The sequence below is a fragment of the Salipiger sp. 1_MG-2023 genome, from assembly GCF_030547555.1.
GTDB lineage: Bacteria > Pseudomonadota > Alphaproteobacteria > Rhodobacterales > Rhodobacteraceae > Salipiger.
Genome location: NZ_JAUOQN010000020.1, coordinates 1 through 54,759 on the forward strand (window position 1 = coordinate 1; position 54,759 = coordinate 54,759).

57 protein-coding genes, 2 pseudogenes and 2 riboswitches (1 of these 61 only partly in view) are annotated in these 54,759 nt (G+C 64.5%); of the genes and pseudogenes, 40 read left to right on the forward strand and 19 right to left on the reverse strand.

All coding sequences use genetic code 11. The features are described from left to right. Nucleotides 1-375 precede the first annotated feature (375 nt). The 7 genes from Q4543_RS11350 to Q4543_RS11380 form a co-directional block, all read right to left on the reverse strand. Entirely contained in the window at nt 376-2,868 is a 2,493-nt protein-coding gene (locus Q4543_RS11350; protein WP_303438387.1) for a PAS domain-containing hybrid sensor histidine kinase/response regulator, read from the reverse strand. Continuing rightward, the gene (locus Q4543_RS11355; protein WP_303438510.1) at nt 2,865-3,362 is read right to left on the reverse strand and encodes a molybdopterin-dependent oxidoreductase; all 498 of its coding nucleotides are present in this window, start codon (nt 3,360-3,362) and stop codon (nt 2,865-2,867) included. Before Q4543_RS11355 ends, Q4543_RS11350 begins: the two co-directional genes overlap by 4 nt. Nucleotides 3,363-3,468: 106 nt before the next feature. After that, nucleotides 3,469-3,609, reverse strand: a complete 141-nt coding sequence (locus Q4543_RS11360) for a hypothetical protein (protein WP_303438388.1) — start codon at nt 3,607-3,609, stop codon at nt 3,469-3,471. Nucleotides 3,610-3,893: 284 nt separating this feature from the next. After that, the gene (locus Q4543_RS11365) at nt 3,894-5,567 is read right to left on the reverse strand and encodes an ATP-binding protein (RefSeq protein ID WP_303438390.1); all 1,674 of its coding nucleotides are present in this window, start codon (nt 5,565-5,567) and stop codon (nt 3,894-3,896) included. Between the two features lie 74 nt (nt 5,568-5,641). Further along, the gene (locus Q4543_RS11370; RefSeq protein ID WP_303438392.1) at nt 5,642-6,199 is read right to left on the reverse strand and encodes a heme NO-binding domain-containing protein; all 558 of its coding nucleotides are present in this window, start codon (nt 6,197-6,199) and stop codon (nt 5,642-5,644) included. A gap of 356 nt (nt 6,200-6,555) precedes the next feature. Next, complete coding sequence (locus Q4543_RS11375; protein WP_303438394.1) at nt 6,556-7,401, reverse strand: NAD(P)H-binding protein; 846 nt, start codon at nt 7,399-7,401, stop codon at nt 6,556-6,558. A 321-nt stretch (nt 7,402-7,722) separates the two neighbouring features. Next, nucleotides 7,723-8,010 (reverse strand): DUF2218 domain-containing protein, encoded by a 288-nt coding sequence (locus Q4543_RS11380; RefSeq protein WP_303438395.1) that lies wholly within the window; start codon nt 8,008-8,010, stop codon nt 7,723-7,725. An 852-nt stretch (nt 8,011-8,862) separates the two neighbouring features. Here Q4543_RS11380 and minC point away from each other — a divergent pair. Genes minC through minE form a run of 3 tightly spaced genes read left to right on the forward strand, consistent with a single transcriptional unit; the run spans nt 8,863 to nt 10,753 of the window. Next, the gene (gene minC / locus Q4543_RS11385; RefSeq protein ID WP_303438397.1) at nt 8,863-9,612 is read left to right on the forward strand and encodes a septum site-determining protein MinC; all 750 of its coding nucleotides are present in this window, start codon (nt 8,863-8,865) and stop codon (nt 9,610-9,612) included. Continuing rightward, on the forward strand, nt 9,609-10,451 hold the full coding sequence (gene minD / locus Q4543_RS11390) for a septum site-determining protein MinD (RefSeq protein WP_216004509.1): 843 nt from the start codon (nt 9,609-9,611) through the stop codon (nt 10,449-10,451). Before minC ends, minD begins: the two co-directional genes overlap by 4 nt. After that, entirely contained in the window at nt 10,448-10,753 is a 306-nt protein-coding gene (gene minE, locus Q4543_RS11395; RefSeq protein ID WP_216004510.1) for a cell division topological specificity factor MinE, read from the forward strand. The genes minD and minE overlap by 4 nt, the downstream gene beginning before the upstream one ends. A gap of 57 nt (nt 10,754-10,810) precedes the next feature. Here the strand turns inward: minE and Q4543_RS11400 are convergent. Further along, nucleotides 10,811-11,040: pseudogene (locus Q4543_RS11400) on the reverse strand (hypothetical protein); the annotation flags it as partial. Between Q4543_RS11400 and Q4543_RS11405 the strand changes: the two are divergent. Further along, nucleotides 11,034-11,171 (forward strand): annotated as a pseudogene (locus tag Q4543_RS11405) (IS256 family transposase); the annotation flags it as partial. The pseudogenes Q4543_RS11400 and Q4543_RS11405 overlap by 7 nt on opposite strands. A gap of 288 nt (nt 11,172-11,459) precedes the next feature. Here the strand turns inward: Q4543_RS11405 and cobO are convergent. Further along, nucleotides 11,460-12,071 carry a cob(I)yrinic acid a,c-diamide adenosyltransferase gene (gene cobO, locus Q4543_RS11410; RefSeq protein ID WP_216004511.1) on the reverse strand — a complete coding sequence of 204 codons (612 nt, stop codon included), beginning with the start codon at nt 12,069-12,071 and terminating at the stop codon, nt 11,460-11,462. A 37-nt stretch (nt 12,072-12,108) separates the two neighbouring features. Then, nucleotides 12,109-12,318: riboswitch (cobalamin riboswitch) on the forward strand. A gap of 93 nt (nt 12,319-12,411) precedes the next feature. On the opposite strand from cobO, the gene Q4543_RS11415 reads away from it, so the two are divergent. Genes Q4543_RS11415 through cobJ form a run of 7 tightly spaced genes read left to right on the forward strand, consistent with a single transcriptional unit; the run spans nt 12,412 to nt 20,425 of the window. Then, entirely contained in the window at nt 12,412-12,831 is a 420-nt protein-coding gene (locus Q4543_RS11415; protein WP_303438402.1) for a DUF1636 domain-containing protein, read from the forward strand. Further along, nucleotides 12,824-13,882, forward strand: a complete 1,059-nt coding sequence (gene cobW, locus Q4543_RS11420; protein ID WP_303438404.1) for a cobalamin biosynthesis protein CobW — start codon at nt 12,824-12,826, stop codon at nt 13,880-13,882. Before Q4543_RS11415 ends, cobW begins: the two co-directional genes overlap by 8 nt. Before the next feature lie 6 nt (nt 13,883-13,888). After that, nucleotides 13,889-17,194: a cobaltochelatase subunit CobN gene (cobN, locus tag Q4543_RS11425; RefSeq protein WP_303438406.1), complete on the forward strand. Its 3,306-nt coding sequence runs from the start codon at nt 13,889-13,891 to the stop codon at nt 17,192-17,194. Continuing rightward, nucleotides 17,191-18,315 (forward strand): cobalamin biosynthesis protein CobG, encoded by a 1,125-nt coding sequence (locus Q4543_RS11430; RefSeq protein ID WP_303438409.1) that lies wholly within the window; start codon nt 17,191-17,193, stop codon nt 18,313-18,315. The genes cobN and Q4543_RS11430 overlap by 4 nt, the downstream gene beginning before the upstream one ends. A 6-nt stretch (nt 18,316-18,321) precedes the next feature. Continuing rightward, nucleotides 18,322-18,951: a precorrin-8X methylmutase gene (locus Q4543_RS11435; protein ID WP_303438411.1), complete on the forward strand. Its 630-nt coding sequence runs from the start codon at nt 18,322-18,324 to the stop codon at nt 18,949-18,951. Then, nucleotides 18,948-19,676, forward strand: coding sequence for a precorrin-2 C(20)-methyltransferase (gene cobI, locus Q4543_RS11440; RefSeq protein ID WP_303438413.1), 729 nt, complete (start codon nt 18,948-18,950; stop codon nt 19,674-19,676). The genes Q4543_RS11435 and cobI overlap by 4 nt, the downstream gene beginning before the upstream one ends. Continuing rightward, nucleotides 19,673-20,425, forward strand: a complete 753-nt coding sequence (gene cobJ / locus Q4543_RS11445; RefSeq protein WP_303438415.1) for a precorrin-3B C(17)-methyltransferase — start codon at nt 19,673-19,675, stop codon at nt 20,423-20,425. The genes cobI and cobJ overlap by 4 nt, the downstream gene beginning before the upstream one ends. Here cobJ and Q4543_RS11450 read toward each other — a convergent pair. Next, a complete protein-coding gene (locus Q4543_RS11450; RefSeq protein ID WP_303438417.1) occupies nt 20,398-21,153 on the reverse strand; it encodes a cobalt-precorrin-6A reductase in 756 nt (251 codons plus the stop codon). The genes cobJ and Q4543_RS11450 overlap by 28 nt on opposite strands. Between Q4543_RS11450 and cbiE the strand changes: the two genes are divergently transcribed. From cbiE to Q4543_RS11505, 11 genes are all read left to right on the forward strand, one after another. Then, nucleotides 21,152-22,351, forward strand: a complete 1,200-nt coding sequence (cbiE, locus tag Q4543_RS11455) for a precorrin-6y C5,15-methyltransferase (decarboxylating) subunit CbiE (RefSeq protein WP_303438419.1) — start codon at nt 21,152-21,154, stop codon at nt 22,349-22,351. The two genes, Q4543_RS11450 and cbiE, sit on opposite strands and share 2 nt — an antisense overlap. Beyond that, entirely contained in the window at nt 22,348-22,710 is a 363-nt protein-coding gene (locus tag Q4543_RS11460) for a cobalamin biosynthesis protein (RefSeq protein ID WP_303438421.1), read from the forward strand. Before cbiE ends, Q4543_RS11460 begins: the two co-directional genes overlap by 4 nt. After that, nucleotides 22,707-23,501, forward strand: a complete 795-nt coding sequence (gene cobM / locus Q4543_RS11465; protein ID WP_303438422.1) for a precorrin-4 C(11)-methyltransferase — start codon at nt 22,707-22,709, stop codon at nt 23,499-23,501. The genes Q4543_RS11460 and cobM overlap by 4 nt, the downstream gene beginning before the upstream one ends. Next, nucleotides 23,494-24,828 carry a cobyrinate a,c-diamide synthase gene (locus tag Q4543_RS11470; RefSeq protein ID WP_303438423.1) on the forward strand — a complete coding sequence of 445 codons (1,335 nt, stop codon included), beginning with the start codon at nt 23,494-23,496 and terminating at the stop codon, nt 24,826-24,828. Before cobM ends, Q4543_RS11470 begins: the two co-directional genes overlap by 8 nt. Then, nucleotides 24,825-25,550, forward strand: a complete 726-nt coding sequence (gene cobA / locus Q4543_RS11475) for a uroporphyrinogen-III C-methyltransferase (protein WP_303438424.1) — start codon at nt 24,825-24,827, stop codon at nt 25,548-25,550. Before Q4543_RS11470 ends, cobA begins: the two co-directional genes overlap by 4 nt. After that, nucleotides 25,547-26,302 (forward strand): precorrin-6A synthase (deacetylating), encoded by a 756-nt coding sequence (cobF, locus tag Q4543_RS11480; RefSeq protein ID WP_303438426.1) that lies wholly within the window; start codon nt 25,547-25,549, stop codon nt 26,300-26,302. Before cobA ends, cobF begins: the two co-directional genes overlap by 4 nt. Nucleotides 26,303-26,348: 46 nt before the next feature. Continuing rightward, nucleotides 26,349-26,543: riboswitch (cobalamin riboswitch) on the forward strand. Between the two features lie 144 nt (nt 26,544-26,687). Beyond that, a complete protein-coding gene (locus Q4543_RS11485; protein ID WP_303438428.1) occupies nt 26,688-27,473 on the forward strand; it encodes a DUF4198 domain-containing protein in 786 nt (261 codons plus the stop codon). A 7-nt stretch (nt 27,474-27,480) separates the two neighbouring features. After that, nucleotides 27,481-28,092, forward strand: coding sequence for a cobalt transporter CbiM (cbiM, locus tag Q4543_RS11490; protein ID WP_216004527.1), 612 nt, complete (start codon nt 27,481-27,483; stop codon nt 28,090-28,092). Beyond that, a complete protein-coding gene (locus tag Q4543_RS11495; RefSeq protein WP_303438430.1) occupies nt 28,089-28,649 on the forward strand; it encodes a cobalt ABC transporter permease in 561 nt (186 codons plus the stop codon). The genes cbiM and Q4543_RS11495 overlap by 4 nt, the downstream gene beginning before the upstream one ends. A 3-nt stretch (nt 28,650-28,652) precedes the next feature. Further along, nucleotides 28,653-29,441, forward strand: coding sequence for a cobalt ECF transporter T component CbiQ (cbiQ, locus tag Q4543_RS11500; RefSeq protein ID WP_303438432.1), 789 nt, complete (start codon nt 28,653-28,655; stop codon nt 29,439-29,441). Continuing rightward, complete coding sequence (locus tag Q4543_RS11505; RefSeq protein WP_303438434.1) at nt 29,432-30,082, forward strand: energy-coupling factor ABC transporter ATP-binding protein; 651 nt, start codon at nt 29,432-29,434, stop codon at nt 30,080-30,082. The genes cbiQ and Q4543_RS11505 overlap by 10 nt, the downstream gene beginning before the upstream one ends. Nucleotides 30,083-30,210: 128 nt before the next feature. Here the strand turns inward: Q4543_RS11505 and rplT are convergent, their stop codons facing one another. The 4 genes from rplT to pyk all read right to left on the reverse strand — a co-directional run bounded on the left by rplT (nt 30,211) and on the right by pyk (nt 32,878). Beyond that, nucleotides 30,211-30,576, reverse strand: coding sequence for a 50S ribosomal protein L20 (gene rplT, locus Q4543_RS11510; protein ID WP_216004531.1), 366 nt, complete (start codon nt 30,574-30,576; stop codon nt 30,211-30,213). Nucleotides 30,577-30,594: 18 nt separating this feature from the next. Then, complete coding sequence (rpmI, locus tag Q4543_RS11515) at nt 30,595-30,795, reverse strand: 50S ribosomal protein L35 (protein WP_092426082.1); 201 nt, start codon at nt 30,793-30,795, stop codon at nt 30,595-30,597. Between the two features lie 119 nt (nt 30,796-30,914). Continuing rightward, complete coding sequence (locus tag Q4543_RS11520; protein ID WP_303438442.1) at nt 30,915-31,139, reverse strand: hypothetical protein; 225 nt, start codon at nt 31,137-31,139, stop codon at nt 30,915-30,917. Nucleotides 31,140-31,432: 293 nt separating this feature from the next. Then, the gene (gene pyk, locus Q4543_RS11525; protein ID WP_303438444.1) at nt 31,433-32,878 is read right to left on the reverse strand and encodes a pyruvate kinase; all 1,446 of its coding nucleotides are present in this window, start codon (nt 32,876-32,878) and stop codon (nt 31,433-31,435) included. A 147-nt stretch (nt 32,879-33,025) separates the two neighbouring features. Here pyk and Q4543_RS11530 point away from each other — a divergent pair, with 147 nt between their 5' ends. Next, nucleotides 33,026-33,772, forward strand: a complete 747-nt coding sequence (locus Q4543_RS11530; RefSeq protein ID WP_216004534.1) for an N-formylglutamate amidohydrolase — start codon at nt 33,026-33,028, stop codon at nt 33,770-33,772. 32 nt (nt 33,773-33,804) lie between these two features. Beyond that, nucleotides 33,805-34,116: a DUF1244 domain-containing protein gene (locus tag Q4543_RS11535; RefSeq protein ID WP_216004535.1), complete on the forward strand. Its 312-nt coding sequence runs from the start codon at nt 33,805-33,807 to the stop codon at nt 34,114-34,116. Nucleotides 34,117-34,136: 20 nt separating this feature from the next. Here Q4543_RS11535 and Q4543_RS11540 read toward each other — a convergent pair whose 3' ends face one another. Beyond that, nucleotides 34,137-34,655: a DUF3576 domain-containing protein gene (locus Q4543_RS11540; RefSeq protein ID WP_252737624.1), complete on the reverse strand. Its 519-nt coding sequence runs from the start codon at nt 34,653-34,655 to the stop codon at nt 34,137-34,139. A 267-nt stretch (nt 34,656-34,922) separates the two neighbouring features. Here Q4543_RS11540 and Q4543_RS11545 point away from each other — a divergent pair, with 267 nt between their 5' ends. The 6 genes from Q4543_RS11545 to Q4543_RS11570 all read left to right on the forward strand — a co-directional run bounded on the left by Q4543_RS11545 (nt 34,923) and on the right by Q4543_RS11570 (nt 40,617). Then, nucleotides 34,923-35,885: a porin gene (locus Q4543_RS11545; protein ID WP_303438448.1), complete on the forward strand. Its 963-nt coding sequence runs from the start codon at nt 34,923-34,925 to the stop codon at nt 35,883-35,885. 96 nt (nt 35,886-35,981) lie between these two features. Further along, the gene (locus Q4543_RS11550; RefSeq protein ID WP_303438450.1) at nt 35,982-37,439 is read left to right on the forward strand and encodes a sulfotransferase; all 1,458 of its coding nucleotides are present in this window, start codon (nt 35,982-35,984) and stop codon (nt 37,437-37,439) included. Continuing rightward, on the forward strand, nt 37,430-38,083 hold the full coding sequence (locus tag Q4543_RS11555; protein WP_303438452.1) for a YggS family pyridoxal phosphate-dependent enzyme: 654 nt from the start codon (nt 37,430-37,432) through the stop codon (nt 38,081-38,083). The genes Q4543_RS11550 and Q4543_RS11555 overlap by 10 nt, the downstream gene beginning before the upstream one ends. 91 nt (nt 38,084-38,174) lie before the next feature. Then, nucleotides 38,175-39,107 carry a bifunctional riboflavin kinase/FAD synthetase gene (locus Q4543_RS11560; protein ID WP_303438454.1) on the forward strand — a complete coding sequence of 311 codons (933 nt, stop codon included), beginning with the start codon at nt 38,175-38,177 and terminating at the stop codon, nt 39,105-39,107. Next, the gene (locus Q4543_RS11565) at nt 39,104-39,574 is read left to right on the forward strand and encodes a YcgN family cysteine cluster protein (protein WP_216004540.1); all 471 of its coding nucleotides are present in this window, start codon (nt 39,104-39,106) and stop codon (nt 39,572-39,574) included. The genes Q4543_RS11560 and Q4543_RS11565 overlap by 4 nt, the downstream gene beginning before the upstream one ends. After that, nucleotides 39,574-40,617: a low specificity L-threonine aldolase gene (locus tag Q4543_RS11570; protein ID WP_303438456.1), complete on the forward strand. Its 1,044-nt coding sequence runs from the start codon at nt 39,574-39,576 to the stop codon at nt 40,615-40,617. Before Q4543_RS11565 ends, Q4543_RS11570 begins: the two co-directional genes overlap by 1 nt. Nucleotides 40,618-40,674: 57 nt before the next feature. Here Q4543_RS11570 and hspQ read toward each other — a convergent pair whose 3' ends face one another. Continuing rightward, nucleotides 40,675-41,001, reverse strand: coding sequence for a heat shock protein HspQ (gene hspQ / locus Q4543_RS11575; RefSeq protein WP_216004542.1), 327 nt, complete (start codon nt 40,999-41,001; stop codon nt 40,675-40,677). Between the two features lie 270 nt (nt 41,002-41,271). On the opposite strand from hspQ, the gene Q4543_RS11580 reads away from it, so the two are divergent. Next, nucleotides 41,272-41,865 carry a lytic transglycosylase gene (locus Q4543_RS11580; RefSeq protein WP_303438459.1) on the forward strand — a complete coding sequence of 198 codons (594 nt, stop codon included), beginning with the start codon at nt 41,272-41,274 and terminating at the stop codon, nt 41,863-41,865. Between the two features lie 36 nt (nt 41,866-41,901). On the opposite strand, the gene Q4543_RS11585 is transcribed toward Q4543_RS11580, so the two are convergent. After that, nucleotides 41,902-42,486, reverse strand: coding sequence for an outer membrane lipoprotein carrier protein LolA (locus Q4543_RS11585; protein ID WP_303438461.1), 585 nt, complete (start codon nt 42,484-42,486; stop codon nt 41,902-41,904). Nucleotides 42,487-43,033: 547 nt separating this feature from the next. On the opposite strand from Q4543_RS11585, the gene Q4543_RS11590 reads away from it, so the two are divergent. From Q4543_RS11590 to Q4543_RS11610, 5 genes are all read left to right on the forward strand, one after another. After that, nucleotides 43,034-45,187 carry a YjbH domain-containing protein gene (locus Q4543_RS11590; RefSeq protein ID WP_303438462.1) on the forward strand — a complete coding sequence of 718 codons (2,154 nt, stop codon included), beginning with the start codon at nt 43,034-43,036 and terminating at the stop codon, nt 45,185-45,187. Nucleotides 45,188-45,198: 11 nt separating this feature from the next. Continuing rightward, nucleotides 45,199-45,831 carry a YjbF family lipoprotein gene (locus Q4543_RS11595; RefSeq protein ID WP_303438463.1) on the forward strand — a complete coding sequence of 211 codons (633 nt, stop codon included), beginning with the start codon at nt 45,199-45,201 and terminating at the stop codon, nt 45,829-45,831. A gap of 621 nt (nt 45,832-46,452) precedes the next feature. Beyond that, on the forward strand, nt 46,453-46,677 hold the full coding sequence (locus Q4543_RS11600; protein WP_303438464.1) for a hypothetical protein: 225 nt from the start codon (nt 46,453-46,455) through the stop codon (nt 46,675-46,677). Between the two features lie 158 nt (nt 46,678-46,835). Further along, a complete protein-coding gene (locus tag Q4543_RS11605; protein WP_303438466.1) occupies nt 46,836-48,206 on the forward strand; it encodes a polysaccharide biosynthesis/export family protein in 1,371 nt (456 codons plus the stop codon). A gap of 67 nt (nt 48,207-48,273) precedes the next feature. After that, entirely contained in the window at nt 48,274-49,047 is a 774-nt protein-coding gene (locus Q4543_RS11610; RefSeq protein ID WP_303438468.1) for a metallophosphoesterase, read from the forward strand. Nucleotides 49,048-49,193: 146 nt separating this feature from the next. Here the strand turns inward: Q4543_RS11610 and Q4543_RS11615 are convergent, their stop codons facing one another. Continuing rightward, entirely contained in the window at nt 49,194-50,081 is an 888-nt protein-coding gene (locus tag Q4543_RS11615) for a cation diffusion facilitator family transporter (RefSeq protein ID WP_216004550.1), read from the reverse strand. Between the two features lie 85 nt (nt 50,082-50,166). Then, entirely contained in the window at nt 50,167-50,589 is a 423-nt protein-coding gene (gene mscL, locus Q4543_RS11620; RefSeq protein WP_216004551.1) for a large conductance mechanosensitive channel protein MscL, read from the reverse strand. 482 nt (nt 50,590-51,071) lie between these two features. Between mscL and Q4543_RS11625 the strand changes: the two genes are divergently transcribed. The 4 genes in view from Q4543_RS11625 to mrdA are tightly spaced (at most 39 nt apart) and all read left to right on the forward strand, a layout consistent with a single transcriptional unit that may run on beyond the window. Beyond that, nucleotides 51,072-52,118 (forward strand): rod shape-determining protein, encoded by a 1,047-nt coding sequence (locus tag Q4543_RS11625; protein WP_216004552.1) that lies wholly within the window; start codon nt 51,072-51,074, stop codon nt 52,116-52,118. A gap of 39 nt (nt 52,119-52,157) precedes the next feature. After that, complete coding sequence (mreC, locus tag Q4543_RS11630) at nt 52,158-53,072, forward strand: rod shape-determining protein MreC (RefSeq protein WP_303438475.1); 915 nt, start codon at nt 52,158-52,160, stop codon at nt 53,070-53,072. Beyond that, entirely contained in the window at nt 53,065-53,604 is a 540-nt protein-coding gene (locus tag Q4543_RS11635) for a rod shape-determining protein MreD (RefSeq protein WP_216004554.1), read from the forward strand. The genes mreC and Q4543_RS11635 overlap by 8 nt, the downstream gene beginning before the upstream one ends. After that, a protein-coding gene (gene mrdA / locus Q4543_RS11640) for a penicillin-binding protein 2 (RefSeq protein ID WP_303438478.1) crosses the window boundary here: on the forward strand, nt 53,601-54,759 show its 5' portion. Its footprint extends 761 nt past the window's final position; only the first 1,159 of its 1,920 coding nucleotides appear in the window; the start codon lies at nt 53,601-53,603; its stop codon lies beyond the right edge, outside the window. The genes Q4543_RS11635 and mrdA overlap by 4 nt, the downstream gene beginning before the upstream one ends.

The window sequence follows — 54,759 nt, forward strand, 5'->3', positions numbered from 1 at the left end:
CTCGCGAACCGAGCTGCATCGAACGCCAGCTCAAGGGAAAACGTTCCTTACAGCAGGTGTTTTTCAGCGGCCTGTTAGATCGGAGCGGCGGGCGAGAACGACAGTCTTGATACCAAGCCCGTCGGGGGACGGGGCTTCACCCGCCACGACAGCTGCCCGAAGGTCCTTCTATCCGCAATCGCTCTCACCGCGGCCCTCGATGCCGGCAAAGGTGCCATCCCCGAGTGTCATCAGACCATCGGGTTCGATCAGCCGTCGGGGGAGACACAATACAAGCCGTGCAGATGAGAGCAACGCGCGGCACCCGCCACGTTGTTCACCCGCGACGCGGTGGCAGGCGTTGTCGGCGCTTTGCCGACACAACTCCGCGCGGGGTCAACCCAGAACGGGATCGGGGGCGACCTTCCAAACGGCACGCGCCTCGGCCATGGCAGCAACCGTCGCGGCCCGGTCGCCCGCGTTGGCATGGATTTCGAGCCGTGCAAGGACACCGCGCAGATCCATCTGCCCAAATGCCGCGGCGCTTCCGGCAATCTGATGCGCACGATTGGCGATCTCGGCCATGTCTTCCGGCCCCGTTGCGAGCCAGTCAAAGAATTCTCCGGTCTCGCTCGCATAGCGCGCGACCAGCTGCGCCTTTGGATCTGACGCGGGCGCGCCTTGGGCATGAGGCGTCGCGGCGGCAAACCGGTGCAGCGCCTGTCGCAGATCCGCTTCGGTCAGCGGTTTGGGCAGGAACCCGGACATGCCTGCCTCGGTGAAACGGACTCTGGCCTCTGGCAGCACATTGGCCGACAACGCGATGATCGGCACGTCGCGGCTCGCGCCCTGCCCGCTTCGGATCGCAACGGTAGCGCCAAGCCCGTCGAGGCGCGGCATCCGGATATCCATCAGAATAAGATCAAAGCGATGCGTGCTTGCAATGGCAACGGCGTCTTCGCCATCGCGCGCCTCGGTGACGCGATGGCCCAGCGACACCAGCAGCGCGCGGGCCAGTTCAAGGTTGATCTCGTTGTCTTCGACCAGCAGCACGTCCTGTCCGGGCAATTCCTGCGCAGCGCGTGGGGGCTGATCGGCGCTCTGCGGCGGATCGGCCGGCACCAGTGGCACCTTGACCCAGAACACGCTGCCCTCACCCGGTTCGCTTTCCACACCGATGCTTCCGCCCATCGCTTCGGCAAAGCGCCGCGCGATGCCAAGCCCGAGCCCGGTGCCCGCGCTGCCAAGGGTGGCGGCGTCATCGACCGTCTGGAAATCGCCGAAGATGCGCAACTGGTCATCGTCGGAAATACCGATGCCGCTGTCGATCACCCGGAATTCCAGCCAGTCGGTTTCGGACTCGCGCGTTTGTTCGATTTCGATCTGGATGTGACCGTCACGGGTGAATTTGATGGCGTTGCCCAGCAGATTCACCAGCACCTGCTGAAGGCGCGAACCATCCAGCCGGACCCATTCGATTGCCTCACCGACCCAATCCCATTGCATGAGATTGCCATTGGCTTCGGCCGCCGAGGATTGGCTATGAACGATATCCCGCACCAGATTTCCCAGATGCACCACCTCTTCGCGCACCATCGATGCGCCGGTTTCAAAGCGCGCCACATCCAGCACCGCATCCACGTGATGCATCAGCAACTTGCCCGAAATATCCATGTTGCGCACATAGCGCTCTTGCACCGGGGTCAGCGTGGTTTTGCCGATCAGTGCCAGATTGCCCAACAGTCCGTTCAGCGGTGTGCGGATTTCATGGGTCATCATGGCAAGGAAATCCGATTTCGCCTTTTCCCCCGCAAGCGCCTTGTCGCGAGCTTCCACCAGCTCATTTTCCCTGGCCACGCGGGTCGAGATGTCGCGCAGAAAGGCCACGAACACTTGGTCTTCTCCGGCCTGCGCCGTTTCCAGCGCCATCTCGACCGGGAAAACCTCGCCGTTGCGCCGCTTGGCCTCAAGCCGGACGCGCCCGGCCCCGGACACCCTGTGTTCGCCGCGCTCGCGCATCCGCGTCATTCCGGCATCATGCGCCGCTCGCAAATGATCGGGCACGAGGATCTCCGCAATTTCCTTGCCAAGGACATCGGCGACGGCATGATCGAAAATACGTTCGGCGGCACTGTTGAAGTTCAGGATGCGCCCATCCAGATCGCATACCACCACCGCGTCCAGCGACGTCTCCAGAATGACGTTGAGCCGCGCGTAGGCCTGCGCCAGTTCCTGCCCGCGCAGCTGCGACTGCGCCCCGATCCGCAGGGTGCGTTGCAACAGAAAGGCCAGCGCCAGCAAAAGCGCCACCGAGAACAGCGCAAGCTGCATCAGCGTCAGCGCAAAGGATTCCCGGCTTTGATCGGACCGCTCGGCGAAGAAATGCAGCCCCGCGGTCGTTGCCTGACGCAGCAAGAGACGCATCTCCCCCGCCTCGCGGGACAGATCGGCAAGCCCGGCGCGCAGGGCCGCGCGGTCGCCATCGATCAAGGGGATCAACTGGTCAAGCCGGGCACGGATCTCGGCCACTGGGCCGCCGAACCCATCGATACTGCGCAGGTCGCCGTATAGCGACGCCGTGCCAAGCGTCACCATTCGGCTGTAGAACACATCGAATCTCACGACGACCTGCGTCAGCCTGGCGGATGAGGGTTCGATACGCGCCAGATCGACGGCATTGCGGAAATCCAGATTTTCCACTTCGGCCTGCGACATGACCCAATGCACATTGTCCGAGCGCGCCGAATGCAGGTAGCGCAGCTCGCGCACGGTCTCGGCCACAAGATATGCGATGGCGGCACTGCACAGCCCCCCGAGAACGATCAGGAACACCCAGGTGCGTGTCCAGGCTTTCAGCTTCGCAGCGCGGGCCTGAATGAGCTGGATCATTCCGTGATGGTCATTCGGTCGAGCTGCCATATGGACCGAGAATAGATCACTTCGGTGCGGTAGTCACTGGAAGAGGAGAACGGGTAGATCACCCAGAGCGGCCCTTTGTCGCGCCGAGACATCGCTGCGCCGTCCATCTCGTAAGCGATAATCGGCCCGTCGGCGGTGGCGTCCGAGACGGGGATCGTCACGCTATAGTCGTTGATCGCGGTGGCGGTGATCTGCGAGCCCGTCGCGCCGACATGATCCAGCAGATCGCTCAGCCGCACGCCGGTATAGCGGTGCGCGCCGTCGGTCCAGATCGTCTCAGTTTCGATGTCGCTTTCACCCAGGGCGCGCAGCGCCTCAAGATCGAATTGCGCGGCGTCGGGGCCGGCGATATCGCCCGACACGGTCAGCAGGACCGGCCCCTGCGCCTGAACGGCGCTCGCGATGGCTAGGCAAAACGAAACCACGGCAAGCCGGGCCGCAATCTGGAACGGATTAACACGCATTGTCACGATACCCTCATGAGCTGATGTCCTATTGTCTCACGGGCGATGCCGTATGGATAGCCGCGCATTGGTCGAGCTACCTATCCAAAAGGATAGGATTGGCACATCAAGACGCGCCGCGCCCAGAGAACACTGCCGGAACGGTCAATACGATCAGCAAGAGGTCACGTCCGATGCGGCCTGTGCCCACATCGAACAGATCCATGTCGATCATTTCGGCAAAGCCGATGTCCGCCCGCCCCGACACCTGTCTTGCTCCGGGCCGCACCTGCAACCGTTCACGCGCGGCTTTCGGATAACGGCGACCTTGCGTGGCAGCGCCGCGCGGGGGCCGACAAATGACATCTGCCCGGCGAACAGGGCACCTATCAGCCGGACGACAGCTATCGGTTCAACGATGACTTCTACAACAACTACAGCAATAACCGCTGGCCGTGGAACAAGGGCGAAGCGCCCGGGCCGGGCATGACCAGCGGCAGCCTGTCGCTGACCTACAGGTTCAAGTTCCAGGCCCGCACCCCGCGACGACAGTCATTGATCCAGCAACGCGCCCAGCATCTGCAATTTCGCGCGGAATTTCTCGGCGGTCTGCCTGACCGTTCGATCATGCAGCTGCGTTTCCTCGGCTTCTATCTGGCGAACCCATTCCGACATGTCGGCAAAGCCGAACGCCATCGCCGCCCCTTTCAGGGAATGCGCCTGAATACCGACTTCGAAGCTATCGCCCGCCTGTTCGGCTGCCAGCAAGGCCTCGATCCGCGTGGTGGAATCCCGGACGAAATTGGCTGCAAAGTCAGGCAGCCCGTCCTCACCAAAGACATTCAGCAGCATTTCATACGCATCCGGCGACATCAGGTCGAAGAACGAGCGGTTCCCGGAGCCCTGCGACATCTCGGGGTCATTCAGTACGGGCGCTGGCGATGCATCGCGGCCCGTGCGACCGGCGGACGCCAATGCGATCTCGATTGCGAGCTTCAGATCCTCGAAGGGAATGGGCTTGCTCAGGATTCTGTCGATGCCAACCAGATGCGCCTCTTCCTCGATGGCATCCATGACATGCGCGGTCAGGGCAAGGATGGGCGGGATCTGCGAGGCTGGCCATTTGTCCCGAATCCGGCGGGTGGCTTCTAGCCCGTCCATTTCCGGCATCGCTACATCCATCAGCAGAAGATCGTATTTTCCCGGCGCGAATTTCTCGAGGGCGACGCGCCCGTTTTCGGCCAGATCAGCCTTGATATTCATGCGATCAAGATAAGCCAGAAGCAGTTTCTGGTTTATGATATTGTCTTCGGCGATCAACACGCGCTTGCCCGTGGCGTCCGCCGCCGCCAGACCGCTGTGATCGGCGTTCTCTGCCCCCCCTTGCGCATCGGGTCGGGACACAACCTGCACAGGCACCTCGAACCAGAATGTCGATCCCTCGCCTTCGGTGCTGTTCACCGAGATCCGGCCCCCGATCCCGTCGATGATCCGCTTGCTGATCGCAAGGCCCAGCCCGGTGCCCTGCGCCGCCGCTGTCAGCGGATTGGTGATCTGGGTGAAATCCTTGAACAGATGTTCGAACTGGGATTGCGCGATACCAACGCCGAAATCTTCGACTTCGACCCGCAACATGGCCCCGTCGGGATGAGGCGACGCCTGCGCGCGGATGATGACCGGACCATCGGTCGAAAACCGCAGCGCATTGTTGACGAAGTTCGAGACGACCTGTCGCATCCGCGTGGCATCGCCGCGAAACAGCTTGGGGACGCTCTCGTCGATCCGTGCGATAAGCTTGCGGTTGGCGCCATGCGCATGCGACGCGGCAAGGATGCGAATGCTTTCGATCAGCGCACGAATATCGACATTTTCTTCCTCGTACAGAAAGACGCCCGCCTCCATCTTGGAGAAATCGAGCACATCGTTGACGATGCGGTTCAAGCCTGCACCGGCGGTCTTGGCATTGGTCAGCAATTCCAGCTTTTCGGGATCGGCCTCGTCCATCGACAGCAAATCGATCATCCCAAGAAGCCCGCCCAGTGGCGTGCGGATTTCGTGGCTCATCGTGGCCAGAAACCGGCTGCGCGCCGCCGAGGCGGCCTCTGCTCGCTCCAGCGCAAGGCGCAGCTCCGCCGTGCGCTCCAGAACAGCCTGTTGCAGATCGGCGGAATAGGCCGACAGTTTCTGATTGGCCAGAAACAGATCGCGGCTCTTTTGCTCGAGCAAGGCCTCGGCCTCTTCCCGGGCCTTCAGAGCGCGCTCATATCGCGCGCGTGATACGCGGTCTTCACCAGACTCCGTCATCCGTTCTGACGCTCGCCCGTCAAGGTGATGTCAAAGATCGTCGATGTTGGCATGTCAGGATGCGCCACCCGCCTGATGCTGCCCTCTTCGCCGAAATGCGCCAGACAGGCCTCGATCAGGCCCTGACAAAAGGCGTCAAGCGGACGCGGCGAAGAATAGATCATTTCCAGACGGTTGTCTCCGTGTCGGCGGGTGTCGAACCGGGGCAGTTCCGCTTCGGGATACAGCTTCTTGACCTCGAAATGCACTTCCTGATCCACCGCTTCAAGCATCGCAAAGGCCGATGTCTTGTCCACGAAGAATTCGGGATAGTTTTCAAGAAAAACCCCCATCATCCAGTGTCCGAACGCACGCTGAAGCGCGTCTGGGCTCAGCCCGGAATGGTCGCTGAAGGCAAGCACGATCTTCACCAGTTCCGAGCAGGGATAGTTGCCCACCGTGGTAAAGGCCCCTCCGTTCTCAAGGTCGGCCTTTTCAAGAACCGTGTCCACGGTGTCTTCGCCAAAGGTCTGCTCGGCCATCTTGATCAGTTCTACGAATATTACGCCCTTCATGGTCGCGCCCCTTTTCCCGTCGGTATCGTGTCAACCGCGCAGGCAGCGCGGCTGGGAAAATCCTGTCATCCGGTCCCGCACGGGCGCGCAAGCGATGCCTGTCACAGCCCAATTCCAGACCAGTGCCGGGGCACAGCCTACCCGACTGCCGGTTTAAAACAACGAAACACCGGATATTTACCCACGCGTCCTTTGCCCCTCGCAAAAGGTCACCGCCAAAGGCACGAATATCGCGAACGCAACCCGGCCGCTCCGGATATCGAATTTCCAGATTTCGGCCAAGGCCGTGGCCCTGCTCTCGGACAGGCAGAGCGGGGCGCGGGCATCTGCGTCACTTCGAAATGTACCAGCGCTGTTCAGCGTCGCAGCGAGGCGAAATAATCGCCCCACGGCTGATGCGGGCGCCCCATGACGGCTTTGAAATCCCCCGGGCGATCATAGGCGTTGAGCCGAATGCCATCATAGATGCCGCCGATGATCGGGCCGAGGAAATCTCCCAGCTCTGCGCTGCGATCCGCCACGAAGTCTTCGGGCGACATGACGCGGTAGCCAAGATCCGTGCCAAAGGTCCGGTTCAGGTGGGCGGCCAGTTCGGTCTGAGAGATCGGCGCGCCGTTCAGGTCGAAGGTCTGCCCGTTGTGGGCGGGCTGCATCAGCATCGCGGCATAGGCATGGGCCAGTTCCGAACGGGTCACATAACCGCATTTGCCCGTGCCTGCGCTGTTGGCGATCTCGCCCTGCGCACGGTAACTGTCGATATATTCCACATCCGGTTCGATATAGATGCCGTTGCGCCCGATGACCCAGTCGAGCCCGCAGGCGCGTATGTCGGCCTCGGTCTGGCGATTGCTCTGCACCACAGCAGAGAACGCGGTGCCCTGCTCCGGCCCCTGAATGCTGGTATAGACGATCTTGCGCACAGCTGCGGCCTTGGCGGCCTCGATGACATTGCGGTGCTGGCCGATACGATCTTCGGGGGGCGCCATTCCCGAGACAAGCACCAGCGCTTCGACGCCGCTGAGCGAGGCGCGAAGCTGTTCGGGCTTGTCGTAGTCACCGGGGCGGATCTCGATCCCGAGATCGCGGACCTTGCCCGGCGTCCGGGCCAGCCCGATGACGGGGGTGGCATTGGGCAACGCCATGAGTTTGCGGGCGATTTCCGCCCCGAGCTGGCCAGAAACGGCGGTGACGGCAGTGATCATCAGGCTCTCCGTTCGTCTTTTGGGCAGCATGGCTGGTCGAGGGCGCCGGCCATGCTGCGGGTATCCGTGACTGGCTTGGCTAACGGCGAAACTGTATTCGCACCAGTGCCATAGCATCGCCTGACCGTCGTGGGCGCTGGCCCATCAAAGATGAAGGGGCCGTGTTCCTCACCAAGCTTGCTGGTACTTCCCTTCATTTTGCTGAAGAGCGCAACAGTATTCCTGGACGCGAGGGCATCGGTACATCCGTCAAATGGCTTCCGCGGTTCATCTGCTGGGGGTCGTCTTCATTGGCCATTCTCCGGCCTCGGTTTGCACCTATCAGGCCGCCGCGCAGGTCCCGTTCAGCTTGGCGTTTTCACGCAAGGCGAAGCGTTCAAAATAGCTGGTGATGACCTCGGCCACACGCTCAAGCGAAGCCTGATCGGCGGCAGTTGCAGTGAGCATGAGGCCGCCGTCCTGCACAGTCAGGGTGTAGGTGCCGAGGGGTAAGGCGATCTCTTTCGCGCCCTGTTCAAAGCTCACCGACACCTTGTGAGTGAAATGCTTGCACAGCGTGCCAAGATAGCGTTCGGCTTTGTCGGTCCTGACAAGGGCTGTGGCGTTCATGGTCTCGTTCCTCGCGTTGCAAGGATTGTCTATCGCCAGCTGATTGCCCCGTGTCTTCGTTGAATGTGGAAGTCATAATGCCGGTGAGCGGGACATTGATCGACCAGTTCAGGCCCATGGCCATCCTCGCGCGGGCTGGGCCAAAGCGAGCGGGCGCTGGTGGTTGGCGCGGAATATGCTGCCGCCCACCCGGCCGAGTTCGAGGAGTGGGACTGGCCGCGCTATCGCCATCGATCTGAAGACACCCGACTGACTGGCCCCAATGGTGAAGAGGTCAGTATCCTCGGCCAAGCGCGGTTAAATGTCGATAGCATTGATGCGCTCGACCATTTCGCGTGACAGACTCTCGGTGCCACGGTGTTGCGAAGGCATATCGCGGCCCGGGGTGAGGCCGAGGGGACGCTGGCTCGCCTGTTGCCGGAATGACAATTCGCGCCCTTGCGCATAGTCGCGGTCTGGCCCGGTACGTCCCGGCGGGGAAACCTCACACGGCTCATCGTGCGGTTTCGCGGGGAACAGTTTGCACGACAGCCGTCATCGGCAGGATCATCCTCATCGCCTGCCGTCCATGGGCAGCCGGAGCCGGCCCGCCTTGGGCAGGAGGCCTGCAACACCTCCCATTCCATTTAGCGGCTCAACCTGAGCAGATTGCGCCCGGTTGACACAAATCAGCCCTCACAAAGATGCGCAAGAATTCGCCAGCGGTACAACTTTGCATATTGACGGCGAAGGCCTGCTGCCAAACTCTGTAGAGAAGGATTTCGGTGGCGCGCGGCGGCAAGATCTGTAGAAGCGGCGAAACGAAAAGCGTGGTCAAACGCAACAACCACAGAGCAGGAGCGCAGTTTCCCTGTGCAGGATAATGACGCAAGGCATTGGCCCACAGGTGGTTCGGTGCGAACAGAGCCGTTTCAGGTTCGCGGTCGCTTTCTTACAGCCATCGCGATCAGAATCGACGTCGAGTCGCCAGACGAGAGCTTTTATGCCGCGCTGGATGAAAAGATCAAAACCGCTGCCAATCTGCTGATCGGGGCCCCTGTCTTGCTGGATCTCGCCGCGGTGCCGGGGCTGGTGAGCCGGGATCTTCTGCACAATGTGATCCGGGCGATCCGCTCCAAAGGGCTTTTGCTTTTCGGTGTGCAAAACGCCAACCCGCAGCAGAAGGCCCTCGCCGAAGAACTTGGCCTGATTCAGGTTCTGATCGGCCGGGACACGCCGCTGCAGCAGCCAGCGCGTGCTGCGCCGCCGAGGCGGCAGCGTCTTGTTGAGCCCCCTGAAAACAAGATCATACGCAGGCATGTACGGTCCGGTCAGATGGTCGTGGCCGAACGTGGCGATCTGACGATTGTCGGTTCGGTCTCTTCCGGTGCGGAAGTTGTGGCCTCTGGCAATATCCACATCTATGGCACCCTGCGCGGCCGCGCCATGGCGGGCGCCACCGGCGACGCAAGCGCCAGAATCTTCTGCAGCAAGCTCGAGGCCGAGCTTCTTGCGATCTCGGGACTCTTCAAAACAAGCGAGACGATCGACTCTGACCTGCGAGGTTGCAACGTTCAGGCTTTTCTCGAAGACGAAACACTCTGCATTGAGAGGTTTGTATGACACAACTGAAAGATAAAGATCCGCTTGGCAAAGTGATCGTCATCACGTCGGGCAAAGGTGGCGTGGGCAAGACAACCTCTGCCGCGGCGATCGCTGCCGCACTGGCAAAACGCGGCCACAAGACGGTCGTGATCGATTTCGACGTCGGCCTGCGCAATCTCGACATGATCATGGGCTGCGAACGTCGCGTCGTCTTTGACTTCATCAATGTCATTCAGGGCGAAGCGCGCCTCAAGCAGGCGCTGATAAAAGACAAACGGCTCGATACGCTTTCGATCCTGCCGACCTCGCAGACCCGCGACAAGGACGCCTTGACCCAGGATGGCGTCGAGAAGGTGCTCAATGAGCTGAAAGAGCAGTTCGATTACATCATCTGCGACAGCCCTGCCGGGATCGAACGCGGCGCGCAACTGGCGATGTATTTTGCCGATGAAGCCGTTGTGGTCACCAATCCCGAAGTGTCGTCCGTGCGCGACAGCGACCGGGTTCTGGGCCTTCTGGCAAGCAAGACCAAGCGGGCCGAAGACGAAGGCACAGAGGTCAAGGCGCAGGTGCTTCTGACCCGCCATGATCAGCGCCGGGTCGATGCGGGCGAGATGATGACGATCGACGACGTGCTCGAAATTCTTGCGGTGCCGCTGCTGGGCGTTGTGCCCGAAAGCCCGGCTGTGTTGCGCGCCTCGAACGTCGGCATGCCCATCGTGCTGGATGAGCCCTCTGAGGCGAGCAGAGCCTACGAGGCTGCGGTGGCGCGTCTGCTTGGCGAAGAAGTCGACATGAGCATGAGCAAAGAGAAGAAACCCGGCTTCTTCAGCCGCCTCTTCGGAGCGCCGGCATGAGTCTCTTTGGTTTTTCGCTCAGACCACGCCGCGCCAAAACCGCGCAAACGGCGAAGGACAGGTTGCAGATCCTGCTTGCCCACGAGCGCCACGATGGGTCGGATGGGCCGGATTACCTGCCTATGCTTCAGGCCGACATTCTCGCGGTTATCGGTAAGTACATGCAGATCAAGGAAGATGACGTCGACATCCAGATGGAACGGAACGACGAGATTTCCAGCCTTGAGATCAACATCGAAATCCCGTCGGCAAAGCAGGAAAAACCCGTGGCCTCCGGGCTCAGAGGCAGAAGAGCAAGATAGCAGGGTTTTTGTCGCACAAATCGGGTGAAGGGCGAACTGCCCCTTCCTCAGGCGGATTTATCCTACGGGCACGGTGACCGCTATGCCAAGCGCACAATAAGGTTTGAGCGCTGCGATACGGATTCGGATGTCCGCGATCTGGCGGTCGAAGTCCCGTGCCATGAAAGATTGGCCCATCCGTTTCAGGCAGAGCCTCCGCTGACCGATCAGGACGAAGGACGCGCGAAGCAATGTCACGACAGGTTTAGTCTCTACCGTCTTCGGCGGGGATATCCACTCCAGCATTGCCGAGGCAGTCCTGCGACTGATGATGCCAGCCGCTGTCGACGGCTTGATGGATGCTGGACGACACGAGCGGGCTGCCCCCCGCGCGACGTGGCGCAATTCCCAGCGCGACACGGCGCTGGTGCCCCGCCTTCGCTGAACCTGCGACCTGTGCCTGAGGCCGCCCGTGGCCGAGACCGTCTGGACAGGTTTCCTGCGGTGGGTGTGCGTACCTCGCCCTGCTTCAAGCGACGATGTGACGGGCATCTTGAGCGTGGGAAGGTCTTTCCATCGGTCATACCGACCTGGCTGCGGCACTCGCCGGGCAGCCCCTTTTCCTGCCCTCGAAACGCCGCGATTACCGGCGGCGCGGCCCAGACACCGGCATGGAGGCGCCGAGGCCGGAGCCGGCGCCCTGAAGCCTCGATGCCTGCGCCATGGCTTACATCTCCACGCCGTTCTGCGCCTTGATACCATCGCGGAACGGATGCTTGACCAGCGTCATTTCGGTGACAAGATCCGCCGCCTCGATCAGTTCGGGTTTCGCGTTGCGCCCGGTCAGGCAGACATGGGTCATCTCCGGTTTCTGATGCAGCAGGAAATCGACGACCTCGTCGATATCCAGATAATCATACCGCAGGGCGATGTTGATTTCATCAAGCAGCACAAAGCGGATCTTGGGGTCGAGGATCTGCTCCTTGGCGAGTTTCCAGCCGTTTTGCGCCGCGGCGATGTCGCGTTCGCGGTCCTGGGTTTCCCAGGTGAAGCCTTCGCCCGAGACGAAGAACCGGCATTCATCGGCAAAGCGTTCGCGCAGGAACATCTTTTCGCCGGTCACCCAATTGCCCTTGATGAACTGAACCACGGCGCAGGGCATGCCATGGGCGATGCAGCGCATGATCATTCCGAACCCCGATGAAGACTTGCCCTTGCCGGTGCCGGTATGGACGATGATCAGACCCTTCTCTTCGGTTTTGGTCTGCATCATCTTGTCACGGGCCTGCTTGATCTTGCGCATCTTTTCCGCGTGGCGCGTGTTTAGCTCATCGGTCATTGACGGTCCTTGTTCTTGACAATGCAATCGGATTGCGAGCATCTGCACCCGTGTTGGTGCCTGTGTAAACAGGTGAAAAGGGAATGTGCACCCGAAGCTTTTCGGTCAAGTACAGCCGCCCCCGCGACCGTGAACGGAAGGACTGGGGATCACCGCCACTGGCCGATGGCTGGGAAGGCAGATCCACCGCAGGGCATTGCCCTGACCTCTGTGAGCCGGGAGACCTGCCAGCGCGTTTTGCCACGACCGGACGGGGTGTTCCGGTGTCGGGGATCGCTCTGCAGGTCAGTGCCGCCTCGCCATCAGACCCGCGTTCCATTTTAAAATGGGACCGAGGACCATGACAGACATACAAGACTCCGCCAGTGGGGATGGCCCGGCGACGCAGCTTCTGGTCTGCGTCAAATGCCGCCGGGGCCGGGATATGCCGCCGGACGGGCGCCGCCCCGGGCAGGCGCTTTATGAGCGGATCCGGGCGCTGGAGCTGCGGCCCGGCATCAGCGTTGCGCCGGTCGAGTGCCTGCAAAACTGCGACCACGGCTGCACCGTTGCCCTGCGCGGCGGCGATGACAAATGGACCTATGTCTTTGCCAATGTCGACGAGGCGGATCACCCACAGATGATCCTCGACGGCGCCGCGCGCTATCACGCCACCAGCGACGGGCTGATCCCATGGCGCGAGCGCCCCGAGCATTTCAAGCGCAATTGCGTCGCCCGTATCCCCCCGATGACCCTACCCGAAGAGGCCCTCAATGACTGATCTTGCGAAACTTCCCGTCACCGTGATCACCGGGTTTCTTGGCGCGGGCAAGACCACGCTGATCCGCGGACTGATGCAGAACCCCGGCGGCAAGCGTCTGGCGGTGATCGTCAATGAATTCGGCGATGTCGGCGTCGATGGCGACATCCTCAAAAGCTGTGCGATCCCCGAATGCCCGGCGGAAAACATTCTCGAACTGGCCAATGGCTGTATCTGCTGCACGGTCGCCGATGATTTCATCCCGACCATCGAGGCGCTGATGGCGCTGACCCCGCGCCCCGATCACATCCTAATCGAAACCTCGGGTCTGGCCCTGCCCAAACCGCTGCTCAAGGCGTTCGACTGGCCCGATATCCGCTCCAAGATCACCGTGGACGGGGTGATTGCCCTTGCCGATGCCGAAGCGGTGGCGGCGGGCCGGTTTGCGCCCGACGTGGCGGCGGTTGATGCCCAGCGCGCGGCCGATGACAGCATCGATCACGAAACGCCCCTGTCGGAGGTGTTCGAGGATCAGATTTCCTGCGCCGACATCATCTTGCTGACCAAGCCCGATCTCGCCGGTCCCGAAGGCGTGGCCAAGGCCAAGGCGCTGATCGCAGCCGAAGTGTCGCGCCCCTTGCCGGTGATCGAGGTCGCCGAAGGCGCCATTGATCCGCGCATCCTCCTTGGGCTCGAGGCCGCCGCCGAAGATGACATGGACGCCCGGCCCAGCCATCACGATGACCACGGTGATCACGAGCATGACGATTTCGATTCCATCGTTGTCGATCTTCCCGAACAGGCCGATCCCGCCGCGCTGGTCGCCGCCATCGAAGGCTTGGCGCGCGATCACAACATCCTGCGCATCAAGGGCTATGCCGCCATCACCGGCAAGCCGATGCGCCTGTTGGTGCAGGCGGTGGGCGCGCGGGTGCGCCATCAGTATGATCGACCATGGCACCCCGGCGAGGCCCGGCAAGGCAGGCTGGTGGTGATCGCCGAACAGCACGACATCAACCCCGACGTGATCCATGCCGCTCTTGGCGCAGCCCGGCCCCGGGCGGCGGAGTAAACCCCGATGCATGTCGTCTTTCGCGAAAGCCACGGGCTGGAAGAGACCGAAACGCCAACCGATCTGGGGCAGGATGCCGCAGATCTGGTGGTGCTGTCACTGTCGGATTCAGATCTCGGGGCCTTTGCGGAAGGCTGGCACAGGGGCGGCGGGCCCGAGGGCCGTCTGCCCTCGCTCAGGCTGGCCAATATCGCCGCGCTCAAGCATCCGCTGTCGGTCGATACCTATGTCGAGAACACGCTGTCCGGCGCAAAGGGCATCCTGATCCGGCTGATCGGCGGCGTGCCCTATTGGCCTTATGGGCTGCAACACATCCAGTCGCTGGCCCGCACCCATGGCATCGCGCTGGCGGTCCTGCCCGGCGACGGGCGGGCCGACAGCCGGCTGGACGAGATGTCGACCCTGCCGATATCCACTCTGCGACGTCTGGCGCATCATTGTGACACTGGCGGGGCCATCGCCGCGCAGGCGGCATTGGCGCAATTGGCGCTGGCGGCAGGGCTCTACGCCGGCCCGGTGCAAGGCCCCAAGGCGCTGCCCTCGGTCGGGGCATGGACACCGGAAACCGGGCTGACCTGCCCTGCCGCAGTGCAGGCGCTGACGGGGCAGCGCCGCATCGTCATCGTGTTTTACCGATCCTATCTGGTCGCGGCCGATCTGGCGCCGATCAAGGCATTTTTCCACGCGTTTCGCGACCGCTGCTGCGATGTGGTGGCGCTGTTCGCCCCATCGCTCAAGGCACCAGAGGCCGCGGGCTGGCTGCGCCGCCAGATCGCGCGTCTGCGCCCGGATGCCATCCTCAACGCCACCGCGTTTTCCGGCAAGGGCGGCGATGGCCGCTCGCCGCTCGATGCCGCCGGGGTGCCGGTGTTTCAGGTGGCGCTCGCCACCTCGACCCGCGAGGCATGGGCTATGGGCGAGCGTGGCCTGTCGCCCGCCGATCTGGCGATGCATGTGGTTCTGCCCGAGGTCGACGGGCGCATTCTGGCCGGGGTGGCCTCGTTCAAGCAGCCCGGCCCGCGCGATGCGCATCTGCAGTTTTCCCGCCACGCCCATCAGCCCGACCCCGAGCGGATCGACGCCATCGCCACCCGCGTCATGGGCTGGCTGGACCTTGCCGACAAGCCGCCGGTCGATCGTCGCGTCGCGCTGATACTGTCGACCTATCCCGGCAAGGACTGGAACATGGGCCATGCGGTCGGCCTCGATGCGCCACAATCGGCGCGGGTGATCTGCGAGGATCTGGCTGCTGCGGGATATGACACGGGTACTGGCAACTCGCCCTCTGGCGATGTGCTTCAAACCGGGCTCGCCGTGCGCGGCGCCCGCTGGCCTCTGGCGGAATACCAGAGCGCGCTGGCACGGCTACCGGCCACGATGCAGGAGGCGCTGACCACCGCTTGGGGCGCGCCCGAGGATGACGCGGATGCCCATGACGGCGCCTTTCATTTTGCTGCCATGCCCTGCGGCAAGCTGTGGATCGCGCTGCAACCCGAACGCGGGCTGCCGGGCGGGCGCGAAGACAGCTATCACGATCTGTCGCGCGTGCCGCGTCATGCCTATGTCGCCTTCTATCTCTGGCTTCAGCAGCAATGCGATGCGCTGATCCACATCGGCGCGCATGGCACGCTGGAATGGCTGCCGGGCAAATCCGTCGCCTTGTCGGGCAGCTGCTGGCCCGAGGTGCTGACCGGATCCTTGCCGGTGATCTATCCGTTCATCGTCAACGACCCCGGCGAGGCTGCGCAGGCCAAGCGCCGCATCGGCGCCGTGACATTGGGCCATATCCCGCCCCCCTTGCGCAACAGCGGCACACCGGACCGGCTGGCCCGGCTGGAGTCTCTGCTGGACGAATTTTCCAACGCCGACGGGCTGGACCCCCGCCGCCGCGACCGGCTGCAAAGCGACATCCGTGCCGAAGCGCAAACCCAAGGGATCGAGCGTGATCTGGGGCTCGACGGGGCGTCTTGCAGCGCCGAGGCCATCACCCGCATCGATCGTTTCGTCTGCGACATCAAGGACAGCCAGTTTGGCGAAGGGCTGCATATCTGGGGGCGCCCCCCGCGCGGCAAGGCGCCTTTTGCCACGGCGGGGTCTGTCGCGGCAGAGCGCCAATCGCTGCTTGATGCGCTCGACGGGCGGTCCATCGCCCCCGGTCCATCGGGGTCGCCCTATCGCGGGCGGCGCGATGTGCTGCCCACGGGCCGCAATCTGTTCACCACCGATCCGCGCGCGGTGCCGACCCGCGCGGCCCATGCTCAGGGCGCCCGGCTGGCGCAAGAGCTGATCCGCCGCCACCTTCAGGACGAAGGTGATTGGCCGCGCGGGGTGATCGTCGATCTCTGGGGCTCGGCCACCATGCGCACCGCGGGCGAGGATTTCGCCATGGCGCTGGATCTTCTGGGCGTTCGCCCGGTCTGGGATGCCGGGTCCGAGCGAGTCTCGGGCATCGAAGTGGTGCCGCTAAGCGAGTTGAACCGCCCCCGGATCGACGTCACCTTGCGGGTGTCCGGCCTGTTCCGCGATGTGTTTCCCACGCTCTCGGCGCTTTTTGCGCAGGCCGTGCGTGCGCTAGCCGCCCGCGACGAGGCAACGGACTGGAACCCCTATGTCGGGCGCGACGATCTTGCGCGGGTCTATGGCCCGGCCCCCGGCGAATTCGGTCTGGCGATGGGCGCGGCGCTTGAGGATTACACCGATGCCGGGCGGCGCATGGCGGGTGAGGCATGGCTGAGCGCCAGCAGCTGGGCGCTCGATGGCGAAACCGCCTCGCAGGACATCGCCGGCATCCGCAACCTTGTGGCACAGGCCGACGGCTTTGTTCACGCGCAGGATCTGCCGGAAACCGATCTTCTGCTGGCCAGCGACTATGCCACGCATGAGGCAGGCTTTGCCGCGGCGCAACAGATCACCGGCGGGCGCGCCGCGCTCTATCATCTGGACAACACCATCCCCGAGCGTCCCCGTGCCCGCGCCCTGACCGAAGAGATCGCCCGCGTGGTGCATGCCCGCGCCGCGCATCCCGGCTGGATCGCGGGGATGAAGCAACATGGCTTTCGCGGCGCCGCCGAGATCGCCGCGACGCTGGACAACATGGCCAGCTTTGCGCATCTGGCCGGGGCCGTATCGCCGCATCTGTTCGACCTCTACCACGACGCCACGCTTGGCGATCCGGAAACCGACGGTTTTCTGCGCGATGCCAATCCGCAGGCCCACGCGGCGATGCAGGCGCGATTTGCCGACCTGCTGCGGGCCGGTCTGTGGCGCACCCGGCGCAATTCGGTTCTCGCCGATCTGGAGGATCTGCAATGACAGCGCCTCCCACCGTCAAGGGCTGGTGCCCCGGTGCCTACCGGCCAATGATGTCGGCCGATGGGCTGGTCGTTCGGGTGCGGCCAAGGCTGGCGCGGCTGACCGCCCTGCAAGCTGCAGGGCTGTGCGACATCGCGCTGCGGTACGGATCGGGATATATCGACCTGACCAATCGGGCGAACCTGCAAATTCGCGGCGTGGCTGACGCGGATCATGAACCGGTTCTGGCGAGGTTGAACGCACTAGGTCTGCTCGACAGCGATCCAAAGTTCGAGTCGCGCCGCAACCTTCTGATCGCGCCCTTCTGGGCCGAAGGCGACGTGACCGCCCGGCTTTCAGGCGCGCTGCTCGATCGCCTTGCCGATCTGCCTGAGCTGCCTGCGAAAATCGGCTTTGCGATCGACTGTGATCCGGCGGGTCCGCAGCTGACGCAATGCTCGGCGGATATCAGGATCGAACAGGGCGAAACCGGGCTGATCCTGCGGGCGGATGGGGCCGCCCTTGGCCGCGCCGTAACCGGGCAAACAGCGATCCCCGCGCTGATCGAAATGGCGAACTGGCTGGCCGATCATGTCACGCCACAGGCGCGCCGGATGGCCTCTGTCGTGGCCCACGCCCCCCTGCCCCCGGATTGGTCAAACCTGCCGCCCCGCGCCCCCGCGCGCGCCCCGCAAATCGGCCTGCATCCCCTTGGCGCGCTGGTCGGCGCACCCTTCGGGCAGATCGACGCGCGTGCCTTGGACAAGGCCCTGACGGGCACGGCGGGGCTAAGGCTGACGCCGTGGCGCAGTTTCCTGCTCGAAGGCACCGGGATGCACGCGCCGGAGGGATTTATCACCGCGCCCGACGATCCGCTGTTGCGCATCGATGCCTGCCCCGGTGCGCCGCTTTGCCCCTCCGCCAGTGTCGAAACCCGCCGCCTTGCGCGGGCGCTGGCCCCAAAGGTGCAAGGCAGCCTGCATGTGTCGGGCTGCGCCAAGGGCTGTGCCCGCGCACGGGCCGCCGATGTGACACTGGTCGGGCAAAAGGGCAAATTCGATCTCGTGCAGGGGGGCTGTGCAGGCGACAGACCCCTCAAGACCGGGCTGCACCCCCAAGACCTGATGACCGGAGCATTCTGACACCCGATGCCGTATACCTATGAAACCGACGGGGCCGCGATCTATCGCCAGTCCTTTGCCACGATCCGGGCCGAGGCCGATCTGGACCGCTTTGCCCCCGCAGAAGAGCCCATCGTGGTGCGCATGATCCATGCCGCCGGGCTGGTCGGTCTGGAACGCGATGTGCGCCTGTCGCCGGAATTTGCCGAGGCCGCGCGCGCGGCGCTTGCGGGCGGCGCGCCGATCCTGTGCGATGCGCGCATGGTGTCCGAAGGCGTCACCCGCGCGCGCCTGCCGGCGGACAATCAGGTGATCTGCACGCTGCATGACGACGGCGTGCGCGATCTGGCGGCACAGATGGGCAACACCCGCTCTGCTGCCGCGCTGGAGCTGTGGCGCCCCCATCTTGGCGGGGCGCTGGTGGCCATCGGCAACGCGCCCACCGCGCTATTTCACCTTCTGAACATGCTCGAAGACCCGGCCTGCCCGCGCCCCGCCGCGATCATCGGCTGCCCTGTCGGCTTTGTCGGGGCGCGTGAAAGCAAGGACGCGCTCTGGGCGGCGCAGCCGGTGCCCTGCTGTATCGTCGAGGGCCGTCTGGGCGGCAGCGCCATCACCGTCGCCGCGATCAACGCCATCGCGAGCCGCGCCGAATGAGCGTCGGCACGATCCACGGCGTCGGCCTTGGCCCGGGCGATCCTGACCTGATGAGCCTGCGCGCCCATCGGTTGCTGAGCAAGGCGCGCCATGTCGCCTATTTCCGCAAGGCCGGACGCAGCGGGCAGGCCCGCGCGATCATCGACGGGCTGCTGCCCCCGGACGTGATCGAATTCGCGATGGAATACCCGGTCACGACGGAAATCCCCCTGAGTGATCCGCGCTACAATCAGCTGCTCTCGGGCTTTTACGCCGACTGCGCCGGGCATCTGCGAGGCCTCGCCAATCGGGGCGAGGATGTGGTTGTCCTCAGCGAAGGCGATCCGTTCTTTTATGGCTCCTTCATGCATCTTTACACCCGGCTGAAGGATGAGGTTCCGATACAGGTCGTGCCTGCGATCACCGGGATGTCGGCCGCATGGACCGCCACGGGCATTCCGATCACTTGGGGCGACGATGTGCTGACCGTGCTGATGGGCACGATGAGCGCCAAGGACCTGACCGAGCGGATGAAGACCACCGATGCGCTGGTCGTGATGAAAATCGGGCGCAACATCGACAAGATCCGCGCCGCGCTGGTGGCCGCCGGGAAATACGACGATGCGTGGCTGATCGAATATGCCAGCATGCCGGGCCAGACCGTGCAGCGCCTGTCAGAGGCGGCGGGGCGGGTCACGCCGTATTTCTCGATCATCGTCGTGCATGGACAGGGGCGCAGACCGTGACGGGCTGGGTAAAGATCGTCGGGCTGGGCCCGGGCGCGAATGAACTGGTAACGCCGCAGGTGTCCGATGTGCTGGCGGCGGCCAGCGATGTGATCGGCTATATTCCCTATGTCGCTCGCGTCGCGCCGCGCGCCGGGCTGACTTTGCATCCCAGTGACAACAGGGTCGAACTTGACCGGGCACGCCACGCCCTGACGCTGGCTGCACAGGGGCACAGGGTGGCGGTGGTCTCCTCCGGCGATCCCGGTGTCTTTGCCATGGCATCGGCCCTGTTCGAGGCGCTGGAGCAGGGGCCGCCCCATTGGCGCGAACTTCACATCGAGGTGCTGCCCGGCATCACCGCGATGCTGGCCGCCGCCGCGCGGGCCGGGGCACCGCTCGGGCATGATTTCTGCGCCATCAATCTTAGCGACAACCTGAAACCCTGGGCCCTGATCGAAAAGCGTCTGCGCCTTGCGGTCGAGGGCGATTTCGCCATGGCCTTTTACAACCCCCGGTCGAAATCCCGTCCCGAAGGGTTTGCGCGCGCGCTGGATCTGTTGCAGCAGGCCTGCGGCGATGCGCGCCCGGTGATCTTTGCGCGCGCCGTGTCCACGCCGGAGGAAGACATCCGCGTCGTGCCGCTTTCCGATACGCGGCCCGAAATGGCGGACATGCGCACGGTGGTCATCGTGGGCGCGTCGAACACGCGGGTGATCGACGGCGGGCAGCGGCCGATCGTCTACACGCCCCGATCGGTCCTGTCATGACCCAGCCAGCGCAGAACCGCTGCAACCTCATGCGTTTCAAGCCGCGCGGGCAAAGCCGGGCGGTCGATCATAACCACCGGAACGCCCAGCGCCCGCGCCGCCAGCAGCTTGGCCTGCGCCCCGCTGCCACCGGAATTCTTGGAGACGACAAGATCAATTCGTTGCGCCTGCATCAGGGCAAGATCGCCCGCATAGGTGAATGGGCCGCGATCCTGTACGACCTCGCACTCCGGAAAGGGCAGCGGGGCATCCGGAGCATCGATCAGGCGCAGCAGGTAGAAATGCTGCGGGTTGGGGGCGAATTCGGCAAGATGCATCCGTCCCACGGCCAGCATGATCCGCGCCGCTGGGCGGTTCAGCGCCGCGACCGCGCCTGCGATATCGGGCACATGGGTCCAGCTGTCGCCCGACGCGGCGCGCCACGGCGCCCGGCTGAGCGCGATCAGTGGCACATCCGCCTCGGCGCAGGCGCGAACGGCATTACGGCTCATCCGTGCGGCAAAGGGGTGGGTGGCGTCGATCACATGACTGATGCGCTGCTCTTTCAGATAGCGCACCAGCCCCGCCACGCCGCCAAAGCCACCGACGCGCTGCGGCAGCGGCTGGCGCACCGGACGCGCCACGCGTCCCGCAAAGGATATGGTGCCGCCAATGCCAGCCTCGCTCAGCGCAAGGCACAGCGCTGTCGCCTCGGTGGTGCCGCCAAGGATGAGGGGGTTTTGCGCCATGACTGAGGCTCCTTGGCTGACGATCATCGGGATTGGCGAAGATGCGCCGGACGGGCTGCCGCGCGCAAGCCTTGAGGCGCTTGAACAGGCGGAAATCATCATGGGCGCGCCGCGTCATCTGGCGCTGCTGCCGCCGCTTGAGGCAGAGCTTGTGACCTGGCCGGTGCCCTTCGCGGACGGGATCGACATCTTGCTAAGCCATCGCGGGCGGCGCGTTGTCATGCTGGCCTCGGGTGATCCCTTCTGGTTCGGGGCGGGGACCAGCGTGACCCGCCACCTTGCGCCCAAGGACTGGCGCGCCCTGCCCGGTGTCTCGACCTTTTCTCTGGCGGCCAGCGTGATGGGCTGGCCGCTGGAAACCACGCGCTGTTTCGGGCTGCACGCGGCCCCGCTGACCCGGTTGCGCCCAGCGCTGGCGGCGGGCGTGCGACTGATCGTGCTGCTGCGCGACGGGGCGGCGGTGCGGGCCTTGGCGCAGTATCTGACGGCACAGGGCTGGGGCGAGTCCCGGATCAGCGTGCTGGAATCGCTGGGCGGGTCGCAAGCCCGGCGCAGCGATCTGCGCGCCGCCGACGGAGTGACCGGCGATCCTGCCCACCCGGTCTGCGCAGCCATCGAGATTTCCGGCACAGGCACGGCAGTGCCGCTGGCCAGCGGGAGGCCAGACGCGCTGTTTGACAGTGACGGCACGATGACGAAACGCCCTGTGCGGGCGCTGACCCTGTCGGCGCTGGCCCCGCGCCCGTTCGAACATCTTTGGGACATCGGCGGCGGATCTGGCTCGATCGCCATCGAATGGCTGCTGAGCGATCCCAGCCTGAGCGCCACGACCATCGAACGACACTCTGCCCGCGCCGCGCGCATTGTGCAGAACGCCGCCGCCCTTGGGGTGGACCGTTTGCAGATCATCGAGGGCGACGCCCCGACCGCGCTAGAGGGCTTGCAGCCCCCCGATTGCGTCTTTGTCGGCGGCGGGCTGTCCGCGACGCTTCTGAGCTGGCTTGAGGCGCGCCTGAAGGTCGGCACGCGGCTGGTGGCCAATGCCGTGACGCTGGAAAGCGAAGCCTTGCTAATGCAGGCGCAGGCGCGGCTGGGGGGCAATCTGCTGCGCATCGAACTGGCCCGCGCCGCGCCACTCGGGCCGCGGCGCGGCTGGAAAGCCAGCTATCCCATCGTGCAATGGGCGGTGACGCTATGATCGTCGCAGGGTTTGGTTTTCGCAGCGGGGCGGATGAAAGCAGCCTGCGCAGCGCGCTTGATCTGCACGGCATCGCCCCGGACCGCCTTGCCACCGCAGCGGGCAAGGCGCAGGCCGCGTCTTTCACCGGGCTTGCGCGGGCGCTTGGCCTGCCCATGGTCGCGGTGCCTGCCGATCACCTTGAAAACCAGCCGGTGCTGACGCAATCCGACGCGTCGCGCGCCAGCTACCGCACCGGCAGCGTTGCCGAAGCGGCGGCGCTCGCCGCGGCAGGGCCCGGCGCGCGCCTGCTCTCGGCGCGGCTGATTTCCCCAGACAGGCTGGCAACCTGTGCAATCGCGATAGGAGACGCGACTTGACCGTTCACTTCATCGGCGCCGGTCCCGGCGCAGCGGATCTACTGACCCTGAGGGGCCGTGACATCATCGCGGCCTGCCCGGTCTGCCTCTATGCCGGATCGCTGGTGCCACAGGCGATCCTCGCCCATTGCCCCGAGGGGGCAGAGATCATCAACACCGCAGCGCTGGATCTGGACGCCATCATCGGGCATATCCAGACCGCCCATGCCAAGGGGCAGGATGTGGCGCGGCTGCATTCGGGGGATCTGTCGGTCTGGTCCGCCATGGGCGAGCAGATGCGCCGGTTGCGCGCGCTGGATATCCCCGTTTCCGTCACGCCGGGCGTGCCGTCCTTTGCCGCCGCCGCCGCCGCGCTTGGCACCGAGCTGACCTTGCCGGGGCTGGCGCAATCGGTGGTGCTGACCCGCACGAGCGGGCGCGCCTCGAGCATGCCCAAGGGCGAAACGCTGGCCAATTTCGCCGCCACAGGGGCGACGCTGGCCATTCACCTGTCGATCCAGAACATCGCCGCCGTCACCGCCGAGCTGACCCCGGCCTATGGCGCCGACTGCCCCGTTGCCGTGGTCTATCGCGCCAGCTGGCCCGATGAGCAGATCATTCGCGGCACGCTGGGCGACATTGCCGGGCGGCTCGGCGCAGAGATCACCCGCACCGCGCTGATCCTTGTCGGCCCGGCGCTCGCCGGTGAAGGCTTTGACGAAAGCTGCCTCTATGCGGTGGATTACGACCGGCGCTACCGACCGCAAACCGCAGACAGCCCTTGGGCAGGATGGAGCCACGGCGATGATTGATCCAGCCGCCCTTCCGCCCGGCCTGCTGATCTCGGCCCCGTCTTCGGGCACCGGCAAGACTACGGTGATGCTGGGCCTGCTGCGGGCGCTGCATGACGAGGGGCTGTTGGTACAGCCCTATAAATCCGGCCCCGATTACATCGATCCCGCGTTTCACCGCGCCGCCTCTGGGCGGGCGTCATTCAATCTGGATAGCTGGGCGATGGGGGCCGACCTTCTGGGCGCACTTACGGCGCAGGCGCAGGGCGCGGATATCTGCGTCGCCGAAGGGTCGATGGGGCTGTACGATGGGGTCGCCACACGCGGCCAAAGCGGGTTTGGCAGTTCTGCCGAAACCGCGATGCACATGGGCTGGCCGGTGGTGCTTGTGGTCGATGTCAGCGGGCAGGCGCAATCCGCCGCCGCGACCGCGCTTGGGTTCTTGGCCTACCAGCCCGATCTGCCCTTTGCCGGGGTGATCCTGAACCGCGTGGCATCCCCTCGCCACGAGCGGCTGGCACGACTGGGGATGGAGCGGGCCGGAGTGAGGGTGCTCGGCGCCCTGCCCCGGCGCGGCGATCTTGCCCTGCCAGAGCGGCATCTGGGCCTTGTTCAAGCCGCCGAGCATCCCGATCTGGAGGCCGCGATCACCGCCTACGCCGCCTTCCTGCGCGCGCATGTCGATCTGGACGCGCTGCGAAGCGCCGCGCGGGGGCGGCATGGTCAGGGAGCCGCACGCCCGCTGCCATCGGCACCGGCGGGGCGGATCGCGCTGGCGCAGGATGCGGCGTTTTCCTTTACCTATCCGCATCAGCTGCAAGGCTGGCGCGCGGCGGGCGCGGAAATACTGCCCTTTTCCCCCTTGGCCGACGAGGCCCCCGACGCCAGCGCCGATCTGGTCTGGCTGCCGGGCGGCTATCCCGAACTGCACGCCGGACGGCTGGCAGCAGCGCACAACTTTCGCGACGGGCTGATCCGCCACGCCCAGACGCGGCCCGTTCACGGCGAATGCGGCGGCTATATGGCGCTTGGCGCCGCGCTGATCGACAAGCAGGGCACCGCGCATCAGATGGCCGGTCTGCTCGGCCTTGTGACCAGCTATGAAAAGCGCAGGTTTCATCTGGGCTATCGGCGCGTCGATCTGCTGGCCGCGATGCCGGGGCATGCTGTGGGGGCGCAGTTGATGGGCCATGAATTTCACTACTCGACCATCATCGAACAACCCGACGCGCCGCTGGCGCGGGTGACGGATGCCGATGGCGCGCCGGTGCCCGAAACCGGATCGTCCCGAGGCCATGTCACCGGCACGTTCTTTCACCTCATCTCTGCACAAGAGGCCCCGCGATGACCGGCTTTGTCAGCTTCGTGGGCTCTGGCCCCGGCGATCCCGAATTGCTGACGCTCAAGGCGGTGGACCGTCTGAAACGGGCCGATGCCGTGCTGTTCGACGATCTCAGCGCTGGCCCGATCCTTGCCCATGCGCGCGGCGGGGCCGACCTTGTCGGGGTCGGCAAACGCGCCGGGCGCGCCTCGCCCCGGCAGGATCACGTCAGCCGCCTGTTGGTGGATTACGCCCGGATCGACCAACGGGTGGTCCGGCTGAAATCCGGCGATGGCGGCCTGTTCGGTCGCCTCGAGGAAGAGCTGCTCGTCCTGCGCGCCGCCGGTATCCCCTATGAGATCATCCCCGGCGTCCCCTCCGCCGTGGCGGCGGCAGCGGCGGCAGGCATCCCCCTGACCCGCCGCCTGACGGCGCGCCGGGTGCAGTTTGTTACCGGCCATGACGTGACGGGCAAATTGCCGGGCGACATCAGCCTGACCGCGCTGGCCGATCCGAGCGCGTCGACCGTAATCTTCATGGGCAAGCGCACCTTTCCGGGGCTTCTGGCGCAGCTGCTGGCGCATGGCCTGCCGCCGGAAACGCCCGCAATCCTTGCCGAGGATGTCAGCCGCCCCGAACAGCGCATCACCCGGTCGGACGTCTCCGATCTGGCCGAGCGGCTGTCGCACGAGGTAGGCGACAGCGCGGCGCTGATCCTCTATGGCCCGCTGGCCGAGGCGCCGGCATGACGCCCGCGCCCCTAGATCTCTGGCTGATCGGCATCGGCACCGGCAGCCCGGCGCATGTCACCGGCGAGGGCATGCAGGCGCTGCGCGATGCGGCGGTGATCTTGGTGCCGCACAAGGGCGCGGGCAAGGATGATCTCGCCGCGCTACGCCATGACATCCTGAGGGCCAGCGGCACGCAGGCGCAGGTCATCGGCTTTGACTACCCGCTGCGCGACCCTGCCCTGCCCTATCGCGAACGTGTCGCGCATTGGCATGACGAGATCGCCCGCCGCTGGCAGGGCGCTCTGGCCAAGGCAAAACGGTCCGGACCGGTGGCGCTGCTGGTCTGGGGCGATCCGTCGTTATACGACAGCACGCTGCGCATCGCGCGCCGGCTTGCCCCTGTGCCGCGCCTGCGCGTGGTGCCGGGCATCACCGCCATTCAGGCTCTGACGGCGGCCCATGCGCTGACGCTGAACACGGTGAATGGCCTCGTGACCATCACCACCGGGCGACGCTTGCGCGATCACGGCTGGCCCGATGGCGCCGAGACGCTGGTGGTGATGCTGGATGGCGATTGCGCCTTTCAGACCCTGCCGCCCGAGACACATATCTGGTGGGGCGCCTTTCTGGGAATGCCCAAACAGATTCTGGACCATGGCCGGATCGGCGATGTCGCGCAGCGCATCATCAAGGCGCGGGCCGAAGCGCGGGCGCGCCATGGCTGGATCATGGACACCTATCTGCTACGGGCGCAAACCGCTGATCCCTAAGCCTCGCGCCACGCATTACCAATTGACGCGGCGCAGCTTGGTCTGTCAGGTAAGCGCCATGACCGGTCCCGTTTTTTCGGGCGAAAGAGGGAATGCAGTGCGGCGCCCGCGCCAAATCTGCAGCTGCCCCCGCAACTGTCAGCGGCGAGCAGGGCCAACATGCCACTGGAGCAATCCGGGAAGGCTGGTCCAACGCATTGACCCGCAAGCCAGGAGACCTGCCGGACATGTGCCCCATGGTAAACGGGGCGCATCCACCAGACGCCGGGGTGCGTGTTTGGCCGAGGCTCCGCGCGCCGATCCCTGGCGCATCGTCCCGGTCCGATCCGACCCCGCCGTTGTTACGCAAAGGCGCCGGGTGTGGCGCCATAAACGGGACGGATCGATGAAAAAGACCCTGATTGCCAGTGCCATTGCGCTATGCCTGCCTGCGATGGCCTCGGCGCATTTCCTGCTGGAATACACCACGCAGACCATGATCGAGCAGCCCGGCGATGTGCCGGTCAAGCTGATCTTCTGGCACCCGATGGACAACGGGCATGTGATGGACATGGCGCTTCCGCAGGAATTCTACGTGATTCATAATGGCGAGCGGACCGACCTGATCGACACGCTGACGCCGGTGCCCTTCACCGGCGGTGAAAACAGTGGCGATGCCTTCAAGGGGCATGTGCCGGTGAAACGCTCGGGCGATTACGTTCTGGTCACGGTGCCCACGCCCTATTACGAGGCCTCCGAGGAACTTTACATCCAGCAGATCACCAAGGCGTTCCTGAATCGCAACGGATTGCCGACCGACTGGATGACCCCGGTCGGGCTGCCCACCGAAATCCTGCCCCTGAACAAACCCTATAATATCCTCGCCGGGTCCACCTTTACCGGGCAGGTTCTGGCCAACGGCCAGCCGGTTGCGGGCGCCGAGATCGAAATCGAATACATGGCGGCCGAACCCGACATGGACAGCGCAGCCTCTAGCGCGCCGGTTGTCGGCGCCATGCCGGGGGGGACCATCGTCGCCATATCCGATGCCAGCGGCTATTTCACCTTTGGGATCCCCAAGGCCGGGTATTGGGGCTTTGCCGCGCTGGGAACCGGCCCTGCCAGCGAACATGACGGCAAGGATCTGAGCCAGGATGCAGTGATCTGGATCCGCGCCTGGGACATGGAGTGATCTTGCCATGCATATCGTAGATGGCGCGCTGTCCAATCCTGTGGTGATCGCCGGGGCGTTTGCTGCGGCGGGCGGCATCGCGCTTGGCTTGCGCAGCCTGACACTGGAACGCATCCCTGCGGCGGGGGTGCTTTCGGCCAGTTTCTTTGTGGCCTCGCTGATCCATGTGCCCATCGGGCCGTCTTCGGTGCATCTCATCCTGAACGGTCTGGCCGGGATCTTGCTGGGCTGGGCGGCGTTTCCGGCGCTGTTTGTCGGCCTTTTGTTGCAGACGGTGTTCTTTGGCTTTGGCGGGGTGACGGTGCTTGGGGCCAACACGGTGAACATCGCGCTGCCCGCGGTGCTGGCCTGGATGCTGTTCGGGCGGCTGATCGGGCGCGGCTCGCCGCTTGCGGGGGCGATCTGGGGCGGCATCGGCGGGGGTTTTGCCATCGCGGCCACCACGGCAATGGTCGCTGCGGCGCTGGCGCTGTCGGGTGACGCATTCCTGCCCGCCGCAAGACTGGTTTTCTTTGCCCATATCCCGGTCATGGCCATCGAAGCGGTGCTGACCGGCTTTGCCGTGTTGCTGGCCCGTCAGGTCAAACCCGAATTGTTCCAGACCGGAGCCTCCGCATGAAAGCCCTGATAGTTGCATTGGCGTTGATCATCGGCCCTGCGCCGGCACTGGCCCATAAGGTGATCGCGGGCGTGTTTGCCGCCGGAAGCACGATCGAGGGCGAAATCGGTTTTTCAAATGGCGACATGGCCGCCGAGGCGCAGGTTCTGGTGCTTGGGCCGGATGGCGCTGAACTGGGGCAGGCGATCACCGATGCGGACGGGTTCTTTACCTTTGTCCCGACGCAGCCAATCGCCCATCTGTTCCGCGCCGATCTGGGCGCAGGCCATCTGGCCGAGGTGACGATGCCCGCCGATGAGGTGGCCGCGATCCTTGGCTTCGCGCCCACAAAAAGCGCAGAGGTCGCGGAAACCGCGCCCCCCTCAGCCGCGCTGAGCAACGCCGAGCGGCAGGCCATCGCCGAGGCCGTGCGCAACGAAATCCGCCCCCTGCGCCGTGAGATCGCCGCCTACAAAGAGCACACCGGGCTTCAGACGATCCTTGGCGGCATCGGCTATATCGCGGGGCTTTTCGGCTTGGGCTTTTATCTGGCGGCGCGCCGCAAGCTGGCGGGTTGACGCATGGCACATGCGCTTGGACCGAATGAAACGACTTTGACACACCCCGGCAGCCGCCGCATTGCAGGCCTGATCGGCAGCATCGATCCACGGCTGCGCATTCTGGCCGCCATTCTGTTCGCCATGGTGGTGGTGGGGCTGTCATCGCTGATGACGCTGGGGATCGCGATGGGGCTTTCGCTTGGGCTTTTGATCCTGTCGGGCCTGCCGTTGCGGGCGACCCTGAAGCGCATGGCGATGATGGACAGCTTCATTGTCTTCATGGTGCTGCTTTTACCCTTCACCGTGCCGGGCGATCCAATGTTCATTCTGTGGGGCATGCCCGCCACGTGGCAGGGGCTGTGGCAGGGCGTGGACATCGCGCTGACCGCCAATGCGGTGATCCTTGCGCTGATGACACTGGTCGGCACAATGGAGCCGGTGACGCTGGGCCACGCGCTGCACGCGCTGCGCCTGCCCGAAACGCTGGTGCATCTGCTGATGTTCACGATCCGCTATATCGAGGTTCTGCGCGAGGAATACCTGCGCCTGCGCGCCGCGATGAAGGTGCGCGGCTTTCGCCCCGGCACCAACTGGCACAGCTATCGCAGTTTCGGCTATCTGGTCGGAATGATGCTGGTGCGCGCGATCGAACGGTCCGAACGGATCTTGCAGGCGATGAAATGCCGCGGCTTTTCTGGGCGCTTCCACCTGTTGCAGGATTTTACCCTGACGGCGAAGGATCGGCGGTTTGCAAAGGTGTTCGCGGGCGCATTGGGGCTTCTGATTTGTCTGGAAATCGCATGGCATTGATCGAGCTTGAGGATATCCATATCCGCTATCCGGGGCAGGCTGCGATCCTGTCAGGGGCGGGTTTGCGATTGCGTCCCGGTCAGCGCCTGTCCTTGATTGGGCCGAACGGCTCGGGCAAATCCACGCTGCTGCGGGTGATCCTTGGGCTTCAGACACCGCAGCGCGGCGTGGTGCGCGCCTTTGGCCAAACGCGCGCACGCGAGTCCGACTTTCACGAGGTCCGGCGCCGCATCGGACTGGTGTTTCAGGATGCCGACGACCAGCTCTTCTGCCCCACCGTCGCCGAGGACATCGCCTTTGGCCCGCTGAACCTTGGCAAATCAAAAGCCGAGGCGCTGGCGATCGTTGACGCGCTGCTGTCGGACCTGCGGCTCACCCATTTGCGCGACCGCATTACCCACAAGCTGTCGGGCGGCGAAAAACGTCTGGTGACGCTGGCAACCGTTCTGGCGATGCAGCCAGAGGTGCTGTTGCTGGACGAGCCGACGAATGGGCTGGACCCCGAGAACGAGGCGCGGCTGATCGACATTCTGCAAGCGCTGCCTCAGGCGATCCTTCTGGTCAGCCACTCTGCCGAATTCCGGGCACAGATCACCAGCGCAGAGGTCGAAATCCGCGACGGTCTTGTCCATCCCGCCTGATACTGTCTGTTCGGGATGGCCATTGAACCGCGGCAGTTCTGCCGCAAGATGGCTCATCCGGTCTGTCGACACGAAAAAACCGCGCCGGGGTGCCCGGCGCGGTTTCAGTCTGCTCACAGGGGCTTGGCTCAGGCAGCCAGCGCGCCCTTTGCCTGCTCCACGATGGCACCGAATGCTTCGGGCTCGTGCACGGCGAGATCGGCGAGAACCTTGCGGTCAACCTCGATCCCGGCCTTGGTCAGACCGTTGATGAACTTGGAGTAGGTCAGAGCCTCGTCATGCGAGCGAACGGCCGCGTTGATCCGCTGGATCCACAGGGCGCGGAAGTTGCGCTTGCGGTTCTTGCGGTCGCGGGTCGCGTACTGGTTGGCCTTGTCGACGGCCTGGGCTGCAACCTTGAAGGTGCTCTTGCGGCGGCCATAATAGCCTTTTGCCTGATCGAGGACCTTCTTGTGACGGGCGTGGGTAACCGTACCACCTTTGACTCGTGCCATTTGTCAGCTCTCCTTCGTTCAGCGGTCGTAGGGCATATAGCCCTTGACGATCTTGGCGTCGGGGGCCGACAGCGTGGTGGTGCCGCGCGCGTCGCGGATGAACTTGGTGGTGCGCTTGATCATGCCGTGGCGCTTGCCGGCCTGACCTGCGACGATCTTGCCGGTCGCTGTCACCTTGAAGCGCTTCTTGGCGCTCGACTTGGTCTTCATCTTGGGCATTTCCGTCTCCTTGACGTACTGCGGTGAACGCGCGACTCGGCATGCCACTTCGGGCCGGCCACACGGTAGGAAGCGCTCCTATAAGGCGGTGCGCGCTGCGATGCAAGAGGCGCTATCGTCTAGCGGATCACCTGCGCAATGACGCCATAGATCGCCTCGGGAATGTCGGCGAGGCGATAGCCTCCGGGCGCTTGCAGGTTGCCATACAACAGCACCGCAAGCCCGGCCACCGCCATCACCGCCCCGACGCGCGGGGGCTGCCCGTCGGACCATGCGGAAATGATTGCGGGAATCGAAATCGCCACGAGGAAAAGCCCGAGCACAAGATATTGGTCTGGCTGCATCAATCCACGCCCTGTCAGGTTTACCGCCAGCCTAGCACGGGCGCCTTTCTGGCGACACCCGTCCCGCCGCTTTGTCGATCGACAGGGCAGGCTGTGCCGAGGGCGGCCTCCGGATAATTGAGAAGTTGCTTCAAAGCCTCGGCCTAGCCGCAGGCCCTGGCCGGATCGCGAAACCACCCCGAGGTGACGGCGCGCCGGTCTCTTGATCCGCCTTGATCGCGGAAGGCGGCGGTCAAGGATGGGGCGCCCCGTCACCATGTCCGGAGCGCCCCCGCTTTAGATGAATCCGCGCATCACTCGGGATCGGTGGTGTAGATCAGCCGTTCGTTACAGGGCGCCACACGCAGGATGTTGGTGGTGCCGGGCATGTTGAAAGGCACACCGGCGGTCACGACGATCTGGTCCTCGGTGCCGGCATAGCCCTGCGCGCGCGCCGCACGGGCGGCATTCACCACCGCCTGCTTGAAGCGTTCCAGCTCGCCGGTCATCACGCAATTCACCCCCCATGTCAGCGACAGCCGCCGTGCGGTGCCCCGCAGCGAGGTCATGGCGATGATCGGCACGCGGGGCCGCTCGCGCGCCACCTTGGCGACCGTGGTGCCCGACGAGGTAAAGCAGCAGATCACCTTGATGTTGCCCGATTCCGCGATCTCGCGGGCGGCGGCAACGATGCCATCGGCAATGCTCTGCTTATCGATGTTGCGGCTGGCTTCCATGACCTCGGTGTAGGTGGGGTCGTTTTCGACGGCGATGGCGGTGTTGTTCATCGTGGTCACCGCCTCGACCGGGTATTGCCCGGCGGCGGATTCCGCCGACAGCATCACCGCATCGGCGCCCTCGTAGATGGCGGTCGCCACGTCCGAAACCTCGGCCCGGGTCGGCATCGGGCTTTCGATCATCGATTCCAGCATCTGCGTCGCAACGATCACCGGCTTGCCCGCCTTGCGGCACATGCGGATCAGCTGCTTCTGGATCGGCGGCACCGAATGCACCGGCAGCTCGACGCCCAGATCGCCCCGCGCAACCATCACCCCGTCGGAGACTTCGAGAATCTCGGCGAAGCTCTTCACCGCCGAAGGCTTTTCGATCTTCGACAGGATCGCGGCGCGGCCATCGGCCAGCTTGCGGGCCTCGATCACGTCTTCGGGGCGCTGCACAAAGCTGAGCGCGAGCCAGTCGACACCAAGCGCGGCGGCGAATTCCAGATCCTTGCGGTCTTTCTCGGACAGCGCTGCCAGCGGCAGCAGCACGTCGGGCACGTTCACACCCTTGCGGTTGGAAATCGTGCCCCCCGCCTCGACGACGCAATTGGCGAAATCCTTGCCGCATTCCTCGACCCGCAGGCGGATCTTGCCGTCGTTCACCAGCAGATGCGCGCCGACGCCAAGCGCCGCGAAGATTTCGGGATGCGGCAGGCAGACGCGCTTTTTCGTGCCGGGCGCCGTGTCGAGATCGAGCCGGAAGGTCTCGCCCCATTCCAGCTCTTCTTCCTTATTGGCAAATTCGCCCACGCGCAGCTTCGGCCCCTGAAGGTCGGCCAGAATGGCGATCGGGCTGTCCAGATCCTTTTCCACCTGACGGATCAGGCGGTGCATCTTGGTGATGTCGTCGTGGGTACCGTGGCTCATGTTGAGGCGGAAGACGTCGGCGCCGGCCTCGTGCAGCGTCCGGATCATCTCGTAGGTGTTGCTCGCCGGGCCGAGCGTGGCCACGATCTTGACTTTGCGCAGTCGTCTCATCTTCCGTCTCCCCTGCCTGGTCGGTGCCGGGCTCTTCGTATTTGTTCAACGCTGAACGAGTTACCGCTAACGCTTGTCTTCGGTATCGCGCAATTCCATTTGTCGTGCAACTGCTCTAATCCAAGGCACAGCAGCACGACGGATACCATGACTTATACACCCTGCACGATAGAAGGAGAGGACCGGAAAAGTCGTTTTCTGGTCACCTGTGATCACGCCACGAATACCGTACCGCCCGACCTCGGGGGAAGCCTCGGCTTGCCCGAAGCGGACATGGCGCGGCACATCGCCTATGATATAGGCGCTCTTGGCACGGCGCGGGCGCTGGCGCAGGCGCTTGACGCGCCACTGGTGGCGTCGAATTTCTCGCGGCTGGTGATCGACCCGAACCGCGGCGAAGACGACCCGACGCTGCTGATGCGGCTGTATGACGGCTCGATCATTCCGGGAAACCGCCATGCCGATGCGGGCGAAAAGGCGCGCAGGCTCGATGCCTACTGGCACCCCTACCATGCCGCAATCGAGCGGATGGCGGCGGGGCGGCATGATATCGCCCTCATCGCGGTGCATTCCTTTACGCCGCAATTGCGCGGCCGAGGCCCCCGCCCGTGGCATGTCGGCATTCTACATGCATGGGATTCGCGCCTGTCCGATCCGCTGATCGCGCAGCTGAGCGCCGAGCCGGATCTTGGCCCCGAGCGCGTTGGGCGCAACCAGCCCTACCCTGGCCACCTGCCCGGCGATGCGGTTCACCGCCATGCCCTGCGCCACGGGCGCAACAACACCCTGCTTGAACTGCGCAGCGACCTGATCGCCGAGCCAGAGGCGCAGCAGGCATGGGGCCGCAGGCTGGCCCCGCATCTGCAGGCCGCGCTGGACGCGGTCGCCCCCTGACACCCTGCCCTGACATCCACAAGGAGACCCCGATGGACGACGCAACCCGCACCGAAATCGAAGCCGCCGCCTTCCGCAGACTGCGCCAGCATCTGATGGAAGATCGGCCCGATGTGCAAAACATCGATCTGATGAACCTCGCCGGGTTCTGCCGCAACTGCCTGTCACGCTGGTATCAGGAGGCCGCCGCCGAGCGCGGCATCGAGATCGCCAAGGACGAGGCGCGCGAGATCTATTACGGCATGCCTTATGATCAGTGGCGCGCGCAGAACCAGACCGAGGCGGACGACGCGAAAAAGGCCGCCTTCAAGACGGCCTTCGACGAAAATGTCCTAAAGAAGTAACGCCCCAAGGGGCAGCAGGCTTACAGCTTGCTGTCCTGCTGGCGCAGTTGGCGGGCACGGGTCAGGATGGCATCCTCGACCGTGCGCGTGGTCGCCGCCGCAACCGGCCCCGAGCGCGACATCAGCGCCACGTTGAGCGAGCGGGCGTCCAGCGCCGGATCGGAGACATAGATCGTGGCGCGATAGGCCTGCCCGCCGCCCGGGGGCGTGCCGTAGCCGGTGATGATCACCCCGGTGAACGGATCGACCGATTCCACCGGCAGGAAATCCAGCACATCCAGCGACGCATCCCAGATGTAGCGGTTGACCGCGCCAACCTTGCCCGCATCCTCGCGCGCCTTGAAGATGTCCCAGATCGTCGAGGTCGGCTTGCCCTCGCGGCCATAGATCTCTTCTTCGATGATCCGCTGCGATGTTTCGGCGTTGCCCGGCGGCACAACCAGCGTATCGTCGCCCTTCCGGTCGAACCAGCCGCAGCCTGCCAGCGCCAGCATCCCGCAGAGAAGCGACAGCCTCGCCATGTCACGCATCAAAGTCATTCGCCCAAGCTCCTGCCCGTCCGGTCCGTAAATCTGCTCCCTGCATACCCATGCGCCGCGGGCGCGACAAGTCGTCAATGGCTTGCCCGCCGCGCGGGGCCTCGCAGGGGGCAAAAACCGTTGTGGCAGAATCGCATCACTGCCTAGCTTGTTGCCGGACCCACCCCGGCACCAGTTGCCAACCCGAGGCCCCGGGGCGCATAGAGAGGCACATCAAGGCCGGGCAACCCGGATTGAGACGTGCCTTACGAACACATGAGGGAAACAATGAAAAAGATTCTGTTTGCGACTACCGCACTGGTCGCGACCGCAGGCGTCGCTTCCGCAGAAGTCGCACTGACCGGCTCCGCCGAAATGGGTGTCTTTGGCGGCAACTACGCTGACACGCAATTCTTCACCGACCTCGACGTCACCTTCACCATGACCGGTGAAGCAGACAACGGTCTGACCTTCGGCGCGACCATCGACCTCGACGAAGCAACCGACACCCCTGACTTCGAGGACCCCTCGGTTCAGGGCGGCGAGAACATGTTCATCTCCTACGGTGGCATGACCCTGACCATGGGTGACACCGACGGCGCGCTGGACAAGCTCGTTCCCGAGATGGCGCTTGCAGGCGGTTCGCTGGCCGACGACGAAACCGTCCACGCTGGCTTCCAGCACGGCGACGGCGATGCACTTGGCATCACCGGCCTCGACGGCCTGGGCGACGGCCAGATCGCTCGCCTCGACTACGCCTACGACGCCTTCACCTTCTCGCTGTCGGCTGAGCAGGTTGCAGACGGCGCAGACGTCTCCGGCATGGGCGACACCGTTTGGGGCATCGCAGGCGCATGGAGCGGCACCGTTTCGACTGTCGACCTGACCGTCGGCCTCGGCTACCAGGCAGTTGACGACTACGCAGCAACCACCGGTCTCGGTGTTGTCGCTGGTCTCGCAGGCGGCTTCTCGGCTGGTATCGACTACTCCAACACCGACATCGACGGCGTGTCCGACGACGTGAACCACTGGGGTCTCGGCCTTGGCTACGAGATGAACGCACTCGCAGTTGGCTTCAACTGGGGCCAGTTCGACTACGGCAACGACTACAAAGACAGCGGCTACGGTCTCGCAGCTGCTTACGACCTCGGCGGCGGCCTCTCGGCCAAGTTCGGTTTTGGCCACTCGGACGGCGACTCGTTCTCCGACGAAGTCAACACCTACTCGCTGGGTCTGGCGATGTCCTTCTGATCTCTCACGAGATACAGATACGAGGGAAGAGCGGGCATTGCCCGCTCTTTTCTTTTGTGCGACCCACAGGGCGCATAGCCGACCGGAGCCGACCCCATGTTGCCGCTTTCTCCCCAGCGCCTCGCCACCCTGCGCCAGCAGGCTGCAAGCGCCATGGCGCGCGGACAGCTCGCGCAGGCCAAGACCGCGCTGCAACAGATCGACCTTTTCGATACCACCGGCGCCGACGCGCCGTTTCATCTGTCTCGCATCGCCTATGAAGAGGGCGACCGCGATGCCTGCCTGTCGCATCTGCGCCGCGCCGCGCAGCGCGCACCGGGCAACGCCAAGCTGCTGATCCACGCCGCCGAGCGATTTCGCGCGCTTGGTGCCGCAGACGAGGCGCTGCCGCTCTACGATGCGCTGGCTGCCCTGCCCGGTCAGGCCCTAAAGGCGCGCGCCGACAAGGCCCATACCCTGCAATTGCTCGGCCGCTTCGACGAGGCAGAGGCGATCTTTCGCAAGCTGATCCGCGCCCACCCGCGCGAGGCGCAGCTGTATCGCATCTTTCTGGCCGCGCGCAAAACCCCGCCGGGCGATCCGCTTCTCAAAGCGATGGAACAGCTCTGGGCGCGCAAGGATCTGGCGCCCGATCAACGGGTGCATCTTGGCTATGCGCTTGGCAAGGCGCTGGATGAAACCGGCGATCCGGCCCGTGCCTTTGCCTGCTGGTCGCGCGCCAATGCCGCCCAGCGCGAGGCCGCGCCGTTTGACCTTGCCGCGCAGGATCGCGAATTCGACGCGGTGATCGCGGCGCAATCCGCCCTGCCCCAAGGCACGGCCAGCGGCGCACCCGCGCCGATCTTTGTCACCGGGATGCCGCGCTCGGGCACCACCCTTGTCGAGCGTATCCTGTCGGCCCATTCCCGCGTCGGCGCGGGCGGAGAGCTCGGCCATGCGCTGCGCCTGTCCTATCAGGTCTTCGGCGCGGGCGAGGAGATGCAGCCGATCACCGACGCCGCAAAGATGCGCGCCTTTGCCGAGCGCTACCGCAGGCTCGCGCGCCGCGATGTGCCCGGCGAGTCGCCGGTGATCACCGACAAGTCAATCCTGTCCTATCTGGTGATCGGCCTGCTGCATGCGGCGATTCCGGATGCGCGCTTTGTGGTGGTGCAGCGCGATCCGCGCGACATTGCCCTGTCGATCTGGCGCAACCATTTCGTCACCGGCACCCATAGATACGGCAACGATCTGGCCGACCTTGCCCATAGCATCAAACGCTTTCGCGCCATCGTGGCGCAGTGGCAGGCCGCCCTGCCCGGGGTGATTCATCAGATCCGTTACGAAGACCTCGTGACCGATCCAGAACCGCAATCGCGCGCTTTGATCGCGGCGGCTGGGCTGGAATGGCAAGACGCCTGCCTTGCCCCGCAAGACAGCAGCGCCGCGGTCAAGACGCTGAGCGTGGCGCAGGTGCGCCAGCCGATCCACGCCGGCCGCGCCCGCGGCTGGCAGAAATATGAACAGCAACTGGCGCCCTTTATCCGGGCCTGGGGGGACGATCCATGGGACTGACCGACATTCGCGAGCGCATCGCCAAAGCCTGCGCCGCCGCCGAGCGCAACGCCGAAGACGTGCAACTGATCGCCGTCAGCAAGGTGCAGCCGAACGCCCGCGTCGAGGCGGTGCTGGATCAGGGCCATCGCCTGTTCGGTGAAAACAAGGTGCAGGAAGCGCAGGGCAAATGGCCCGAGTTCATGCAGCGCTACGACGGCGTGCAGGTGCATCTGCTCGGCCCGCTTCAGACCAACAAGGCCCGCGCCGCGATGGAGCTGTTCTCGGCCATTCATTCGGTCGACCGCCCCAAGCTGGCGCAGACCCTTGCCCGGCTGGCGCAGGAAACCGGCGCCTGCCCCGATCTGTTCCTTCAGGTGAACACCGGAGAAGAGGAGCAAAAGGCCGGGGTGATGCCCGCAAATGCCGATGCCTTCATCGCCGAGGCCCGCGCGCTTGATCTGCCGGTGGTTGGCTTGATGTGCATACCGCCGGTGCACGAGACACCCTCGCTGCATTTTGCCCTGCTGCGCAAGATCGCAGAGCGCAACGGGCTGGCCGGGCTGTCGATGGGCATGAGTTCGGATTTCGAAGAGGCCATCGCACTCGGGGCAACCCATGTGCGCGTCGGCTCGGCAATCTTCGGAGAACGCGACTACAGCTGATGCCCAGAGCTTCGGCATAGCTTGTATGCGTATGATCAAAGCCGCCGCTGGCGACTTGCGCCTGCGCGCGGGCGCGGCTAGGGCTTGGCCCATGCGGATCGTACGAGACTACCAGTTCGTCGAAGATCAGGACCGGGGCGCCAGCGTCGCCATCGGCAACTTCGACGGTGTGCACATTGGTCATCAGGCCGTGATCGGCCTTGCGCGCAAGATGGGCGGCGATGCGCCTCTTGGCGTGCTGACCTTCGAGCCACATCCGCGTGAATATTTCGCGCCCGCATTGCCGCCGTTCCGGCTGATGTCACCGCAGGCGCGGCTCAGCCGTCTGGAAAAGCTGGGTGTCGATCGGCTGTATGAGCTGAATTTCAACGCGGCGCTGGCCTCGCTGACCCCGCGTGAGTTTGCCCAGAACGTCATCGCCGACGGGCTGGGCCTGAGCCATGTCGTGGTCGGGGCCGATTTCTGCTTTGGCCATGACCGCGCGGGCACCACCGACGCCTTGCGCGCCTTTGGTGACGAGATGGGCTTTGGCGTCACCATCGCCGACCTGCTGGCCCAGGGCGAGACCCGCGTCAGTTCCACCGCGATCCGGCAAGCGCTGAGCGATGGCCGCCCCCGCGATGCCGCCGCGCAGCTTGGCCACTGGCACCGCATCGAAGGCGTGGTGATCGGCGGCGAACAGCGTGGCCGGGTGCTGGGCTATCCCACCGCCAACATGTCGATCGACGGGCTGCACCAGCCAAAACTGGGCGTCTACGCCGTGCTGGTCGAGGTGATGAACGGCCCGCACAAGGGGCAGTATCACGGCGCCGCCTCGATGGGGGTGCGCCCGATGTTCGGCGAGAACACCCCGAATCTTGAAACCTTCCTGTTCGACTTCTCGGGCGATCTTTATGGCGCGACCCTGTCGGTCGGGCTGGTCGACTATCTGCGCCCCGAACAAAAGTTCGACGGGCTCGAGGCGCTTGTCGCCCAGATGGATCGAGACTGCGACCGCGCGCGCGGCATTCTGGCGACCCTATGACAGATCCGATCGCCCGCCCCGGCCTTGCCCCCCGTTTCTGGGAAAACAAGCCGCTGACCAAGATGAGCGACAAGGAATGGGAAGCGCTGTGCGACGGCTGTGGCAAGTGCTGTCTCAACAAGCTCGAAGACGAAGACACCGGCGCGGTGGCACTGACCTGCGTCGCCTGCCGCCTGCTCGATGACGAGACCTGCCGCTGCTCGCAATATCCCATCCGCCACCAGTTCGTGCCCGAATGCATCGTGCTGAAGCCGACGAACATGGAAGACAACCTGTACTGGATGCCCGAGACCTGCGCCTACAAGCTGCTGTGGGAAGGCAAGCCCCTGTTCAAGTGGCACCCGCTGATCTCGGGCGACCCGGATTCGGTGCATCGCGCCGGGGTCTCGATGCAGGGCCGCACGGTTTCCGAATTCGAGATCGATGACGACGACTGGGAAGACTATATCATCGAGGAGCCGACCTGATGTTCTTTGCCTCCGACAATTCCGGCCCGGTGCCACCGCAGGTATTTGAGGCCATGGCCCGCGCCAATGACGGCCATGTCAGCGGCTACGGCGCCGATGCGCTGTCGCTGGACGTGGCCGACCGGCTGCGCGATCTGTTCGAAGCGCCGGAGGCGGCGGTCTACCTCGTGCCCACCGGCACGGCGGCGAACGTGCTGTCGCTGTCGGTGCTCTGCCCGCCCTATGGCACGGTGTTCTGCTCGCCCGTGGCGCATATCCATGAAGATGAGTGCAACGCGCCGGAATTCTTTACCGGCGGCGCCAAGCTGACGCTGGTGCCCGGAGCCGACCGCATGACGCCAGAGGCGCTGCGCGCCAGCATCGAAGGCGAGGAAAGCCGTGGCATCCATGGGCCGAAGCGCGGCCCGGTGTCGATCACGCAAGTGACCGAGCGCGGCAACGTCTATGCGATGGAGGAGCTGCGCGCGCTCACCGCCGTGGCCCGCGACTACGGCCTGCCGGTGCATCTGGACGGGGCGCGGTTTGCCAATGCCGCCGTCAAGCTGGGGGTGAGCCCGGCCGAGATGAGCTGGAAAGCCGGGGTCGACATCTGCGTGTTCGGCGGCACCAAGAACGGGCTGATGGGCGTTGAAGCGGTGATCATCTTTGATCCCGCCAAGGCGGAAGAGTTTGAATACCGCCGCAAGCGCGGCGCGATGCTGTTTTCCAAACATCGCTACCTTGCGGCGCAGATGGATGCCTATCTGCGCGATGACCTCTGGTCCGATCTCGCGCGGCGCGCCAATGCCCGCGGCGATCAGCTGGTGCAGGGGATGAAGGGCATGGGCGTGACCATCCGGCACGACACCCACGCCAATATGGTGTTCTTTGACGCCACGCGCGCGGTGCATCGCGCGCTGCACGATGCGGGCGTGGCCTATAACATCTGGGGAACGCTCGACGGAGCCCCGGAACAGGAACTGATGGGCCGCCTTGTCTGCGACTGGTCGCTGGAGCCGGCGCAGGTGTCCGAATTTCTTGACGTGCTTGGCCGCGCCATCTAGCGCGGCCGCCTTGCCAGCGTCAGACCGGCAGCCCATGGCACGCCGGTCGGCATCAGATCAGTTGAGCGCGAAATGCAGCTGGTAGCTGCCGTCCGAAAACGCCCCGAACAGGTCGGCAATGTCGGGATGGTCCACCGGCTCGCCGGAGTAATCCGCGATCAGATTCTGCTCGGACACGTAAGCAACGTAAAAGCTCTGCTCGTTTTCGGCCAGCAGGTGATAGAACGGCTGGTTCTTCACCGGACGCGCGTCCTCGGGAATCGCCTCGTACCAGTCATCGGTGTTGCTGAACTCGGGGTCGACATCGAAAACAACCCCGCGAAACGGGTGCTTACGGTGGCGAACGACCTGGCCCAGATAATATTTTGCGCGGAGTGTGTGCATTAGATACCTCTTGGTCCAAGTGTTGTCATCATTATGGCGGAAAGTCCAACTTTAGGGCATAATTTAGCGGAAACACTCTGTGTTCCCCCACCCAACAGTCCTAAAGGCGAGCAGTTCCGCTGACATTCGCCCGGCGTGTGTATGCCTGCGGCGTGAGCGCGCCGCAATTCCGATTCCATCAGAGGGATTGATGCGGTATCGTCACCGAAGGCAAGAAACCCATAACGACAAGCCGATTCACGGCGAAACACCAAGAAGAGCGAGAGGCAGATGAGCAGATGGCTGCGCGCGCTTGTGCTCGTGTTGCTGGCGGCATCCTGCGGGGGTGGCGGCGGCAACGGGACAGCACCACGCGATTTGGAAAACGCCTGCGCAATCCTGAACGAACGCCCCCATTACGCCCGCGCCTTCCGCGCCGCAGAGCGCAAATGGGGGGTTCCGGTGCATGTGCAGATGGCGACGATCTATCAGGAAAGCAAATTCATTTCCGACGCGCGGACACCGTTCCGCTATGCGCTTGGGGTGATTCCCTATGGGCGGCAAAGCTCGGCTTTCGGCTACAGTCAGGCGCTCGATGGCACCTGGGATGAATATCTCGAAGACACCGGCCAGCGCCGGGCCCGGCGCGACGACATCCGCGATGCCGTCGATTTCATGGGTTGGTACATGAGCGGAACCAACGCCTCGCTCGGGATCAGCAAGTATGATGCGCGCAACCAGTATCTGGCCTATCACGAAGGCCGGACCGGCTATAAGCGCGGCACCTATAACAGCAAGGCGTGGCTGGTGCGGGTGGCCGACGATGTTGGCAAGCGCGCGCTGGTCTATCAGGTGCAACTGGCGACCTGCCGCGCCGCGCGCTGATCGCAGGGCGGCGCCCGTCAGGCGCCGCCGCCGGTATCAGTTGCCGACCCGGTTCACATCGAAGGTGGCATTCGACAGCTTGGTGGCCGTCAGACCACCCAGCACCACCGTCGTGGTCTGGCCATTGCCATCGCGCACGATCCACTGACGCAGCTCCATCGGGTTCGCGGTGAACTTCATCTGGATCGAGCCGTATTCCGGGCGCGCCGGATCCTGTGCGGTGACCGTTGTCGCGGTGCCATCATAGCTGTGCCCCGTCACCATCCCGGCCCGGCCAAGATTGACGTTGCGATCAAGGATGATCGACAGCGGCGTCTGGCTCAGCGGATAGGTCTCGGGCTGCCCGCCCACCTTCTTGTCAAAGATATACACCGCGCCGGACCATGCCAGCACCATGGCCTGTTCGGGCGGGTTGTACTCGAAACGCATCTTGCCGGGGCGCTTGATATAGACCGTCCCGGTCGAGATCGTGCCGTCACCGTTGATCTGGGTGAACGGGCTTTTGGCCGACTGGATGGTGTTGAGATACTGCGAGATCTGGCCAAGCGACAGCTGGTCTGCGGCCACCGGAACGGCGGTCAGCGCAAGCGCGGTCAGCGCGGCGAGGGCGGTGCGGAGCATAAATCGTCCTTCCTGCTCTGGTCGATGGCGGCAGACATGGCACCGGCTGTCCGGTTATGCCATATCCGCCGCGCCTTGCAGGGATAGATAGGCGCTAACCGCGGCCAGCCAAGGCTCAGCGTGCCAGCGCACCGGCGAGGGATCGCCTGTAGTCCGCCTTGCGGGGCATCCCGGCGCGCGCCTCGCGGTCAATCCAGCCCGGATCAAAGGCGATCTTCAGGGGGCAACCGGTCAGCAGCCCGTGCGCGAGCTGCCCGGTCCTGCCGCCCTCGCCAGCTTGGCGCGCGCATCATGTGTGCGGCGTGGCAAAAGCGACTGGGGATGCAGTCCGCAAGGCCGCGCCAACCCAAGGCTGCTAAACAATTGTTCACCCGCGGCGGCCCATTTGCCCAGCCTGTGTGAACAATGCCACGCTTACCCGCCGAACCCTGCGCGATCTGGGCTGGAGGTTGGCAGCGATTGCGCAGGCGGGCAAAGGTGGCGCAAACACAACGACGACGGTGGCCGTTTGCGCCCGCCGCAAAACAAGACACCGTGGAGAATGGACATGCCGGTTTTGAACAGGGCTGGGCGAGGTCGAGTCGCCGCGCGTGCCTGTGTACTGGCGGCAACGACCTGCGCCCTGTCCGCCGGGGCGGCCCTGCCACAGGAAAGCCCGTGGATCTGGAATCGCCCGGTGCTGAACTTCATGGGCGTGCCCGGCATCATCGACATGCCAACGGCGCATTCGGCCCGCGATGCAGATATCGACGTATCGCTGTCAATCCTTGACGGCAGCCGCCGCCTGACCGGGCATTTCCAGATCACGCCGCGCCTGTCGGGCGTGTTCCGCTACGCCAATCTGGACAGCTATCAGGGCATTGACCCCTATTACGACCGCAGCTTCGATTTGCGGTTCCTGCTGCACGAAGAAACCGCCCGGATGCCCGCCGTAACGGTGGGGCTTCAGGATTTCGGCGGCACCGGCATCTATGCCGGCGAATACCTTGTTGCCACCAAGACCTTCGGGCGGCTGCGCGCGACCACCGGGCTTGGCTGGGGGCGCTTTGCCGGTCGGGACGGGTTCGACAACCCGCTTGGCCTGTTCAGCGATGATTTCAAGACCCGGCCATCGGGGCCTTCGGGCGTGCAAGGCACTGGCCAACTCGACGCAAAGCAATGGTTCCGCGGCGACGCCGCGCTGTTTGCCGGGCTGCAATACGCGGTGAACGACCGGCTGATGCTGTCTGCCGAATACTCGACGGATACCTATTCCAATGAAGAGCAGTACACGTCATTCGAATACCGCTCGCCCGTCAACGTCGGGCTGTCCTACCGCTATAGCGACAGCCTGTCGATCAGCGGCGCGTGGCTTCACGGCTCTGCCGTGGCCGCCGGGCTGACCTATACGTTCAACCCAAAGACGCCGAACCGCTATCCCGGCGGGTTCGACCGCGCGCCTTTCCCGGTGACTCCGCGCGCCCCCGGCAGCGCCGTCGATCTTGGCTGGACGCAGCTGACCGACGCAAACGGCATCCTGCGCGACAACATGCAGCGCTACCTGGCCATCGACGATCTCCTGCTCGAAGGCTTCGACGTCGGGCCGCGCAGCGCCCGGATCTCGTTGCGGATGGGCGGCCAGACCGCTCCGGCGCAGGTCATCGGCCGGGTGGCCCGGATGATGACCAACAACCTGCCGCCCTCGGTCGAACGCTACGACATCACCCTGATCGACAACAACGGTCTGGCGGTCAGCACGGTGACGCTTACCCGCTCCGACCTCGAAGAGCTGGAGCACGCGCCCGACGGCGCATGGCAAAGCTTTGCCCGCGCCAAAATTGTGTCAGCGCAGGATTTGCCCACCGTCGTCGATGCCGCCTACCCGAAAGCCAGTTGGCGGTTGGGGCCGTATCTCGAGGCGAGCTATTTCGACCCCGAAAGCCCGATCCGCCTGACCTTCGGCGCCGAACTTAGCGGCCGTTACGAGCCAGCCCCCGGGCTGGTGCTGCAAGGCGCGCTGCGCCAGAAGCTTGCGGGCAATGCCGGCGATCTGCCCACATCGAACTCGGTGCTGGAACATGTGCGGTCCGACAACGCGCGCTACGCCGATCAGGACGGCATCACGATGCCGAGCCTGACAGCGGCGAAATTCTTCCGGCCGGGCGAGGATGTTTTTGGCCGCATCACCGCTGGCTGGTTCGAGCCGATGTTCGGCGGCCTCTCCGGAGAGGTGCTGTGGAAGCCGGTCGATAGCCGCCTCGGTCTCGGGCTTGAAATCAACTATGCCAAGCAGCGCGAGTACGAACAGGGCTTCGGCTTTCAGTCTTATGACGTCTGGACCGGCCACGCCTCGGCCTATTGGCAAGGCGATGGCGGCTTTGCCTACCAGCTTGATGCCGGGCGCTATCTTGCCGGCGACTGGGGCGCGACACTGGGCATCGACCGCACCTTCGGCAACGGTATCAGCATCGGCGCCTTTGCCACGCTGACCGATGTCAGCTTCGACGATTTCGGCGAAGGCTCGTTCGACAAGGGCATTCGCTTCGACATCCCGCTGTCCGCCCTCACCGGCCAGCGCACCCGTGCAAGCATCACGCGGACGATCCGTCCGGTGCAGCGGGACGGCGGCGCCCGACTGGAGGTCGACGGACGTCTTTACGAACAGGTGCGCGATTTCCAACAACCGGCGCTGCAATCCGACTGGGGGCGGTTCTGGCGATGAAAACAGCATCCATGGCATTGCTCTGCGCTCTGGCGCTTGCCGCCTGCAGCAGCGATGGCGCAACGAAAAAGACGTTCACCGAGCTGAGCGCCTTGATCAGGGTCAGCAAAGCGCCCGCGGTCGATCTGCGCGCGCAGCTGACCCCCGAGATCGCCGCCCAGACCGACGCTCCGCTGTTCCTGCTGACGCTGCCACAGCGCGACGCGGCGCAGGCGCTGTTCGCGCAGGAACAGACCAGTGGTGCCAATACGTCGTGGCGGTCCGGATCTGGCGAAGGCATCGTGCTGCAAGGCGGTGTGCTGCAGGCGACGCGGGGCCTTGGCGGCGACCTGATCACTGCGGATGTGACGGATGTGCGCGCCGCGCTGGCCGGTCGCATCAATCAAGGCGAGCGGGTGCACCGGCATCTTGACGGCGAAGATAAGCTGATCGCCGAGGCCTATGTCTGCGACTACACCCGCAGCGCAGACAGCACGCAGGCCTATTTCAAGACCCTGCCCGCGACGCGAATCAACGAAAGCTGTACCGGACTGGTGCAGGAGTTCGACAATACCTACTGGGTCGACGGCTCTGGCCGGGTTCTGCGCGCAATCGAATGGGCCGGCCCGGCCATCGGCTATATCGAGCGCGAACAGCTTCAATAGGCCGATACTCCGCCGCCCCGGGCGGCGGAGACATCGAATCCACCAAAAATCATTCTATTGTGCTGAAACTCTGCGCGACAAGACCGCGCGCCGGGCAGTTGGCATTGCAGCACCGGCCAAAGGCTGGCAAAAGCAGCCACAAGGGGTTGCGAATTTCTGTACCTGTGCAACCTTGGTGATGTGTAACGAGTTCATTGTTGGAGTTATGACATGGTTCATGTCAGATCTGCGCCCTGCCGCGTGCCGTTTCTGGTCGCGGCGCTTCTTCTGCCTGCAACAGGCAGCCAAGCGCAGGACGTTGTCCCGAGATATCCCGAAGAGCCAAGCGAAGCATCGCCGCTGCTTCCAACCCCGTCGCTGACCACGACGGCGCTGCTGACTGCCACTTCGACGTCGGACGGAGGGTCCTCCGGCAGTACCAGCAGCACCAGTTCGACGGTCCGCGACTAAGTTCGGATAGCGCGCGCCGCACCCACAACGGCGCACGGATTGGGCATTGGCCGATTTTCAAGCACCGGGAGACATTCCGACGCATTAATTTTCCGTGCCTTCGCAACACCCTTTGCGCGAGTGCCTCTGACATGTTAACCGAAAGAAACGTCTTTCAGAGGAAATCTCAAAATGACTCGAATTCTTGCACTCGCAGCCGCAAGCCTTGTTTCTCTTGCACCGATCGCTCAGGCTCAGGAAGTCACGCCGCGCGATCCTAGCATCAGCTCACAAAGCGCACCGCTGTCCCTTATGCCGCTGCTGATCGCTGGCACCGTGGCAACGATCGCGATTGCCTCGACCTCCGGTGGTAGTGGCGATGGTGGATCCTCCAACAACACGACTCCTTTGCAGTAAGCGCCACAACGTAGCGCAGAGATCTGCCGTGGCTGAGGCGAACCTGCATCGGGTTCGCCTTTTCGCTGCCGGTTCGGTGGCATGAAGACCCCTTTGACAGTACTGCTTTCGTAAAGAAGAAGCGGCTCACCGACAGACCATCGAGACGAGGACGAGACATGGCCAAGAACACTTTCAGGGGACTCGCCGCGGCGAGTCTGTTGGCGCTGGGGGCCTGCGGCGTTGCCTACCAGTCACCCTCGGTGAACCCGGTGCGTGGCAGTGATGCCAAGGTCCGGGTGCTCAAGATCACGCCCGAAAGCACCATCGTTGCCAATCGCTCGGACTATGCGCCCAAGGAATTGCCGCCGTTCTTCTTCAACACCGCCGGCGGTGGCAATGTCCGGCCCGGCGCGGGCAGCGCCCCTGCCCCGGTGGTCGAATATCAAAGCAAACCTTCCTCGCTTCAGACCCGCGTTCCCCCTGCGCCCGCAACCGGACCCTACCAGATCGGCGTCGGTGACGTGCTGCTGCTTGCCACGCCGCAGGCCGGCTCGACCGTCGAGCAGCTGACCGGCCTTCTGGCCGCCACCAACTCGCGCCAAGGCTATACCGTGCAGGACGATGGCGCGATCGCGATTCCCAATGTCGGGCGGGTTCAGGTTGCCGGATCGACCATCGACGAGGCCGAGAACAGCCTGTTCCAGCGGCTTGTCGAGAATGACATCGAACCGACCTTCAGCCTTGAAGTCACCGAGTTCAACTCGAAGAAAGTGTCGATCGGTGGCGCCGTCTCGAACCCGACCGTTGCGCCGATCACCCTGACGCCGCTGTACCTCGACGAGGCGCTTGCCGCTGCCGGGGGCGTCAACGCCGCCGATCTCGATTACGCGTCGGTGCGGATCTATCGCGACGGCACGATCTACCAGATTCCGCTTGATGAGCTGTATTCCAACCGCAGCCTTGCACGGGTGCAGCTTGCGGACGGCGACGCCGTGTTCGTCGATACCCAATACGAGCTGACCCGGGCGCAGGCCTATTTCGAGGAACGCATCCGCCTTGCGGAATTCCGGCAATCCTCGCGTCTTTCCGCGCTGAACGAGCTGTCCGCGGAGGTCTCGCTGCGCCGTCAGGACATGTCCGAAGCACGCACGAACTATACCACCCGGCTCGAGCTGGATTCGGTAGACCGCGATTACGTCTATCTTGCCGGCGAGGTCGCAAGCCAGGCGCGCTACACGCTGCCCTTCGGCAAGACGGCCTCGCTGGCCGACGCGCTCTATTCCAATGGCGGCATACCGACCCAATCCGGAAACGTGCGCGAAATCTACGTGCTGCGCGGCTCTGCCGATGCGCGGGAATTCGGCGCGATCACCGCTTGGCAGCTTGACGCGCGCGATGCGACGAACCTGCTTCTTGCCACCCGCTTCGAGCTGCGCCCGAACGATGTGGTCTTTGTCGCAGAGCAACCGGTCACACGCTGGAGCCGCGTGGTCAACCAGATCACCCCGTCGCTGATCGTCAGTGCTACGAACGCCGCAACGAATTAAGCAGGACTGGCCAGGCGTTGTTCGACAGCGCTCTGGCTTTTTCGCACAATCGTGCCAGATCCAGCTCATGAGACTGTTTTCACGGCGCAAGCCCGCCCCCACCCTTGCCCGGCCTTGTCGGGTATTCGACACCCCCATCGCCCCCGAAGCGCCGTTCTGGGCGATCGGTGACGTTCACGGCTGTGCCGGGCTGCTCGATGGTCTGTTCGACCGGATGTTCGGCCAAGGCAGTCCGGTATCGACGCTGATCATGCTTGGCGACTACGTGGATCGCGGCGACGACAGCCTTCAGGTGCTGCGACGCCTGCACGGCATCCATGCAGAACTTGGCCACAAGGCAGTGGTCTGTCTGCGCGGCAACCACGAGCAGATGTTCATCGACTTTCTCGACCGCCCCGACACCACTGGGCCGCGATGGATCCGGCATGGCGGGCTGCAGACTCTGGCCAGCTTCGGTGTTCCCGCCCCGCGTTCCAGCGCCGAGCCCGCGCAGTGGATCGAGGCACGTGACCGGGTGCGCGAGACGATGGGCGCGCCGATGGAACGCTGGCTGCGCGCCCTGCCCTCCAGCTGCATGTCGGGCAACGTCTTCGCCTGCCACGCCGGGGCCGATCCGGCGCGTTCGGTGGAGCATCAGGATGAGTCGGTGCTGACATGGGGCCATGCGGATTTCGAAAAGGAAGTCCGCGACGATGGCATCTGGGTTCTGCATGGCCACACCATTGTCACCACGGCCAACGCGACGTCGGGGCGTATCGCGCTCGATACCGGGGCCTATGCCACCGGCAAACTGAGCGCGGCATTGATCGAACCGGGCAACGTCACGTTCGTCTCGACCTGAGCGAAGGCAGGCGCTCGGCGCAGGATCGCCGCCCGCCTTGGCGGGCTTACAGCACTTCCACGCCGGCGCGCTTACAGCAGTTCTTACTTGGCGTGCTTACAGCACTTCCACGCCGGCGTGCTTACAGCACGTCTTGCTTGGCGTGCTTACAACACGACGATCCCGCTGTGCTTTGCCTTGTGCTCGGGTTCGACGTGGATGGTAACGCGGCTGCCCTCAAAGGCATTGTGCAACGCCGTCTCGATCCGGTCGCAGATGTCATGCGCCGACTCGACGCTCATCTCGCCCGGCACCACGAGGTGGAACTCCACGAACAGGGCCCGCCCGGCACGGCGCGAGCGCAGATCATGCGCCTCGACCGCGCCCTCGGCATTGGCCGAGATCAGTACCCGCAGCTGCTCGATCTCGCCTTCCGGGGCAGCTTCGTCCATCAGCCCGCCGACGGAATGGCGCATCACTTGCCAGCCGGACCACAGGATATTGAGCGCCACCAGCGCCGCCAGCAACGGATCGAGCCACGCCCAGCCGGTCAGTACCGCCGCAACCACCCCGATTGTCACCCCCACCGACGACACCACGTCGGTCAGCAAATGCTTGCCATCCGCTTCAAGCGCGGGCGAGCGCAGCCGCCGCGCCGTGCGCAGCAGAATCATGCACCAGAGCGCATTGATCATCCCGGCCACAAGGTTGATCGCAAGCCCCGTCCAGGGCGCGTCGATCATGCGCGGGTGCTGCCAGCCGTCCCACGCCTCGCGCAGGATGAGAATGGCGGCGACCACGATCAGCACACCTTCAAGCACGGCGCTGAAATACTCGGCCTTGTGATGGCCATAGGGGTGATCGGCGTCGGCCGGCATGGCCGAAATGCGCAGTGCCACAAGCGCCGCAAGCGCGGTGGCGACATTGACGATGCTTTCCAAAGCGTCCGACAACAAGGCGACCGATCCGGTCAGCCACCATGCCAGCGTCTTCAGGGCAAGAACCGCGATACCCACGACAACGCTGCCGTAGGCGATTTTCAGGACCTGGCTCATGACTGCCTCTGTGCCGTCTTGTCGGGAATGCCGCTGATAGCGAAGCGGTCCCGAGTGCGCAACAGTGCACCCGGATCGCGGTGGCCTACTTTTTCAGCGCATCCCGGATATCGATCAGGATGTCGAGTTGCGACGGCCCGGTCTCGACCTCGGGGGCGACCTCATCGGGCTTTTCGGCGGCGGATTTGACCCGGTTCACCATCTTGACCAGCATGAAGACCACAAAGGCGATGATGAAGAAGTTGATGATCGCCGTGATGAACGAGCCATAGGCAAACACCGTCGCGCCGGCTTCGCGCGCGGCATCAAGGCTGGCGTAGCTGGCATCGCCCATCGTCCAGTACAGGTTGGTGAAATCGATGCCGCCGGTGAACAGCCCGACGATGGGGTTGATCATGTCCTGAACAAGCGATTGCACGATGGCGGTAAAGGCGGCGCCGATGATGATGCCCACCGCCATGTCCATGACATTGCCCTTGGCAATAAAATCCTTGAATTCCTGAATCACTGGCCGTCTCCCTCGCTGAGCGTGTTGCATTGCGGAATGAACCGCCATTGACGTGATTGTGACATGAAATGCCACGTCTCCAGAGAGAAATTGCGCAGCGGGGCCCGGTTCGGTCTTCAGACGTTGCGCCGTGTCCGCACCAAGATGCCTGCCGGGCAGTTGCGCCACCCGCCTTCGCGCCGGGGCTTAACACCGGGAAACGCGCCGTCACGCATGCGGGTCAGCTGCTGCGGCGCAGCCCCGGTTTTGCGCAAACGCCGGGCCATCGCGGGCCGGGGCCCTGATCCGGCCGCGCAATGCAGCGAATTTCCCCGAAAACGCATCACCTTCCCGCGCGGCGGCGATATCACGCGCATTTGCGGGGGCGATGCCCTTTCGCGCCCCTGCAAGCAGTCCTATAAGGGCCACGGCTTGGGCTCAGAGAGTCGCAGGCCCGTAATGTTATTACGCGCTCACACAAGACGATTGGGGACAGGCACGGCATGTTTGGATTGGACAGACTCATGGGCGTCTTCTCGGCGGACATGGCCATCGACCTCGGCACCGCGAACACGCTGGTCTATGTCAAGGGACGGGGCGTCGTGCTGTCCGAACCATCGGTGGTGGCCTATCACATCAAGGACGGCGTCAAGAAGGTGCTGGCCGTAGGCGAGGATGCCAAGCTGATGCTCGGCCGCACCCCCGGCAGCATCGAGGCGATCCGTCCGATGCGCGAAGGCGTGATCGCCGATTTCGACACCGCCGAGGAAATGATCAAGCATTTCATCCGCAAGGTGCACCGGCGGTCGACCTTTTCCAAACCCAAGATCATCGTCTGCGTGCCGCACGGCGCGACCCCGGTTGAAAAGCGCGCTATCCGCCAGTCGGTGCTGAGCGCTGGTGCCCGCAAGGCAGGCCTGATTGCCGAACCGATCGCGGCGGCCATCGGCGCCGGGATGCCGATCACCGACCCCACCGGCAACATGGTCGTGGACATCGGCGGCGGCACCACCGAGGTGGCCGTGCTGTCGCTGGGCGATATCGTCTATGCCCGCTCGATCCGCGTCGGCGGCGACCGCATGGACGAGGCAATCGTCAACTACCTGCGTCGTCAGCAGAATCTGCTCGTCGGTGAATCCACCGCAGAGCGGATCAAGACCTCTATCGGTACCGCGCGGATGCCCGATGACGGGCGCGGCAGCTCGATGCAGATTCGCGGCCGCGACCTGCTCAACGGCGTGCCCAAGGAAACCGAGATCAGCCAGGCGCAGGTCGCCGAGGCGCTGGCGGAACCGGTGCAGCAGATCTGCGAAGCGGTGATGACCGCGCTCGAAGCCACCCCGCCGGATCTGGCCGCCGACATCGTCGACCGCGGCGTGATGCTGACGGGCGGCGGCGCGCTGCTGGGCGATCTCGATTTGGCGCTGCGCGAGCAGACCGGGCTTGCGGTGTCGATCGCGGATGAACCCCTCAATTGCGTGGCGCTTGGCACCGGCAAGGCGCTGGAATACGAAAAACAGCTGCGCCACGCCATCGATTACGATTCCTGACCTTTCAGCCGCGCCCAAAGCGCGGCAAACTAGGACCGAATGGCGAAGAACGGCTCGCATTCCGAACATTACTCCGGCCCGCTGAAGCGCCTGCTTCTGGCGGTTCTGATGCTATGCCTCGTCGGGCTGTTCATCTTCTGGCGCATCGACAGCCCGCGCGTCGAGCGGTTCCGCGCGCAGGTGGTCGACCGGGTCATTCCGGGATTCGACTGGGCGATGGCCCCGGTCAGCGGCGCGGCGCGGCTGCTGCGCGATTTTCAGAGCTACCAGCGCATCTATGATCAGAATCAGGAACTGCGGCGCGAATTGCGCCAGATGACCGCGTGGAAAGAGGCCGCGCTTCAGCTGGAACAGGAAAACGCCCGGCTGCGCGATCTCAACAATGTGCGGCTCGATCCGCGGCTGACCTATATCACCGGCGTGGTGCTGGCCGATTCCGGCTCGCCGTTCCGGCAGTCGGTGCTGATCAACCTCGGCTCGCGCGATGGCATCGTCGATGGCTGGGCGGCAATGGATGGCATCGGCCTTGTGGGGCGGATCTCGGGCGTGGGGCCGAACACCAGCCGGGTCATCATGCTCACCGATACCACCAGCCGCATCCCGGCGGTGATCCAGCCGTCGGGGCAGCGGGCGCTGATCACCGGCGACAATTCCGCCGCCCCGCCCATCGACTTTCTCGAAGACGACGATCAGGTGCGCCCCGGCGATCGGATCGTCACCTCCGGCGACGGTGAGGTGTTCCCCCCCGGCCTGCTGATCGGGCAGGTGGCCGAAGATCCGGGGGGGCGGCTGCGCGTGCGCCTTGCCGCCGATTACGAGCGGCTGGAATTCCTGCGGGTGCTGCGCGACCATGGTGCGCGGCAAGTCAGCGCCCCATCGGCGCTGATCCTGCCCGACGTGACACCAGGCATGGATCTGCCCGCGCCCAACGTGCCGGAGCCGAACGGTGGCTGAGGCGCGCCCCGGCAGGATCTGGCTGATGCGGCTGAGCTTTGTCGCTTTGGCCGTGCTGATCCTGTTCTACCACCTGTTGCCGCTCGACCTGATGCCGCCGCGATATGCCGGGCCGGATCTGCTGGTATCGCTGTGCTTTGCATGGTCGTTGCGCCGCCCCGATTACGTGCCCGCGCTGCTGATCGCCGCTGTGATGCTGCTTGCCGATCTGATGCTGGGGCGGCCCCCCGGCCTGTGGGCGGCGCTGGTGCTGCTGGCGAGCGAAATGCTCAAGCGGCGCGACCGGCGCGGCCCGGAAACCACCTTTGTCATGGAATGGATCGCCGTGGCCACCATGTTGATGGCCATCACCCTTGTCTATCGGCTGGTGCTTGGCCTGCTGCTGGTGCCTGCCGGCCCGCCGTTCCTGTCGCTTATGCGATTTGCCATGACCGTGATATGCTACCCGCTTGTGGTCGTGCTATCGCAGGTCCTGCTTGGGGTCCGTCGCATGGCCCCTGGAGATTTTGACCACGCCGGGAGAAGCCTGTGAGACGCACGCCCCGCGAGACCGCCGAGAGCAGCCGCAAGATCACCCGCCGCGGCCTTTTGCTTGGCGGCAGCCAGCTGGCCTTCGCCGGGGTGCTGGCCCTGCGCATGCGCCACGTTCAGGTCGATCAGGCCGATGAATTCCGCCTTCTGGCCGAAGAAAACCGCATCAACATCCACCTGATCCCGCCGTCGCGCGGGCGGATCTTTGATCGCGAAGGCCGGGTCATCGCCGATAACGAGAACACCTACCGCATCACCATGCGGCGCGAGGATGCGGGCGATCTTGAGGACACCATCGGCAAGCTGGCACAACTTGTCAGCCTCGATCCCGAAGATGTGAGCCGGGCGCTTGACGAAATGCGCCACTCGCCGCCCTTTTTGCAGGTTGCCGTCGCGGATCGGGTCAGCTGGGATGAAATCTCTCGTGTGGCGGTCAACGCCCCTGCCCTGCCCGGCGTCACCCCCGAGGTCGGGCTGAGCCGGGTCTATCCGCAGCACGAGACCTTCGCCCATGTGGTGGGCTATGTCGGCCCGGTGTCGGAACGCGACCTTGCCCGCTATGAGGACCCGGAGCCGGTGCTGCGTATCCCACGGTTCCAGATCGGCAAGGTCGGGATCGAAGCGAAATTCGAAGAAGCCCTGCGCGGCTCTGCCGGGGCCAAGCGGGTCGAGGTCAACGCCGTGGGCCGCGTCATGCGCGAGCTCGACCGACGCGAGGGCACCGCTGGCGCCGATCTGCAACTGACCCTGGACAGCGATCTTCAGGATTACATCAAGGCGCGGCTCGGCCCGGAAAGCGCCTCGGCGGTGGTGATGGAGGTCGAGACCGGCGACATCCTCGCCATCGCCTCGTCGCCGTCCTATGATCCCAACAAATTCGTGCGGGGGATATCCACGAAGGATTACAGCGCGCTGCGCGACAACAATCACCGCCCACTGGCGTCGAAAACCGTGCAGGACGCCTATCCTCCGGGATCGACCTTCAAGATGGTCACCGCGCTGGCCGGTCTGGCCGCCGGGGTGATCGGCCCCGACGATACCGCCTATTGCCGCGGCCATATCGAGGTCGGCTCGCGTCGCTTCCACTGCTGGAAGCGCGCCGGCCATGGCCATGTGAACCTTGAAAACAGCCTGCGCGACAGTTGCGACGTCTATT

Excerpts from the sequence above, each read along its gene's own strand:
- Q4543_RS11350 (WP_303438387.1), bottom strand. The coding sequence starts at position 2,868 with ATGATCCAGCTCATTCAGGCCCGCGCTGCGAAGCTGAAAGCCTGGACA.
- Q4543_RS11355 (WP_303438510.1), bottom strand. The coding sequence starts at position 3,362 with ATGCGTGTTAATCCGTTCCAGATTGCGGCCCGGCTTGCCGTGGTTTCG.
- Q4543_RS11370 (WP_303438392.1), bottom strand. The coding sequence starts at position 6,199 with ATGAAGGGCGTAATATTCGTAGAACTGATCAAGATGGCCGAGCAGACC.
- Q4543_RS11375 (WP_303438394.1), bottom strand. The coding sequence starts at position 7,401 with ATGATCACTGCCGTCACCGCCGTTTCTGGCCAGCTCGGGGCGGAAATC.
- Q4543_RS11380 (WP_303438395.1), bottom strand. The coding sequence starts at position 8,010 with ATGAACGCCACAGCCCTTGTCAGGACCGACAAAGCCGAACGCTATCTT.
- minD (WP_216004509.1), top strand. The coding sequence starts at position 9,609 with ATGACACAACTGAAAGATAAAGATCCGCTTGGCAAAGTGATCGTCATC.
- minE (WP_216004510.1), top strand. The coding sequence starts at position 10,448 with ATGAGTCTCTTTGGTTTTTCGCTCAGACCACGCCGCGCCAAAACCGCG.
- cobO (WP_216004511.1), bottom strand. The coding sequence starts at position 12,071 with ATGACCGATGAGCTAAACACGCGCCACGCGGAAAAGATGCGCAAGATC.
- Q4543_RS11415 (WP_303438402.1), top strand. The coding sequence starts at position 12,412 with ATGACAGACATACAAGACTCCGCCAGTGGGGATGGCCCGGCGACGCAG.
- cobW (WP_303438404.1), top strand. The coding sequence starts at position 12,824 with ATGACTGATCTTGCGAAACTTCCCGTCACCGTGATCACCGGGTTTCTT.
- cobN (WP_303438406.1), top strand. The coding sequence starts at position 13,889 with ATGCATGTCGTCTTTCGCGAAAGCCACGGGCTGGAAGAGACCGAAACG.
- Q4543_RS11430 (WP_303438409.1), top strand. The coding sequence starts at position 17,191 with ATGACAGCGCCTCCCACCGTCAAGGGCTGGTGCCCCGGTGCCTACCGG.
- Q4543_RS11435 (WP_303438411.1), top strand. The coding sequence starts at position 18,322 with ATGCCGTATACCTATGAAACCGACGGGGCCGCGATCTATCGCCAGTCC.
- cobI (WP_303438413.1), top strand. The coding sequence starts at position 18,948 with ATGAGCGTCGGCACGATCCACGGCGTCGGCCTTGGCCCGGGCGATCCT.
- cbiE (WP_303438419.1), top strand. The coding sequence starts at position 21,152 with ATGACTGAGGCTCCTTGGCTGACGATCATCGGGATTGGCGAAGATGCG.
- Q4543_RS11450 (WP_303438417.1), bottom strand. The coding sequence starts at position 21,153 with ATGGCGCAAAACCCCCTCATCCTTGGCGGCACCACCGAGGCGACAGCG.
- Q4543_RS11460 (WP_303438421.1), top strand. The coding sequence starts at position 22,348 with ATGATCGTCGCAGGGTTTGGTTTTCGCAGCGGGGCGGATGAAAGCAGC.
- Q4543_RS11470 (WP_303438423.1), top strand. The coding sequence starts at position 23,494 with ATGATTGATCCAGCCGCCCTTCCGCCCGGCCTGCTGATCTCGGCCCCG.
- cobA (WP_303438424.1), top strand. The coding sequence starts at position 24,825 with ATGACCGGCTTTGTCAGCTTCGTGGGCTCTGGCCCCGGCGATCCCGAA.
- cobF (WP_303438426.1), top strand. The coding sequence starts at position 25,547 with ATGACGCCCGCGCCCCTAGATCTCTGGCTGATCGGCATCGGCACCGGC.
- Q4543_RS11485 (WP_303438428.1), top strand. The coding sequence starts at position 26,688 with ATGAAAAAGACCCTGATTGCCAGTGCCATTGCGCTATGCCTGCCTGCG.
- cbiM (WP_216004527.1), top strand. The coding sequence starts at position 27,481 with ATGCATATCGTAGATGGCGCGCTGTCCAATCCTGTGGTGATCGCCGGG.
- Q4543_RS11495 (WP_303438430.1), top strand. The coding sequence starts at position 28,089 with ATGAAAGCCCTGATAGTTGCATTGGCGTTGATCATCGGCCCTGCGCCG.
- cbiQ (WP_303438432.1), top strand. The coding sequence starts at position 28,653 with ATGGCACATGCGCTTGGACCGAATGAAACGACTTTGACACACCCCGGC.
- Q4543_RS11505 (WP_303438434.1), top strand. The coding sequence starts at position 29,432 with ATGGCATTGATCGAGCTTGAGGATATCCATATCCGCTATCCGGGGCAG.
- rplT (WP_216004531.1), bottom strand. The coding sequence starts at position 30,576 with ATGGCACGAGTCAAAGGTGGTACGGTTACCCACGCCCGTCACAAGAAG.
- rpmI (WP_092426082.1), bottom strand. The coding sequence starts at position 30,795 with ATGCCCAAGATGAAGACCAAGTCGAGCGCCAAGAAGCGCTTCAAGGTG.
- Q4543_RS11520 (WP_303438442.1), bottom strand. The coding sequence starts at position 31,139 with ATGCAGCCAGACCAATATCTTGTGCTCGGGCTTTTCCTCGTGGCGATT.
- pyk (WP_303438444.1), bottom strand. The coding sequence starts at position 32,878 with ATGAGACGACTGCGCAAAGTCAAGATCGTGGCCACGCTCGGCCCGGCG.
- Q4543_RS11530 (WP_216004534.1), top strand. The coding sequence starts at position 33,026 with ATGACTTATACACCCTGCACGATAGAAGGAGAGGACCGGAAAAGTCGT.
- Q4543_RS11535 (WP_216004535.1), top strand. The coding sequence starts at position 33,805 with ATGGACGACGCAACCCGCACCGAAATCGAAGCCGCCGCCTTCCGCAGA.
- Q4543_RS11540 (WP_252737624.1), bottom strand. The coding sequence starts at position 34,655 with ATGACTTTGATGCGTGACATGGCGAGGCTGTCGCTTCTCTGCGGGATG.
- Q4543_RS11545 (WP_303438448.1), top strand. The coding sequence starts at position 34,923 with ATGAAAAAGATTCTGTTTGCGACTACCGCACTGGTCGCGACCGCAGGC.
- Q4543_RS11550 (WP_303438450.1), top strand. The coding sequence starts at position 35,982 with ATGTTGCCGCTTTCTCCCCAGCGCCTCGCCACCCTGCGCCAGCAGGCT.
- Q4543_RS11555 (WP_303438452.1), top strand. The coding sequence starts at position 37,430 with ATGGGACTGACCGACATTCGCGAGCGCATCGCCAAAGCCTGCGCCGCC.
- Q4543_RS11560 (WP_303438454.1), top strand. The coding sequence starts at position 38,175 with ATGCGGATCGTACGAGACTACCAGTTCGTCGAAGATCAGGACCGGGGC.
- Q4543_RS11565 (WP_216004540.1), top strand. The coding sequence starts at position 39,104 with ATGACAGATCCGATCGCCCGCCCCGGCCTTGCCCCCCGTTTCTGGGAA.
- Q4543_RS11570 (WP_303438456.1), top strand. The coding sequence starts at position 39,574 with ATGTTCTTTGCCTCCGACAATTCCGGCCCGGTGCCACCGCAGGTATTT.
- hspQ (WP_216004542.1), bottom strand. The coding sequence starts at position 41,001 with ATGCACACACTCCGCGCAAAATATTATCTGGGCCAGGTCGTTCGCCAC.
- Q4543_RS11580 (WP_303438459.1), top strand. The coding sequence starts at position 41,272 with ATGAGCAGATGGCTGCGCGCGCTTGTGCTCGTGTTGCTGGCGGCATCC.
- Q4543_RS11585 (WP_303438461.1), bottom strand. The coding sequence starts at position 42,486 with ATGCTCCGCACCGCCCTCGCCGCGCTGACCGCGCTTGCGCTGACCGCC.
- Q4543_RS11590 (WP_303438462.1), top strand. The coding sequence starts at position 43,034 with ATGCCGGTTTTGAACAGGGCTGGGCGAGGTCGAGTCGCCGCGCGTGCC.
- Q4543_RS11595 (WP_303438463.1), top strand. The coding sequence starts at position 45,199 with ATGGCATTGCTCTGCGCTCTGGCGCTTGCCGCCTGCAGCAGCGATGGC.
- Q4543_RS11600 (WP_303438464.1), top strand. The coding sequence starts at position 46,453 with ATGACTCGAATTCTTGCACTCGCAGCCGCAAGCCTTGTTTCTCTTGCA.
- Q4543_RS11605 (WP_303438466.1), top strand. The coding sequence starts at position 46,836 with ATGGCCAAGAACACTTTCAGGGGACTCGCCGCGGCGAGTCTGTTGGCG.
- Q4543_RS11610 (WP_303438468.1), top strand. The coding sequence starts at position 48,274 with ATGAGACTGTTTTCACGGCGCAAGCCCGCCCCCACCCTTGCCCGGCCT.
- Q4543_RS11615 (WP_216004550.1), bottom strand. The coding sequence starts at position 50,081 with ATGAGCCAGGTCCTGAAAATCGCCTACGGCAGCGTTGTCGTGGGTATC.
- Q4543_RS11625 (WP_216004552.1), top strand. The coding sequence starts at position 51,072 with ATGTTTGGATTGGACAGACTCATGGGCGTCTTCTCGGCGGACATGGCC.
- mreC (WP_303438475.1), top strand. The coding sequence starts at position 52,158 with ATGGCGAAGAACGGCTCGCATTCCGAACATTACTCCGGCCCGCTGAAG.